Origin of the sequence: Cylindrospermum sp. FACHB-282, from assembly GCF_014697195.1 — a bacterium.
Classification (GTDB): domain Bacteria; phylum Cyanobacteriota; class Cyanobacteriia; order Cyanobacteriales; family Nostocaceae; genus Cylindrospermum.
The window spans coordinates 115,344-162,899 of record NZ_JACJRJ010000007.1 but is presented as its reverse complement, the minus strand read 5'-3'; the positions used below and the strand labels follow the sequence as shown (position 1 = coordinate 162,899).

At 42.4% G+C, this 47,556-nt stretch carries 44 protein-coding genes and 1 tRNA gene (1 of these 45 cut by a window edge); 23 read left to right on the top strand and 22 right to left on the bottom strand.

Going from position 1 to position 47,556, the window contains the following annotated elements; translation table 11 throughout:
• Positions 1-124 precede the first annotated feature (124 nt).
• Positions 125-499 (bottom strand): hypothetical protein, encoded by a 375-nt coding sequence (locus H6G32_RS05995; protein WP_190456078.1) that lies wholly within the window; start codon positions 497-499, stop codon positions 125-127.
• A 500-nt stretch (positions 500-999) separates the two neighbouring features.
• On the opposite strand from H6G32_RS05995, the gene H6G32_RS05990 reads away from it, so the two are divergent.
• Complete coding sequence (locus H6G32_RS05990) at positions 1,000-2,148, top strand: extracellular solute-binding protein (protein WP_190456075.1); 1,149 nt, start codon at positions 1,000-1,002, stop codon at positions 2,146-2,148.
• A gap of 283 nt (positions 2,149-2,431) precedes the next feature.
• On the opposite strand, the gene H6G32_RS05985 is transcribed toward H6G32_RS05990, so the two are convergent.
• Both H6G32_RS05985 and H6G32_RS05980 read right to left on the bottom strand, forming a co-directional pair.
• Positions 2,432-2,962 carry a hypothetical protein gene (locus H6G32_RS05985; protein WP_190456074.1) on the bottom strand — a complete coding sequence of 177 codons (531 nt, stop codon included), beginning with the start codon at positions 2,960-2,962 and terminating at the stop codon, positions 2,432-2,434.
• A 104-nt stretch (positions 2,963-3,066) separates the two neighbouring features.
• Entirely contained in the window at positions 3,067-3,867 is an 801-nt protein-coding gene (locus tag H6G32_RS05980; RefSeq protein WP_190456070.1) for a class I SAM-dependent methyltransferase, read from the bottom strand.
• Positions 3,868-4,152: 285 nt separating this feature from the next.
• Between H6G32_RS05980 and H6G32_RS05975 the strand changes: the two genes are divergently transcribed.
• From H6G32_RS05975 to H6G32_RS05960, 4 genes are all read left to right on the top strand, one after another.
• A complete protein-coding gene (locus tag H6G32_RS05975; protein ID WP_190456069.1) occupies positions 4,153-4,389 on the top strand; it encodes a DNA-directed RNA polymerase subunit omega in 237 nt (78 codons plus the stop codon).
• 94 nt (positions 4,390-4,483) lie between these two features.
• The gene (locus tag H6G32_RS05970; protein WP_190456067.1) at positions 4,484-5,131 is read left to right on the top strand and encodes a hypothetical protein; all 648 of its coding nucleotides are present in this window, start codon (positions 4,484-4,486) and stop codon (positions 5,129-5,131) included.
• A gap of 44 nt (positions 5,132-5,175) precedes the next feature.
• Complete coding sequence (locus tag H6G32_RS05965; protein WP_190456066.1) at positions 5,176-5,541, top strand: DUF1818 family protein; 366 nt, start codon at positions 5,176-5,178, stop codon at positions 5,539-5,541.
• Between the two features lie 112 nt (positions 5,542-5,653).
• Positions 5,654-5,727: transfer RNA gene (locus H6G32_RS05960), tRNA-Pro, on the top strand.
• Positions 5,728-5,789: 62 nt separating this feature from the next.
• Here H6G32_RS05960 and H6G32_RS05955 read toward each other — a convergent pair.
• Positions 5,790-6,344, bottom strand: coding sequence for a type IV pilin-like G/H family protein (locus H6G32_RS05955; RefSeq protein ID WP_190456065.1), 555 nt, complete (start codon positions 6,342-6,344; stop codon positions 5,790-5,792).
• A 130-nt stretch (positions 6,345-6,474) separates the two neighbouring features.
• Here H6G32_RS05955 and H6G32_RS05950 point away from each other — a divergent pair, with 130 nt between their 5' ends.
• A complete protein-coding gene (locus tag H6G32_RS05950) occupies positions 6,475-8,124 on the top strand; it encodes a purple acid phosphatase family protein (protein ID WP_190456109.1) in 1,650 nt (549 codons plus the stop codon).
• A 114-nt stretch (positions 8,125-8,238) separates the two neighbouring features.
• Here H6G32_RS05950 and H6G32_RS26660 read toward each other — a convergent pair whose 3' ends face one another.
• Positions 8,239-11,709 carry a class I SAM-dependent DNA methyltransferase gene (locus H6G32_RS26660; protein WP_190456064.1) on the bottom strand — a complete coding sequence of 1,157 codons (3,471 nt, stop codon included), beginning with the start codon at positions 11,707-11,709 and terminating at the stop codon, positions 8,239-8,241.
• Positions 11,710-11,964: 255 nt separating this feature from the next.
• Here H6G32_RS26660 and H6G32_RS05940 point away from each other — a divergent pair, with 255 nt between their 5' ends.
• The 6 genes from H6G32_RS05940 (at position 11,965) to H6G32_RS05915 (ending at position 17,441) form a co-directional block, all read left to right on the top strand.
• Complete coding sequence (locus H6G32_RS05940) at positions 11,965-12,282, top strand: hypothetical protein (RefSeq protein WP_190456062.1); 318 nt, start codon at positions 11,965-11,967, stop codon at positions 12,280-12,282.
• A 162-nt stretch (positions 12,283-12,444) separates the two neighbouring features.
• Complete coding sequence (locus tag H6G32_RS05935; protein WP_190456107.1) at positions 12,445-14,172, top strand: succinate dehydrogenase/fumarate reductase flavoprotein subunit; 1,728 nt, start codon at positions 12,445-12,447, stop codon at positions 14,170-14,172.
• Positions 14,173-14,333: 161 nt separating this feature from the next.
• Entirely contained in the window at positions 14,334-14,747 is a 414-nt protein-coding gene (locus H6G32_RS05930; RefSeq protein ID WP_190456061.1) for a DNA mismatch repair protein, read from the top strand.
• Positions 14,748-14,891: 144 nt separating this feature from the next.
• Positions 14,892-15,431 carry a hypothetical protein gene (locus H6G32_RS05925; RefSeq protein WP_190456060.1) on the top strand — a complete coding sequence of 180 codons (540 nt, stop codon included), beginning with the start codon at positions 14,892-14,894 and terminating at the stop codon, positions 15,429-15,431.
• 392 nt (positions 15,432-15,823) lie between these two features.
• A complete protein-coding gene (locus H6G32_RS05920; RefSeq protein WP_190456058.1) occupies positions 15,824-17,089 on the top strand; it encodes an HhoA/HhoB/HtrA family serine endopeptidase in 1,266 nt (421 codons plus the stop codon).
• Between the two features lie 196 nt (positions 17,090-17,285).
• Positions 17,286-17,441, top strand: coding sequence for a hypothetical protein (locus H6G32_RS05915; protein WP_190456056.1), 156 nt, complete (start codon positions 17,286-17,288; stop codon positions 17,439-17,441).
• Between the two features lie 954 nt (positions 17,442-18,395).
• Here the strand turns inward: H6G32_RS05915 and H6G32_RS05910 are convergent.
• From H6G32_RS05910 to H6G32_RS05890, 5 genes are all read right to left on the bottom strand, one after another.
• Complete coding sequence (locus H6G32_RS05910; RefSeq protein ID WP_190456053.1) at positions 18,396-19,082, bottom strand: LabA-like NYN domain-containing protein; 687 nt, start codon at positions 19,080-19,082, stop codon at positions 18,396-18,398.
• Positions 19,083-19,397: 315 nt separating this feature from the next.
• Complete coding sequence (gene ftsH3, locus H6G32_RS05905) at positions 19,398-21,239, bottom strand: ATP-dependent zinc metalloprotease FtsH3 (RefSeq protein WP_309232566.1); 1,842 nt, start codon at positions 21,237-21,239, stop codon at positions 19,398-19,400.
• 126 nt (positions 21,240-21,365) lie between these two features.
• Positions 21,366-22,169 carry an aminotransferase class IV gene (locus H6G32_RS05900; protein ID WP_190456051.1) on the bottom strand — a complete coding sequence of 268 codons (804 nt, stop codon included), beginning with the start codon at positions 22,167-22,169 and terminating at the stop codon, positions 21,366-21,368.
• 33 nt (positions 22,170-22,202) lie between these two features.
• Entirely contained in the window at positions 22,203-22,988 is a 786-nt protein-coding gene (locus tag H6G32_RS05895; RefSeq protein ID WP_190456049.1) for a hypothetical protein, read from the bottom strand.
• 5 nt (positions 22,989-22,993) lie between these two features.
• A complete protein-coding gene (locus H6G32_RS05890) occupies positions 22,994-24,211 on the bottom strand; it encodes an acetate kinase (RefSeq protein WP_190456047.1) in 1,218 nt (405 codons plus the stop codon).
• Between the two features lie 449 nt (positions 24,212-24,660).
• Here H6G32_RS05890 and H6G32_RS05885 point away from each other — a divergent pair, with 449 nt between their 5' ends.
• A complete protein-coding gene (locus H6G32_RS05885; protein ID WP_190456046.1) occupies positions 24,661-24,825 on the top strand; it encodes a hypothetical protein in 165 nt (54 codons plus the stop codon).
• A gap of 251 nt (positions 24,826-25,076) precedes the next feature.
• Here the strand turns inward: H6G32_RS05885 and H6G32_RS05880 are convergent, their stop codons facing one another.
• Together H6G32_RS05880 and gap are read right to left on the bottom strand one after the other, a co-directional pair.
• The gene (locus tag H6G32_RS05880) at positions 25,077-26,081 is read right to left on the bottom strand and encodes a transaldolase (RefSeq protein ID WP_190456044.1); all 1,005 of its coding nucleotides are present in this window, start codon (positions 26,079-26,081) and stop codon (positions 25,077-25,079) included.
• Positions 26,082-26,381: 300 nt separating this feature from the next.
• Entirely contained in the window at positions 26,382-27,401 is a 1,020-nt protein-coding gene (gene gap / locus H6G32_RS05875; protein WP_190456095.1) for a type I glyceraldehyde-3-phosphate dehydrogenase, read from the bottom strand.
• A 501-nt stretch (positions 27,402-27,902) separates the two neighbouring features.
• Here gap and H6G32_RS27235 point away from each other — a divergent pair.
• Positions 27,903-28,346 carry a hypothetical protein gene (locus tag H6G32_RS27235; protein WP_190456042.1) on the top strand — a complete coding sequence of 148 codons (444 nt, stop codon included), beginning with the start codon at positions 27,903-27,905 and terminating at the stop codon, positions 28,344-28,346.
• Here the strand turns inward: H6G32_RS27235 and H6G32_RS26655 are convergent.
• The 3 genes from H6G32_RS26655 to H6G32_RS05855 all read right to left on the bottom strand — a co-directional run bounded on the left by H6G32_RS26655 (position 28,300) and on the right by H6G32_RS05855 (position 33,296).
• Positions 28,300-28,422, bottom strand: coding sequence for a helix-turn-helix domain-containing protein (locus H6G32_RS26655; protein WP_309232567.1), 123 nt, complete (start codon positions 28,420-28,422; stop codon positions 28,300-28,302). The genes H6G32_RS27235 and H6G32_RS26655 overlap by 47 nt on opposite strands.
• 355 nt (positions 28,423-28,777) lie before the next feature.
• On the bottom strand, positions 28,778-29,656 hold the full coding sequence (locus H6G32_RS05860; RefSeq protein ID WP_190456038.1) for a DUF4397 domain-containing protein: 879 nt from the start codon (positions 29,654-29,656) through the stop codon (positions 28,778-28,780).
• A 1,258-nt stretch (positions 29,657-30,914) separates the two neighbouring features.
• Complete coding sequence (locus H6G32_RS05855) at positions 30,915-33,296, bottom strand: phosphoketolase family protein (protein ID WP_190456036.1); 2,382 nt, start codon at positions 33,294-33,296, stop codon at positions 30,915-30,917.
• Between the two features lie 225 nt (positions 33,297-33,521).
• Here H6G32_RS05855 and H6G32_RS05850 point away from each other — a divergent pair, with 225 nt between their 5' ends.
• Positions 33,522-34,262 (top strand): dienelactone hydrolase family protein, encoded by a 741-nt coding sequence (locus tag H6G32_RS05850; protein WP_190456034.1) that lies wholly within the window; start codon positions 33,522-33,524, stop codon positions 34,260-34,262.
• A gap of 403 nt (positions 34,263-34,665) precedes the next feature.
• Here the strand turns inward: H6G32_RS05850 and rimM are convergent, their stop codons facing one another.
• Positions 34,666-35,316: a ribosome maturation factor RimM gene (rimM, locus tag H6G32_RS05845; RefSeq protein WP_190456032.1), complete on the bottom strand. Its 651-nt coding sequence runs from the start codon at positions 35,314-35,316 to the stop codon at positions 34,666-34,668.
• Positions 35,317-35,321: 5 nt separating this feature from the next.
• Positions 35,322-36,605 (bottom strand): valine--pyruvate transaminase, encoded by a 1,284-nt coding sequence (locus tag H6G32_RS05840; protein WP_190456030.1) that lies wholly within the window; start codon positions 36,603-36,605, stop codon positions 35,322-35,324.
• Between the two features lie 201 nt (positions 36,606-36,806).
• Between H6G32_RS05840 and H6G32_RS05835 the strand changes: the two genes are divergently transcribed.
• Positions 36,807-37,916, top strand: a complete 1,110-nt coding sequence (locus H6G32_RS05835; RefSeq protein WP_190456027.1) for an S-(hydroxymethyl)glutathione dehydrogenase/class III alcohol dehydrogenase — start codon at positions 36,807-36,809, stop codon at positions 37,914-37,916.
• A gap of 38 nt (positions 37,917-37,954) precedes the next feature.
• On the opposite strand, the gene H6G32_RS05830 is transcribed toward H6G32_RS05835, so the two are convergent.
• Entirely contained in the window at positions 37,955-38,518 is a 564-nt protein-coding gene (locus tag H6G32_RS05830; protein WP_190456025.1) for a Uma2 family endonuclease, read from the bottom strand.
• Between the two features lie 359 nt (positions 38,519-38,877).
• Here H6G32_RS05830 and fghA point away from each other — a divergent pair, with 359 nt between their 5' ends.
• Together fghA and H6G32_RS05820 are read left to right on the top strand one after the other, a co-directional pair.
• Positions 38,878-39,732 (top strand): S-formylglutathione hydrolase, encoded by an 855-nt coding sequence (gene fghA, locus H6G32_RS05825; RefSeq protein WP_190456023.1) that lies wholly within the window; start codon positions 38,878-38,880, stop codon positions 39,730-39,732.
• A 43-nt stretch (positions 39,733-39,775) separates the two neighbouring features.
• Positions 39,776-40,570 (top strand): Tab2/Atab2 family RNA-binding protein, encoded by a 795-nt coding sequence (locus tag H6G32_RS05820; RefSeq protein WP_190456021.1) that lies wholly within the window; start codon positions 39,776-39,778, stop codon positions 40,568-40,570.
• Between the two features lie 270 nt (positions 40,571-40,840).
• On the opposite strand, the gene H6G32_RS05815 is transcribed toward H6G32_RS05820, so the two are convergent.
• Positions 40,841-41,125: a DUF2470 domain-containing protein gene (locus H6G32_RS05815; RefSeq protein ID WP_190456020.1), complete on the bottom strand. Its 285-nt coding sequence runs from the start codon at positions 41,123-41,125 to the stop codon at positions 40,841-40,843.
• Between the two features lie 224 nt (positions 41,126-41,349).
• Here H6G32_RS05815 and H6G32_RS05810 point away from each other — a divergent pair, with 224 nt between their 5' ends.
• Positions 41,350-42,114 carry a metallophosphoesterase family protein gene (locus H6G32_RS05810; RefSeq protein WP_190456018.1) on the top strand — a complete coding sequence of 255 codons (765 nt, stop codon included), beginning with the start codon at positions 41,350-41,352 and terminating at the stop codon, positions 42,112-42,114.
• 14 nt (positions 42,115-42,128) lie between these two features.
• Here H6G32_RS05810 and H6G32_RS05805 read toward each other — a convergent pair whose 3' ends face one another.
• Positions 42,129-43,007 (bottom strand): M48 family metallopeptidase, encoded by an 879-nt coding sequence (locus H6G32_RS05805; protein WP_190456016.1) that lies wholly within the window; start codon positions 43,005-43,007, stop codon positions 42,129-42,131.
• Positions 43,008-43,410: 403 nt separating this feature from the next.
• Between H6G32_RS05805 and H6G32_RS05800 the strand changes: the two genes are divergently transcribed.
• Both H6G32_RS05800 and H6G32_RS05795 read left to right on the top strand, forming a co-directional pair.
• Positions 43,411-43,644: a hypothetical protein gene (locus H6G32_RS05800; protein WP_190456014.1), complete on the top strand. Its 234-nt coding sequence runs from the start codon at positions 43,411-43,413 to the stop codon at positions 43,642-43,644.
• A 115-nt stretch (positions 43,645-43,759) separates the two neighbouring features.
• Entirely contained in the window at positions 43,760-44,293 is a 534-nt protein-coding gene (locus tag H6G32_RS05795; protein ID WP_190456012.1) for a DUF4330 domain-containing protein, read from the top strand.
• 239 nt (positions 44,294-44,532) lie between these two features.
• On the opposite strand, the gene H6G32_RS05790 is transcribed toward H6G32_RS05795, so the two are convergent.
• Positions 44,533-45,432: an alpha/beta fold hydrolase gene (locus H6G32_RS05790; RefSeq protein WP_190456010.1), complete on the bottom strand. Its 900-nt coding sequence runs from the start codon at positions 45,430-45,432 to the stop codon at positions 44,533-44,535.
• Positions 45,433-45,763: 331 nt separating this feature from the next.
• On the opposite strand from H6G32_RS05790, the gene H6G32_RS05785 reads away from it, so the two are divergent.
• Positions 45,764-46,348 carry a hypothetical protein gene (locus H6G32_RS05785; RefSeq protein ID WP_190456009.1) on the top strand — a complete coding sequence of 195 codons (585 nt, stop codon included), beginning with the start codon at positions 45,764-45,766 and terminating at the stop codon, positions 46,346-46,348.
• A 29-nt stretch (positions 46,349-46,377) separates the two neighbouring features.
• The gene (locus tag H6G32_RS05780; protein WP_190456007.1) at positions 46,378-47,145 is read left to right on the top strand and encodes an armadillo-type fold-containing protein; all 768 of its coding nucleotides are present in this window, start codon (positions 46,378-46,380) and stop codon (positions 47,143-47,145) included.
• Between the two features lie 22 nt (positions 47,146-47,167).
• Here H6G32_RS05780 and H6G32_RS05775 read toward each other — a convergent pair whose 3' ends face one another.
• A protein-coding gene (locus tag H6G32_RS05775; RefSeq protein ID WP_190456005.1) for a CHAT domain-containing protein crosses the window boundary here: on the bottom strand, positions 47,168-47,556 show its end. The gene runs 2,224 nt beyond the window's last position; only the last 389 of its 2,613 coding nucleotides appear in the window; the start codon falls outside the window, past its right edge; its stop codon occupies positions 47,168-47,170.

Sequence of the window (47,556 nt, the reverse complement as noted above, 5' to 3'; positions counted from 1 at the left end):
CGTGGGTATCCCGGAGGCTCTAAACGCCTGTGGAGAACTTGTAAGTCCTGAATTACTTCAGGCAGAGATCGTTGAAGCAGGAATCACGCGACTTTGAGTCGTGTGAGGTTCAAGAATAAGTCCTTTAGTGAATTCGCTCTCTGAGTAATTGTTCTTCTAAGGCAGCAATGCGATTGTATGCTGCTGTTAATTGTGCTGTAAGTCGTTGTATTTGAATTTCTGGGGTGATTTGTTTATCTCCAGCTTGGCGATTCGTGTCTGGATATATGCCGTCTGTCAATATATCCTTATGTTCTAATTCTGGATTGAAACTGATATGCCCTTTCAATTGGTAACGTCCAGCCTCGTTATTTTCTAAATAATTATCCCTTCCCTGTGCTTTCTCTAAAACGCACTCTGATAAAGCTTGAGAAACTTTGGTGTCAAGTCGCTCAATCACTTGGTGAAGGGCATCTAGTTTCTGGCTCAAAGTTAGGACTTGCTTTTGTAATGGCTCCATTTAATACTCTTATTCAAAGATTTACTCTATGTTATGCACTTTACTGACAATATTAACCATACTTATGAATTATTTAACTTTTCATGTTTTTCTTTCTTATGGATACGATGCTTAAGTCAGTCATGTAACATAGATGTTTACCTATATCTTTTCTCAGGATTACTCATATATTTATTGACAAAGGTTAATTTTCGGCAAAAAAGCACTAAAATTTAGGCTAAATTTAGTTAAATATTCAGTATTTGCACGTAATTAGTCAGAATTAGTAATCAAAGAGGGCTAACTAAGCATTTAAAGATCCAAGCATCAATTACTTAGCTGATCCTAGAATTGAGTTGATCAAGGAATTTAAAAATAGATTCATCAGGAAACCCTGACAATTAGTGGAACGTCACTGGAGCTAAAACTGTGGGAATGCTTAATCGCAAAAGTCCATCAGCCAAAAAGGCGATCGCTTTCTGGCTAAAGTGGATTGAATAGAATTCAAAATATCAAAATCGATGGATCGACGGTCTTTTTTGCTAGGTACAAGCGGTGTGGCACTTTCGCAACTGCTGATTGGGTGTGGTGGAAAAAACCAATCTCAACTCAGTGTGCAGTTATTAAAAGGTTCTATACCTGGTCAAGTAGTTAATCAATTTCAAAAAAGTTTGCAGCAACAGGTACAGTTAAAGTTTGCCCCAATTGGGCAGCTAGAGGATTTATTTAAGCAATTGCAAAGTTGGCAGCATTCGCCAAAATACAGCCATGGAGAGGGATTGAGCCGTTATATTCCCTGGCAAAAAGGTCAAAAAGTGGCGATCGCGGATCTAGTGACATTGGGAGATTACTGGCTAAAAACCGCTATTGAGCAAAAGTTGATTCAACCTCTGGAAGTACAACAGCTAAAACAGTGGTCTGTTTTAGATGAAAAGTGGCAGAAGCTAGTTAAGCGCGACGATCAAGGAAACCTGAATCCTCAAGGAAAAGTTTGGGGTGCGCCTTACCGTTGGGGTAGTACGGTGATTGTTTATAACCGTGACAAGTTCCAAAAACTGGATTGGCGCCCGAAGGATTGGCATGATTTATGGCGAAGTGAGTTACAACAACGCATTTCTCTACTCGATCAACCACGGGAAGTGATCGGTCTGGTGTTAAAAAAGCTAGGAAAATCTTACAACACAGAAAATCTTGACCAAATACCTGCCTTGGAAACAGAATTAAAAACATTAAACCAACAAGTAAAGTTTTACAGTTCCAATACCTATCTAGAACCCTTAATCACCGGAGATACTTGGCTAGCAGTTGGTTGGTCAAGTGATATAGTCCATATTCTTGGGAGTTATCCTCAACTTACCGTAGTTATTCCCCAGTCAGGAACAGCAATCTGGGCTGACTTGTGGGTACGCCCCGCAGGTCTTAGCAATGAGGCTTTACCATATCAATGGATTGATTTTTGTTGGCAACCAAATATCGCCAAGCAGATTTCTCTGTTGACCAAAAGCAATTCGCCAATTTCTACAAATATTGTGGCATCAGACATTCAAGAACCATTACAAAACCTGTTATTGACTAATCCGGAAATTTTCCAAAAGAGTGAGTTTTTGCTACCTTTATCTCCAATAGCAGCAAAGCAATATGAGTCTTTGTTCGCCAAAATTAAGGAGTGAAGAGGTAATTGGTAAGTGGTAATTGGTAATTGGTAATTGGTAATTGGTAATTGTAAGACTTACGCACTGTACAGATTTACTCTCTTTCCAGGTTTTTTTGATGGTTCAAGAGACCCATCCTACGCGTAGAGTGCGTTCCCTAACGCACGAATCAGCATTTTTAATGAGACCAACCATACCCACAATTTCTGCTGTTTCCTGTCAATGGATAAGTCATAAATTAGTAATGGGAGGAGATAAGAAAGAGACTTATTGAATAATTCCCCAGTCGTTAGTAACTATTCTAGGGAGTACGCCTTAACCCGACCTTGGTCTGATTGCCCATCTGAATTCTGCATAATTCTGGACTGGTACTAAAGTTGCAAGTGTAGGTTGCCAAGAATTCTTGTTGATAATTGAAAACTCGGACATTGTAACCAAAATTTCGGGAAACGCTACCCAAGCGGTTGACAAAATCGTAGCGCTCTACATAATCTAGTAAAGACCAAATTTGCTGATTCACAATCAAATCTACACGTGCAGGTTCTTTCTCAGAAGCAGGATAGGCTATCCAGTTATCCAACAGTTTATTTTCTGAGTTTTCTTTTGCCCACCATAAACTGGGGACTGTTAATGTTTCCGGGTTAACGGTGTCTGCTGTAATTACAGAACCTTTTGGCTTAGTTAATAAGCCTAGTTCTAGAGGTGCATCAGATGGTGGTGGGACTGTTTGTGCTGGTGAGGGCGATATTGGTAACAGAGAAACTGTAGAGAGGCTGATGGTTAGTAGGAGTAGGAGCGATGTTTTGCAACCAAACACTTGATGTCTAAACATAGCTGATACCATTTTCGATAGTGGATTAATTTGCTATTGGGTAATGGGTAATGAATTTGCACCAATACCTAAAAAGCCATTTCAATATTGATGATCTGCACAATTTAAAGTTTAATGGCAACAATGCGAATTCGCCGATAGTCAGCTGTCCAAGTTCCCCCATGATAAAGTGTCGGCTTGAGGTGTTCTTCAACAGTGCGAATTACTTGTATTTGTTGCTCAGTAGATAGCCCTGCGAGGAAAGCGCTGGCGAACATCTGAATCCAGTTTGCTATACCTGCTTCTCCCTCTGTTAGGGGAGTGGGACGAGAAAACAGGTTGGCATAGATTACATCAAAGCCTTGTTGTTCTAGTAGGGTGGCGTACTCGCCAATACTGGGGAAATACCAGGGATTAAGTGCTTGTGGTTCAGGAATAGCGTTCGCTGCCGGCCGAGTGCCCATCGCTTCTAAAGTAGTTTCTAAAGCTTTAGAGATCGCTTGCACATTGCCCTTACCGCCAAACTCAGCGACAAACCGTCCGCCTGATTTTAGGGCTTGATGTATGGAAGCGATCGCATTGTCTGCATCTTTCACCCAATGTAGTACAGCATTGGAAAACACCGCATCCAACGGCTGATTTACTCGAAAATTCTGGGACTCAGCAACATCAAAGCGCAAATGGGGATAGTTTTGTCTTGCCTTTTCAATCATCGTCGGGGCGTTATCGATTCCCATCACCTCAGCCCCAGCTAAGGCAATTTTTTCCGCGAGTTGTCCAGTACCACAGCCAAGATCCAGAATTTGTTCCCCTGACTGAGGGTTGAGTAATTTTAACAAGTCCTCGCCATACTGCCACACGAAGGCGTGTTTATCTTCATACAGGGCACTATCCCAATCATTCTTGGGTATGGAAATATTAGTCATAAACGGTGAAACCAGATAATTTTGCTTTGTCAGTCCTCAACCAAGGGATTGAAGTCAAGGTTTTTGGAGATACTTAGACCAAGAAAGAAAAATGATGGCGACAGATGGACAGAGAAAACCCAGATACACCAAGCGGTTTCCAATCCAAAATCCAAAATCTAAAATCCAAAATCTAAAATGGTATTAGACAAACAGCCCAACATAGAACCTAAGTGTGTGGCACTAAATTGTCAACCTCTTTTTCAGTGCTGCTAAACTGAGTAATAACCCCAAGAACCAATAACTATGCTTAAGCGTTCTAAGTTCGAGACAACCCAGTCCCAGGTGATGCAGCGTGCTGAGGAACTGATCAGTGCTGCCTCAAATCGCTACCGCATTACGGTTCAAGTGGCAAATCGTGCCAAGCGTCGGCGTTACGAAGACTTTGAAAATAACGAAGATGCCATGATGAAACCCGTACTCAGGGCAATTATTGAAATGTCCGATGAACTGACTCAGCCAGAAATTATCGGCGAAATATAAAATAACAGCTCTGTAAAACAATGCTGAGATGAAATTGCTGTGTGCTGAGTAAAAATACAGTATAACAGCACTTTCATCTCAGAATTTTGACTCTATGGAAAAGAAAAAACTTTTGTCTTGGTCAATTTTCCCACCGATAATATTGAAGTTTAATTCAGTACTCAGAACTCAAACTTCTGCAAAAATCATTGCCTTAATGGTGGTGGGCGTGATTGTTTTGGGTTCAGGAACTGGTAAATCAATAAATACAAATTTATTCGGCATCTCACCCGCTGTAGCCCAGAGAATCAGCCCTAGCGACGTTTGGCGGCAAGTGTACCAGCAATTGCCCGACTTCCCCCAAGAAAATAAGTATATCAGTAAAGATTCTGGGAAAACTGCGGAAAACGACACCTTGATGAGCCGCTTGATTCGTTATCACATTTATGTGAAAGGGCGATCGCCAATTTATCGCCTAGATTGGAAGCTGACTTTGGCTGATTACCTGAATGCCAATGAAGTTATGTATGAAACTGCTTATCCAGGAAGTGATACATTGCGAGTAAACCCCATAGATGGTGATCGCACAGCCATAGCCCGCCTCAGCCGCAACCAGCGAAATACCCTAGTGCAAGTCTTAGTTAATATCTTCAATCCCAATTCCCAAAACCAACTCACCCCCAACCCCATCACCACACCCAGCCCCAATACCTCCACCACCCCACCACAACCCCAACGGGGAGGCGCAGAACTCTTAAAGTAATTTGTAGTTAATTAATTTTGAATTTTGAATTTTGAATTGCTGAGATGGAACGTTTAATTAAAAGCGGGACTGGTTGGCGTATTGGCTGGAACCCCAACGCACCAGAATTTAAAGGCTTACTGGGTACAGATGACTGGGCAATAGAGTTAACCGAAGCCGAGTTAAACGACTTTTGCCGACTATTGGCACAGTTAGCAGACACCATGAAGCAAATGGCAGCAGAACTAATGGATGAAGAGAAAATTGCCTGCGAAGCTGAAAGCGACTTATTATGGATGGAGGTAGAAGGCTATCCCCACGCCTACAATTTACGCTTAATCCTGAATACAGGACGGGGTGCAGAAGGTGAATGGCAATCCTCAGCAGTTGGGGGTTTGCTACAAGCCACGGGAATGCTCAAAGTTTTTTAAAAAAGAGTTGCTATTATGCTTAACCTTGTGCTATTCTTGGGAAAGTGACTTAATCAACATTAGATTCAAGAATTTGGAAAAATCCAAAATCTAAAACCTCAGATTAAGTAAACGGGGCGTAGCGCAGCTTGGTAGCGCGCCACTTTGGGGTAGTGGAGGTCGTGGGTTCGAATCCCGCCGCTCCGATTGATAAAGAATTAACCTGCTAATCTTGCTCAAAGATTGGCAGGTTTTTTAATGAGGGTTGATCAGGGAAGGCTGCTAGTACCATCACCGCAGGACATAACACCATTTTGATAGATTGGGTCAGCAGGGCGGCTGGTGGTAAGAGAATTTGCTTGACAGATGATGGCAATTGTAGACGGTTCATCCTGAGAATTTTGAGAATTTTTGGGAGTAGGTACAACAAAGACAGCCCCAACATAGGTTTTAACCGTCCTTCTTTCAAACAATTCCCCAGAAACATACTTTCGCCGGGCAATTGCGTAATTATACGCAGCTTTATCAGTCACACGAGTAGAGTAGTTGTAGTTGGGTGTTTGCGTTTTGATGCCAAGTCGTAAATCTTTGATCGAACTAGCAAAATTCCTGTATTCCAAAAAATTTGCCTGTTGGGAACGGTTCATAGCGCCAATATACTGTTTTCCTTCCGCTGATACAAGTGTAGTTTTGCTGCTGATCAAACTAGGAAATGCAATCGCGCCTAAAATCCCAACCATAAAGATGAGAAGCAGAAAATCCCAAGCGGTAAAGCCTTGATGGGCATTCTTCTGGAGCAAATGTGATAAAAATCTATTAGTCATAAAGAGTGTTTTTTGTCGTCTTGTAATACTCAAGCCCATAAAAATGAGAATCCCACAACTACCAGCGGCTGTACTTCTGTTTGCTATCTGCCTTACCCTAGTAAGTGTGCGTTCCTTCGGGCAAACAATTATGACACCAGCACCCCAACTGCTGACCGACCCATTTTTGCAACTGCCAACTAATACTACAGTGCGGGTAGTTTGGTTTACTGATTTTGCAGGTAGTCAACACACAGTCACCTATGGGGAAAATCTCATAAAAGCTGCTGAAGCAAACACTACTAAACTTAGTCGCACCAGAGAAGACCAAAAATCACGGGTAGCAAACCAAACCCAAGACAGTGAAATTTTTAAAGAACCTATTCGGCGTCTGATTTGGCGACATGAAGCTGAAGTGACTGAGTTAACTCCTGGTGTGCGGGTTCCCTATCGCGTCACTAGTGTGAGAGAAGATGGTGAAAGAGTTAGCAGCGATATTTTTACCCTTGCACCTACCCCAAAACCAGGTACACCGCTAAAAATTCTCCTCACCTCAGATCATCAGCTAAAACCGATGACAGCGGCGAATTTGCAAAAAGTAGTAGAGACAGTAGGACAAGTGGATGGGGTTTGGTTTGCCGGTGATTTAGTCAACGTCCCTGACAGAGCCTCAGAATGGTTTGATGATAATCGAGGTGGTGCGTTATTTCCTGGTTTGCAAGGTCGTGCTAACTATGAAATGGAACACCAACAAGTTAAGACAACCTATACAGGTGGGCAAATAATTCAACACGCACCCATGTTTACTTCCATTGGTAATCATGAAGTGATGGGAAGATTTCAAAAAACAGGGAATTTAGACAATGAATTTAATGATGGGATTCCTCGTGAAGTTGCCCTAAAATTGTATGGCGAAAAATCTCTAAAAGATAATTCATTTAATACTGTTACCTACGAAGAGATTTTTACCCTACCCGAAAGTAAAACTGGCGGCAAAACCTATTATGCAGTTAGCTTTGGTGATGTGCGGTTGGTGGTACTGTATATTACAAATATGTGGCGGACTCCCCGCTTAGATCCAGAAGTTACGGGTAGATATCAGGAAAAAAAAGCAGACTTGAAATATCCTAAAACCTGGGGTTATGGACAGTTTATTTTTGAGCCAATTACTGAAGGTAGTAAACAATATAATTGGCTAAAAACAGAACTCAACAGCCCAGAGTTTAAACAAGCAAAATACAAAGTTGTGATGTTCCACCATCCGCCCCATACTCTAGGTGATAACATCGTTCCCCCCTATACTAATCCAGTTCCCATCATGGAACAAGATAATGATGGCAATCTCAAAACATTAAGTTACGAATATCCCAAAAACGCAGATTATATCATTCGCGATGTTATTCCATTATTAGAAGCGGCTGATGTGCAATTCGTATTGTATGGACATTCCCATTTATGGAACCGCTTTGTGAGTTCTAGTGGAATGCACTTTCTCGAAACATCTAATGTTGGTAATTCCTATGGTGCTGCTTGGGGCGAAAGAAAGCGAGAAGTGCCAAAGGGGTATGAAAAAGATTATATTGAAATTGGCGATCCTAATGGATTAGAACCCGTGTTACCGACAATTGCTCCTTTATTAGGAGAAGATGGTCACCCCCTGCCTTATATTGCCAGTAATGACATTACAGTTTTCAGCATTTTCGACACCGGCAGCGGCACTATTAGCAGCTATCTCTTTGACACCCGCAAACCAGATTCAGAAGTTTTAAAATTTGACGAATTTAAGTTAAAAAGTTCGTAGTAAGCACTTGAGTGCTTTCTTTGTTTGTTTCTTTCTTCAATATTAAAAGCATTGATAAAGCGATTAGAAATCGCGGCTACACAAACTTAGTCCGCCTAAGCGGACTAAATAAATTTAGCTATTTGCATTTTCTGTAATTCTAGTTTCATTATATTGCCAGCGAGTGATGCCATTTTTATCAGATTTAACTAGAATATTGAACCATTCTAAACTTTCCAGATGTTCGGGAATTTCCTTTTTTTGCTTTTGGGTAACTTTAAATTGTGCAATTACCTGTTCTAAAGTCCATTCGCCGCCACTGGTGCGTAATAAGTCGCGAATTGCGGCGAGTTGTTCTTTTGGTTTTTTGGGAAATACTTTTTGTTCTGCGGGGGTAATTACAGTTTCTTGACTATCTTCTAAACCTGTAATTCTCAGTTGGGTTTTGACTTCATTTGGTGCTTGATATTCAGGACGCAACCAACGAATTAACCCGTTACGTTCTTCTGCTGCGCGTTCAGTATTGAGGACGACTAATTTTTCTAAAATTTCATCGTCGCTGAGGCTTGTTTTCCAGCCGTAAGCGTCGAAAACTGCGGCGTCTAGTTCGTCATGAATTTGTTTGAGGATGGAAACTAAAGCTTTATCATTATATATTCTATCAGCATCGGTGAAAGGTTGTCCAGCGCGTAATTTTTCTAAAAGGTTATACATCCCGGTAATTGTGATTTCGGGATTTTGCGCTTGTACTTGTTTACGATGTGCGTCTAGTTTTTCGCCTAATTCACGAATCTTTTGTTTTTGTTCTAGTGTTGCGTCAGGGAAGGGGAAGGGGTCAAAGCATTTTGTTTTTACATAAACAGGGTCATTACCAACGCCTAATCTACCACCTGCGGCTAATGCCCATATAACATGAATCTTGCTGGAAACAATACCTAAATAATAAGCATCATCAAAAGCTATTACAATTAATTTATTATCAGGTATAACATCGTAATTTAAAAATATAAAGACGCGATGCTTTGCAGTTTCTACTGTAACAATATATCGCTGTAAATCTTTTAATGCTGGTCTAAGAGTAGCCCTAGCCTCACCATATATCCACCAATTTTCGCGTAAAGCTTTACGGTTATTCATATCACGTTCTGGTTTAACTCTTTCATATATCCATTGATATATTTTGGGGTAGAATTTTTCTACCTCTTTGATTTTTAAACTAAATAAATCTATTGTGTACAAGCCTCTAGATTGGTCAGTAATATCTCTGCCATGTAAATATTTTTTAATTACTTTATTGGTATGAAGCTTTTCGTCATAACCTAAATATAATGCTTGTTCTTTAGTGAGTAAAAATCCAGACCCAGTCATTTTCATTCCAGGACAAGATAGTTGTAAATTTGCTGTTAGTTTGTCACATTTTCCAACATCTGCACCAATCTGAAGATTACTAAATACTTTATATGTGTTTTGATATTCTAATTCGACTTTTTCTGCTGAATCTTCTGGCGTTTCTCCTTCAGATTCAAAAATTACAGTTCCCAATTCAGCAATATTTGGGATTTGTGAATTATCTAATTCAACCGCAGTCATGGCAATTCTAACTGCTGCACCGTCATCTGTATTATTAGTCCAAGGATGATCAGGAATTGCAAAAAATAACTTAATGGGATTCTTTTGACTTTGATGAAAATCAATAACGGGTCTTTGTCTGACTTGACTAATACTATTAGTTGTAATTAACCCAAATCTCTGAACTTTTCCCTTCCTGACTAAATCCGCTGCTTTATGCCACCAATACATCACATAATCAACAGTATCCGGCACATCTTGATAAACTTGTCGCAACGTTTCTGTATAACCATCTCCCAATAATTCCCGCATTCGAGCATTACCAATAAATGGCGGATTTGAAACAATATAATCTGCTGCTGGCCATTCAGCCTGACGGGGTTTTATATAACTAAAAATGGTGATTTGGTCGCTAGAATCTGGGACATCTTCCCCTGTAACGGGATGCTTTATGGTGCGTCCACCCCAACGAGTGCGCGGTTCCTTGGTTGTGGCGTCTATTGCTGGCTTTTCGCTATCCCAAGCTAACACTGCATCTCGATATTCAATGTTATTAAATTTTTGTAAAATCGGGTCTGGTGGTGAAGTATTCCCAAAGCGTTTAAAGTACCATTGAAGATAACCAATCCAAATCACTAATTCGGCAATACTTGCCGCCCTTGGGTTGACTTCAATTCCTAAAAACTGCGAGGGGTTAACCTGTTCTAAAATATTCAGTTGCACTTGTCCTGCAATATCAGCTATCCGCTGCACAACTTCAGATTCTAAACTTTTAATTAAATCCAAAGTTACATATAAAAAGTTTCCCGAACCGCAAGCAGGATCAAGTATTTTAATTCCTCGCAACTTTTGCAAAAATTCGGTGATTAAATCTACCGCTTTCTTTTTATTCGCTGGACTGGGTTCGAGTTTATCACCTTCAACTTTTAAAAATTGGTCTACAATTATTTCTGTTTCTAACCAATCTTGACGCAGTGGTTCTAACACTACTGGACGCACCAACCTTTCAACATAAGAGCGAGGGGTATAATGTGCGCCTAATTTACTGCGTTCTTTGGTATCTAATGCCCTTTCTAACAAAGTTCCAAAAATGGCAGGTTCTACCTGACTCCAATCTTTTGATGCTGCTTGCAATAATATCTCTAACTGTGGTTTTGGTAAGTCAAATGCGTCAGCATCAGCAAATAAACTACCATTAAATTTCAAGATAGCATCAAACCCAAAAGTTCCCCCTATATTCATTGTTTGCCATAAATTTTTAATCTCTATTTTAAAACGTTTGGGGTTTGTGATCCATCTTTCTTTTAGAGCTTTAGTAAAAACTTCTCCTTTCAGTAGTTGCACATCTTCAGCAAACATTGTGAAAATACATCGCATCAAGAAGTTGGCAACCTGATGGGGGTCATGTTTTTGATTTTCTAACCAAGAGGCTAATTTAGCTAAATCATTTGCAACCTCTCGCGTTACCTTAGCTCTAATTTTCTCTGGATTTTGCTTTTGAGGGTCAGTAAATATATCAACAAATAAATCAAAAATTTTATCTTCTAATAATTCCTTAAGATTAATTTTTCTTCCAGCGCCATAACCGCCATAATCTCCACTAAATCCCATCCACAACTCAAAATGTGAGCCAATATCACAGGTTAATAAAAAAGGAGATTTCACTGGTAGGTGTGGGGCATAACCTGTGGCTTGAATAAAAGCTTTTTGCATATATTTATTATATGCCGTTGTTCCCCGTTTGGGTGTGCTACTACCAGATTTTGTACTACCTTGCTTTGCTTCTAAAATAAAATGTCTTTCTTTATAAAAATCAATTCGACCTTGTTTTATATCCCCCGTAGACTGAGGCATTTTTACATTCTTTTCGAGGCAATAAGGGTCGCCAGGAATGCTACCTTGGGGCGGTGGCAATTCTACATTTAAAGCACGGCATAAATCTAAGCAAAAGGAGTCTTTATTGGCGATTTCATTGCCGCTGGAATCTTGCCATTTATTCAAAAAAATCTCTACTTGCTTTTTATCTGTTTCGTTCATTTTGGCCTTAGCAATTTACTTTTAATAGAGTAAAATTATACTTCTTTACTTAATATTACAGCGATTTTCAGGGAAATAGACTCCTTAGGGGTACAGCAATGCTGTGCCCCTACTTAATTTAGGAGTTACGCCGGGTAACAAAAAGGCTTAATTGTGAAGTGATATTACAATCTTTGCAAAAATATTTTAGAACTTGTCTACTAGGCAGACATGGCTTTAACGTAGAACATATAGGAGAAATTAGAGGCAAATAAGATGAGCAAGAATAATATACAAAACTATCGTGTTGTCTGTACTTTGACCTTTGGGGATATCTACGGTCAAATAATTGTTTGGTTAATCACGATTACCATTAGTTTGGCATCTGCTTTGGCGTTGATGGGTGCTAGACGCCCGGTGTATGCTTTAGCCACGGTGGGACTCGTCGTTTTTCTAACGCTGCCTTTCTTGCTGTTTGCCTTTGTGACTACATTGTTAAATCATATTGAATTAACTGCTATTGAACCAGGAACTAAAATGGAACCTATGCCCGGTAATGTTTCTCAGCAGCAACCGGTACAAGCTACTAGCTGAGGGGATTTGAGATTTCAGACTGCGGTATCTGGCTTGAGGAATATAATCAAAAATTTTTGCATTGAGATCCCATCCCTGTCTATTGGCGGGGATTTTTTGTCCTGAAGTAATTTATGGCTTCTCTACAATAGAACAGCAGCTGTTTGCTATCGGGGGTTGATGATGTTGGAACATGATGTGATTATTGTGGGCGGTGGGTTGGCGGGATGTCGAGCGGCTTTGGAAATTGCCCGTACTGACCCTAGTTTAAAGGTGGCTGTGGTGGCGAAAACTCATCCTATTCGTTCTCACTCGGTGGCTGCCCAAGGTGGGATGGCAGCTTCGCTAAAAAATGTGGATGCAGAAGATAGTTGGGAAGCACATGCTTTTGATACTGTCAAGGGGTCTGATTATTTGGCAGATCAAGATGCGGTGGCAATTCTCACCCAAGAAGCGCCTGATGTGGTGATTGATTTGGAACACATGGGGGTTTTGTTTTCGCGCTTACCTGATGGACGCATTGCCCAACGGGCTTTTGGCGGTCATACCCATAACCGCACTTGCTATGCGGCTGATAAGACTGGTCACGCGATTTTGCACGAGTTGGTTAACAACTTGCGGCGATATGGTGTGCAAATTTATGAAGAGTGGTATGTGATGCGCCTGATTTTGGAGGAAGGTCAGGCTAAGGGTTTGGTGATGTTCCACCTTTTGGATGGGTGTGTTGAGGTGGTGCGGGCTAAGGCGGTGATGTTTGCGACTGGTGGCTATGGTCGTGTTTATAGCAATACTTCTAATGATTATGCTTCTACTGGTGATGGTTTGGCGATGACTGCGATCGCAGGTTTGCCTCTAGAAGATATGGAATTTGTGCAGTTTCATCCCACTGGTTTGTATCCGGTGGGGGTGCTGATTTCTGAGGCTGTGCGCGGGGAAGGGGCGTATTTAATTAATTCTGAAGGCGATCGCTTTATGGCGAATTATGCCCCTAGTCGCATGGAATTGGCACCTCGTGATATTACCTCCCGTGCGATCGCTTATGAAATTCGCGCCGGTCGCGGTATCAATCTCGATGGTAGCTCAGGCGGGCCCTTTGTCTACCTGGATTTACGCCATCTGGGCAAAGAAAAAATTATGAGTCGCGTCCCCTTCTGCTGGGAAGAAGCACACCGCTTAGTTGGTGTTGACGCCGTCACCCAACCCATGCCAGTACGCCCCACAAATCACTATTGTATGGGCGGTATCCCCGTTAACACCGATGGGCAAGTTCGCAGCAGTGGCGACGGCTTAGTTGATGGCTTCTTTGCCGCTGGGGAAACCTCTTGCGTCTCCGTCCACGGTGCAAATCGTCTCGGTAGTAACTCGCTGTTGGAATGTGTGGTTTATGGCAGACGAACCGGGGCGGCGATCGCAAAATACGTGCAAAATCGCAAGTTACCGACTATCGATGAGCAACGTTATATCACAGAAGCCAAACAAGAAATCCAAGCCTTGCTAGAACAGCCTGGAAAATACCGAATTAACCAAGTTCGTCAAGCCTTCCAAGATAGCATGACTGAATACTGTGGTGTTTTCCGCACTGATCAATTAATGCGTGAAGGTTGGCAAAAAATTGAAGAATTACAACAGCAATACCCAGAAATTTATTTAGACGATAAAGGTACTTGCTGGAATACAGAACTCGTGGAAGCCTTAGAACTGCGGAGTTTAATGGTAGTAGGACAAACAATTTTAGCATCTGCCATCAATCGCCAAGAAAGTCGCGGTGCACACTTTCGTGAAGACTATCCCCAGCGGGATGATAGCAAATTCCTTCAACACACAATGGCTTACTATTCACCAGCAGGAATTGACATTCAATATCGTCCAGTAGTGATTAATATGTTTGAGCCAAAAGAACGGAAGTATTAGTGATGGGGTCTTAGGGATAAAAAATATACTTTTCCACACCCCTAAGATCAAAAATCACACCAGAAATGTTGAATTTGGTGTTAGTTCTGATTAAGTTGCTAGCGGGATGGGAATACTAAATCTAAACCTAGTATTTTAAAATCAACTGAGGCTGTAAACCCATGACAGAGATTAATATCAGCAATTCCGTAGCTCATCCTTTAGCCAAATATCGGAATCACATGGAATTCAATGGATATCATGTTGAAGAAGATGGCGAAGTACTTATCTGCCGTCACCCCAGGAAGCAGAATATAAGTATTAAGAGTGTTATCGGCCGAGGAGTATTAATCAGAACTTACTTTTATTGCCAGCCAAATATGCAGAGAGTAGATGTTCTGGAATATGTAAATGACTTGAATACAGAGTTTGTGTTTATGAAAGCATATCTTACTCTTGATGGGGAAAGGATTTATATAGAAACTTTTTGTGAAGGTGAATATGACAAAACAGTTTTCTCAATCCTGTTAGAAAATATTGAGTCAGACCGGGAAATTTTTAATAATCACCAGAGAACACTAGAATTTTTACAGTAGGAGGATGTTTGAATGATATTCTGTTAAACATCTCAAGCCTCGGAAACTAACCCGCTTTTCTTTTAGGCAATGGATATTATAAAGATTTTGTAGGACAGGCGAGACGCCTGTCTCTTTTGTTCAAACTGAGGGAGATACAAATAAATGACAAATTCTGACGTAGAAATCATCAATAGTATGGTCGAACATATGCGGAATTTTATAGAAAAAGCACATCCTGTTTTTGGCAATATGCCCGTTTGCCCTTTTAGCCAAAAAGCGCGAGAACAAGAAACTATTATTTACCAAGTTTATCCTTTTTCATCTATTAATGACCTCAATTGTGATTCTCATCTAATCAAGCTAATCAATGATTTTAAGTCATCAGTGAACCATGAATCTTTATTCTTGATTCACCCTGATAAACAGGCAATGACACCAGACGAAATTGAGAAATTTGTAGAAGATTTAAATGCAATTATTTCCCACACAGGTTTGATTGCTTTTCCTGGACATCCCCATCACGATTTTAACATCCAAGGAGTTTATACCAGACAAGCACCTTACATACACTTTATTGTCCAATCTTACAAAATAATCAAGACAAGTTCCGACCTATTGCTGAAAACTCGCTATTATCAGAATTGGACACCAGAGAATTTAAAATATGTAGGTTTCCCCAGAAATGCTCCTGCTCCCGATTGAATAAAAGCTAAAAATGCTGATGCAGCCATTTGGACTGAAAAAATTGGCTTTAATGCAGTTGGTGGTACTTTGGTCAGGACTGCACAGTGATCAACAGGGATGTAGTTGAGCTTCAAGCACGAATCGCTGAAGGCGGTTGTGTCATAGTAGGCTCATGTCTTGTAACCTACTGAGTAAAGCTATCAGGTTATCGCCTAGGCAATGAGGTTATTGTGCAATTGATAAAATAGCCAAGTATATTCAAAACTTAGTGTCGGAACGTATCGCCTAAAAACCCAAATAAAGTACTGAGTAAAGTACCTAACTTTTTACCAAACATAATCCGACAGCAACAAAAGCAACAAAAATAATATCTACACTAGTAGTAACTCTAAATATTATTCCCGACAGCAATGCAAAACCACCCACAGGACGGAGAACATTTATCAAACAGCATTTCATCCGACACTGCTAAGGCTAAAAGCCATGATCATGCACCCTGGAAAAAGGCGGCCGCGTCTTTATCGCTAATGCTGCTGGGATCTGGGATGACATTAGCTGGTGGCTATCTAGCTGGGAACCAAAAGCAGGTATCGCAGACTGCATCTAATCTCGCAGTGAGTCGAGTAAATGCTGCCCCCCCTATCACAGCCAGCACAGATCCTAACTTTATCACCCAAGTAGTGAAAAATGTCGGGCCATCTGTGGTGAGGATTGATTCCTCCCGTACCGTCCAAGCCCAAATACCGGATGAATTTAACGACCCATTTTTTCGCCGCTTCTTTGGTTCCCAAATGGCTCCACAAGAAAAAAAGCGGGTAGAACGAGGATCAGGTTCCGGCTTTATCATTGGTGGTGATGGTCGCATTCTCACCAACGCTCACGTAGTCAATGGTGCAGATATAGTTACAGTCACTCTCAAAGATGGGCGCAGCTTTAAAGGTAAAGTGTTGGGGAAGGATGAATTAACTGATGTGGCAGTGGTGAAGATTCAGGCTGAAAATCTGCCAACCGTCACCTTGGGTAATTCCGACCAATTGCAACCGGGACAATGGGCGATCGCGATCGGCAACCCCCTTGGTCTAGATAATACCGTAACCACAGGAATTATCAGTGCTACCGAACGCACTAGCAATCAAATTGGCGCTCCCGATAAGCGAGTAGAATATATTCAAACTGATGCAGCGATTAATCCCGGTAATTCTGGCGGGCCCTTACTCAATGCCCGTGGCGAGGTAATTGGCATGAATACAGCCATCATCCAAGGGGCCCAAGGATTAGGCTTTGCCATTCCCATCAAAACAGTACAACGCATTTCCACTCAACTCATAGCTACAGGCAAAGTTCAACATCCTTATCTGGGAATTCAGATGGTCGGTTTAACACCTGAGTTAAAGCAAAACATCAACTCAGACCCCAACAACAGGTTGAATGTGGATGAAGATAAAGGTGTATTAGTTGTGAAAGTTGTGCCCAATTCCCCAGCTGCTAAAGCCGGAGTACGTGCTGGTGACATTATTCAGAGCCTCAATGGTCAATTAGTCAAAGATGCTGTTAGTGTCCAAAAGGCAGTGGAAAATAGTCAAGTCGGTGGAAGTTTGCGCTTAGAGTTACGTCGCAATGGGCAGAACCTCAACTTATCTGTACAACCGGGTGCTTTCCCCACGCGAGTGCAATAAGTTTTTTACTTTTAATTAGCGTAGTTCAATTTTCTGGGATGGGTATCCTACCTGTCCTTATTTTTTTTGCATTAGATTTCTTATAAGTTGAAAATTATGGTTCAATTCCTGAAGCGCAGGAAGATATTATGATTGACTATCGCCATCCTAAATGAGTGAGTAGCTCTCTTATTTCTGCCTCTGCATCTGGAGCGGTATGCTTACAGCACGGTTTGCGAACACAAATCAAATAGGATTGCCAGAGTATAGTTTTGCTGCGGAAAAACTTATCAAAAAGACAGTATGGCGATATATTTTTCAGGAATTTGAAGAAGTAGATGCAATTTTAGCCCTGGATAAAACCGATTTGTGATTTTTCTGCCATGAAATTTTATCAGCAGGTCAATTTTGAATTGATTGAGGAAAGAAATACCTCTGGGTTTCAAGAGATTTACTAATTGACAATTTAATTTTTTCGAGTATTTATCCCATCATGAGGCGTAAGGACATAGTAGGTCATAATAGCACAACCAATGTCCATGCCAATAACTCAGATAGTATGAAATACTAAAAGCAAACACTGTCAAAAGAACAGGAATCAAAGTACTAAGCTCCAGCTTCCGTTGCTGAAAGATTTCTAAGCAAGACATGGGAATAATTAAGGGCCAGAAGATCGTAGTTATTAAAAACATCACAAAAGATAAAAATTTATCTTCTGGAGAAGATACAGGGTGCCCGACTGTAAAGATTAACCAATTGCTAAAAAAATAGCAGGTCATCAGCAGGTAACTAATAACGAAAGCCAATTGAATCTGACTCACGGGAAGCACTCCTTGAGTTATGTGAGATTGAGCAAAGATTATTTGCATGCAGTTATTGCTATAGTTGGTTCAGTGGAGATGCATACAAAAACAAAAGCGATATTCGCATTTAATAAATCTGATGCCAACTAGACATCTCTCAATGAGATGAATCTTAATCGAATGCTGAAAACATGGTAATCAGTGTAGCCACCGAATTTCAATATAGAAATGGATAGGCTGGCAATTTTACTTAATTAATTTCAGCAATTCTGCCCCTGGTATAGCATATATCTTAAAACATTGGCAAATGAAATGCAGCGTATGTTACCCACAGAATTGAAGGTAGTGTAAAAAGTATATGTAGAAGACGTAAAATAACCGTTAATCGACCAACTGCTGTCAGGAAACTCACCAATCATGCAGCTTGCATCAGAGTATACAGATTAAAAATATGTAATTTTTTCAGACATAACCAGTAGTAAACATCCCCGGCTTGTAGAATACCGGGGAATTACGCGAAATAGTTAAAGGCTAGAGTTGGATGGCGATCGATAACTATAGCCGATATGGGAATCCTTTAAAATGTGTTGTTTTATACTATCAAAATCAATAAAGTAGTCAGCAACATCAATTAAACTATCGCTGGTCATGGTTCGCAGACTGACCACTTCTACCCGAGACCCTAGTCTGCTGACAGCATTCACAGCATAGGCTAAATCTCCATCGCCACTGACTAAGACAGCAGTATCATAGTAAGGGGCTAAAGTGATCATATCCACAGCAATTTCAACGTTCAGATTTGGTTTTTTAAAATTCTCTGCAACCGGAAGTATATCTTTAGTAACTACACGATAGCCATTCCGACGCATCCACAACAAAAAACCTTGTTGCTTTTCATTGCTGTTATCAACTCCAGTGTAGAAAAAAGCACGTAAAAGTCGTGCACCATTGGTTAAATGACAAAGTAATTTAACATAGTCAATTTCCATGCCGAGTTGTAAAGCTGTATGAAAGAGGTTTATACCATCAATAAATATAGCGACTCGACCTCGATTTAAGCCATCAAAAATTGCATTTTCAGTCACACTTTCTTGGATCTTAGTTTCTCGATCTTTGACACCATTATTAGTCAAGGCTGGCCCTTGCCAATGTGGTTTATCCCTAAGTCCTTTATATTCATTTGTTTTTATGCTAATGTTAGTAATATTCATTGATACCTCTGGATGTTAAATTTAGGAAAGCTTTTGGTTAAATTGGCAATAAATAATCGGCGCTGATTTATAACCGTAGCAGGAAATGGTATTAATACAATAAATGCAAATAATCTTAACTAGATTGGACTGGGCAGAATTCCCAGTCAAGTGCTTGTCAGGGTGGGTTTAAGGAAATAGCCCCTATTGTTAAGGCAGATACTAATCTCTACGGGCTTCTACTGTACTTAAGAAAAACATAGCTGGCAATATAGGGTAATTCCAGAGAACCCAGAATTACCCCTAACTTAGATTTGAAATTTCAACTACAAGCAATTATGCGAATGCAGCCGTTTTCACATCGTTATTCCCTAGGATTTCTTGCAATTCCTCGGCGTCTACGGTTTCCTTGTCAACCAGCATTTGCGCGATTTGATCAAGAATGTGGCGGTTGTTCACCAACACTTCTTTAGCGCGTGTGTAGGCTACCCGCACTAGTTTATCTACTTCGTCATCAATTGCGGCTGCAGTTTCTTCGGAGAAGTCACGCTCTGACATGATATCCCGACCAAGGAACATATTGCCTTGCTGACGACCAAGGGCGACTGGGCCTAAGCGATCGCTCATGCCAAAGCGAGTTATCATCTGTCTAGCAACACGCGCTACCTGTTGCAAGTCGTTGGAAGCGCCGGTGGTAACTTCTTCATCACCAAAGATTAATTCTTCAGCAATGCGACCACCTAAAGCCACAGCCATCTGATTTTCCAGATAAGCACGGCTGTATAAACCAGTGTCCATCCGGTCTTCGCTGGGGGTAAACCAAGTTAAACCACCTGCACGACCACGAGGAATGATGCTAATCTTTTGCACTGGGTCATAGTCGGGCATCAATGCACCAACTAGGGCGTGACCGGCTTCGTGATATGCTACCAGGGTTTTGCGTTTTTCGCTCATTACCCGGTCTTTCTTCTCTGGCCCAGCTAGTACGCGGTCGATGGCATCGTTGATTTCGTCCATGGAAATTTCGGTCAAGTTCCGCCGTGCTGCCAAAATTGCGGCTTCATTTAGCAGGTTGGATAAATCTGCGCCAGTAAATCCAGGGGTACGACGGGCGATTTTATCCAAGTCCACATCTTTGGCCAAGGTTTTGCCACGGGCATGAACTTTGAGGATTTCACTGCGTCCGGCGTAGTCGGGACGGTCTACTACAACTTGACGGTCAAAGCGACCAGGACGCAACAGGGCTGCATCTAGGACGTCAGGACGGTTGGTGGCGGCAATAATGATGATGCCGGTGTTACCTTCAAATCCGTCCATTTCTGTGAGCAACTGGTTGAGGGTTTGTTCCCGCTCATCGTTACCACCGCCTAAACCTGCACCCCGCTGACGACCTACGGCGTCAATTTCATCAATGAAGACGATGCAGGGAGCGTTGGATTTAGCTTGCTCAAACAAGTCGCGGACGCGGGATGCACCCACACCAACGAACATTTCTACAAATTCCGAACCGGAGATTGAGAAGAAGGGTACACCTGCTTCCCCAGCTACAGCACGAGCTAGGAGGGTTTTACCAGTACCGGGAGGGCCAACTAGTAGTACACCTTTAGGAATTTTTGCACCAACTGCGGTAAAGCGATCGGCGTTTTTCAGAAAGTCTACGACTTCGTTTAGTTCCAGCTTGGCTTGGTCGATGCCAGCGACATCACCGAAGGTCACCTGGGTTTGTGGCTCCATTTGCACTCTGGCTCTAGACTTGCCAAAGTTCATAGCTTGGCTGCCTGGCCCGTTTTGAGCGCGGCGAAGCAAGAAAAATAAGCCTACCAGAAGCAATACTGGGAAAAATAAGCTGCTAAGTGCCTTAAACCAGAATCCTTCATCGGTTTGGGGCAATACAGAAATATCAACGCCTTTAGCGGTGAGTGTGTTAATCAGGTCAGGGTCGTTGACTAAAGTTACTAGCTTTTTATTGGCGTCATATTTGGGTGTTACCAGTGCTGTAGACCGGTCTGCACTCAGACTGACTTTTTCAACTCTGCCTTTTTGAACTTCCTGAATAAACTGACTGTATCGCCATGTTTCTCTGTTATTTTGAGGTTTGTCAAAGAATGCTGTTCCTAGGGCAATGACAACAATAAACAGCAGCGCGTACAGCCCCGCATTTCTCCATCTTTTATTCACCGAGGTCAATCCTCCTGTATTTTTGTGTGTTCGCTTCCAGCGGGCGCTTCGCGCCATCGCGTCGCGTCAGGGCATTATTAAGAATTATGTTAACTTATCTTAAGATATACCAAAATCGCCTTCCTGTCATGGTAAAAATAACCCTCTAAGTAGAGTAAAACTCTGATGGTAGGGATCATATTCTAGCGATCCTGTGGGCTGGATAACGGTATGAACGGGGATAATTTCTACCACACTATTAGTGTAGGCGATCGCTTCCAGGTCTTGGACTAACTCCCCTGTCCATGGTGTCTCCTGCACTGTCAGTTGGTGCTTTTGCAGCCAGTTGATCAGTTGCTTTCCCATCACTCCCGGCAAAATTCCCGCAGCTAGAGGTGGTGTGCACCAACTGCCATTCCGCCAACCCCAAAGGTTGCCTGTGCTGGTTTCTAGCCAATTGCCTGCGGTATCCACTAAAATCGCTTCTTGGGCATTCAAACTTTGGGCACTAATTTTTGCTAACCAAGGACTCAGATAGTTGCCAGTTTTATGACCAGGGAGAGAACGAGCTAACTCTAGTTTAGCAAGGGCGCATGAAACACCATTTTTTTGCTGTTCTGTCAAATTTGGGGGTAAAAATCTGCCAATTATCCACTCCCGTCCATCGGGAAAGACGGTGATTCTGAGGACTGGGAAGTGGGCCAGCATAATTTCTGCGCCTTGACGGACAAGGTTCCAGTCTGGTTGCTGCCATCCAAAAGTTTGTAAACTAAATTTTAGGCGATCGCAGTGTGCTCGCCAGTTGGTTAAACTGCTATCGAGGGAGTTACCATAAACCCGCAAGGTGGTAAAAATTGTTGCTCCATAGAGTAACCCCGGATCGTCAATATCTAATTCCAGGGTTTGGGACTCGATTAATTTGCCATTGTACCAAAAAATTTTCTTACTCATTTGTATGAGTTTTCATAACTCTTGACTAATTGATCAATCTTTTGAGGGAAATATAATTTTTTGCTCCCCTTCAGGTGTTTGAACTACCTTTCCTCCCAAAGCTTCGATTTCGCTAATTGCTCTTTTCTGAATTCTTTGATCAACGTTATTATTTAAAACCATTGCCCAGGTAGAAATTCGCGCAAATTTACTATCAGGATTACGACTCAGAAATTCAGCTGTTTTCCGGGAAATAAAAGCTGCATTTTGACTTTCTTGGTCGGGAAATTTACTAGACCAATTTGCTGCATTAACAAATGATTGCTGAGAAGCTTGAGCATTACCTAAAAATAATAACTCATCAGTTCCTTTATAACGCCATACATAATAAGACTTTTTGGGAACCGAAGGCGATAGTGATTTTAACCCTGTTTCCATCATTGCTATAGACCGTTCTGGCATACCAGCATATAACGAAGTACTAACAGAAAGAGTCAGATAGGCTTCTAAAAATCGCGGGTCGCGTTCTAATATAACTTCAAAATATTCTGGACTCAGAGCATAACCTGTTTTACTACGGACTTCATCATCACCGAAGTATTGTAAAAAATCGATATATGTCCAATCTGCTATCAAGTTATCATAACCAAAGCTAGGTATTTGCTTGAGTAAATTGAGACGTAAATTTTCTGATTTGATTTCTTTCTCTAGAATCTCTAAAGAAGCAGATTCTTTGCCAGTTAGCAGTTTTTGCAGTCGGGGAAATTGAATTAAACTAATTCCGAAAATGCACAAACAGATTACCAGGGGTGTAGCGAAAGCTTGACGAGATAACAACATAATTTTTACTTTTTCAACAATTGCCAACATTGTTGAGCGATCACCCAATTTTCTTGAGTCTCGATGACTAATACCTCTACATCTGAGTCAGGTGCAGCAATATTCTCATCAAGGGGCTGCTGCTGATTTTTCTGGGCGTCTATTTTTAGCCCCAAAAATCCAAAGGCTTCACAGACAGCTTGACGAATTCCCGGAGATTTTTCGCCCACACCTGCGGTGAAAACTAAGACATCTAATCCCCCTAAACTGGCAAGCATCGCCCCAATACCAGCTCGCAAGCGATGCACATAGATATCCCAAGCCAGTTGAGCACGTTCATTACCTTGGGCGATCGCCTCTATGACTTCGGGCAAATCGCTAGATACCCCCGAAATTCCCCGCAATCCCGAAGCTTTATTTAACACATGGTTTAACTCTTCAACGGAGTAATGAGATTGCCGCAGCAAGTAAATTAAAATCCCCGGATCAACTGAGCCGGAACGACTGCCCATCATTAAACCATCAAGGGGTGTGAATCCCATAGTCGTGTCAATACTGTGACCATTTTTAACTGCCGCCAAAGAGCAACCATTGCCCAGATGGCAGGTAATTATGCGCAAAGATGCTAAATCTCGACCAAGGATTTGGGCCGCACGGGCAGAGCAGTATTGATGACTGATGCCATGAAAGCCATAGCGGCGGATACCTTGTTTAACCCATTCATAAGGGCCGGGATAGATTGCTGCGGCATCGGGGAGAGTGACATGAAATCCCGTATCAAACACTGCCACTTGGGTGACATCTCCCAAGCCGACCTGAATGGCTTCTATCCCTGCCAAAGCAGCTGGATTATGCACTGGAGCTATGTTAGCAAAATCTGCGATCGCCTTTTTGACATCCTCCGTCACTACCACGCTATCCCGGTAATCTGGCCCGCCATGTACCACCCGATGTCCCACAACATCAATTTCCGACACTTGATTAATTACTTTGGTAGCACCGCGACTCAGAGCATAAAGCATATAAGTGACGTGTGCTTGTCGGGAGTCGCCATAAATAGTTTCTTGCAGCGTTTCACCCGTAGCGGTTGTCACCTTGAGTTCTGCCCCACCTTGGTCTTTAGTCCAAGTGACCTTTCCCTGCCAAAGGGGCGGGAGTGTCACACTGGGTAGAGCCTCATCTGGGATTTCATACAGACAACTTTCTTGGCTACTCGATCCGGCATTTAATACGAGTATTTTCATAGGGAATGGAAGTATAACGAAATTGCCAGTCTTCTTATGTTATTCCATACTTTATCCATAGCTGCTAACTGTTAATTAACCCCACTGGTAAGGTGGAGGGCTGATTTTCATAGTAGATATGTACTATAATAAAGTAGAAACTAGCAATTGCGCAGTGCCAATTGTGGGATAAAGTATACTGAAAACACTAATTTTTAGACAGCTTTTTATGCCTTAAATTAGCAACGCCTTGATCATTTAAGGCTATGGGCTAATTTAAAGATTTCCGGTATCTGGACTGCGCTGCAATACCGACCGTAGTTTATATTCGCCGCCTAGTGCCGGAGATTTCAGAAATCAATATCGATGAATCGCCACTAAGTGATAGTCGAGATATGAGAGAAGCGATCGCAGTTCCGTCCAAGAATTTAGCGATCGCCCCTAATTAACCCCTAGCCAAGGAATCAATCATGAAAATTCTAGCGTTAGCTGTACCACTATTGATTGCGGTGGCTGCCCCCTCATTCGCACAAAAACCTCATCATTTAAGCACCAAAGCTATGCGGCAACCAGAGCAACCAATTCAACCCTACCGAGGCGGGGGGAGACGGGAATTTTACGGTTTACCCTATTGACAAACTGTCATAAATTTGTATGTTTTTAATTTAAATAACCAAGAAATCCTATTATTTTTAGGTAAACGGGAAAAAGTAACAGGACTTACGCAACTGGCACATTAGTAGGGTGAGTCAGATGTCAAAAATCTGTTTATTTGCTAGATATATCGAGTCTGACGCACCCTACAATAGATGTTTATTGTGATACTTGCGTAAGTCCTAAGTAAAAAGAAATTTTCTTTACTTTTTACTTTTACCTATTAACTTTTTTAGCCAGCTGTTACCAGGTTTTCTCCCTCAAGGCGAGTCAGCCGCTCTGCCAATAGTTTTTCTAGAGCCACCAGTGCTTTGGTGAAGCCGTCGATCCCTTCAGCCAGCTTATCATAAGCCATCCGGTCAGCAGCGTGCATCTTGTCAAAGGTAGCTTTATCAATAGAGATTTTTTCAATTGACAAGCTTGCTACCTTAGCGGGGTCAAGTTTGCGTGGTAATTCGCCAACAGTTGACTTCAATTCAGTCAACAGCGCCGGCGAAATGGTCAGTAAGTCACAACCAGCAAGTTCGGTAATTTCGCCGATGTTGCGGAAGCTAGCTCCCATAACTTCGGTTTTATAGCCGAATTTCTTGTAGTAGTTATAGATTTTGGTGACTGACAACACACCTGGATCTTCTGTAGCAGTGTAATCTTTGCCAGTGTCTTTCTTGTACCAGTCAAGAATCCGGCCAACGAAAGGAGAAATTAGGGTGATCCCAGCTTCCGCGCAGGCGATCGCTTGGTGAATGCCAAACAATAGAGTAAGGTTACAGTGAATACCTTCTTTTTCCAAAATTTCCGCAGCGCGAATTCCTTCCCAGGTAGCGGCAATTTTAATCAGCACGCGATTGGGGGAAATACCAGCAGCTTTGTACTGAGCAATCAAATCTCGTGCCTTAGCGACAGTAGCTTGTGTATCGTAGGATAAGCGGGCATCTACTTCTGTAGACACGCGACCAGGGATGATTTGCAAAATCTTCAACCCAAAAGAAACCGCCAGACGGTCAAAAGCCAAAGAAACTACCTGTGTTTGGGTTGCACCTGCTCCAGCATCTTTCTGAGCTTGGATTAAAGTTTGATCAACAATTCCCTGATATTCCGGCATTTGTGCCGCAGCAGTAATCAGAGAAGGATTAGTAGTAGCATCTTGGGGCTTGAACTGCTCAATTGCTTGGATGTCGCCTGTGTCTGAAACCACAACGGTTACTTGCCGTAATTGTTCCAGTAAATTCTTAGACATATTATAATTCTCCGTGAATTTGATTTGCTGAAGACTTACTTAATTCCCCTGTTACTATTTTGCGGTTAGTCAACTCTCACAATTCTGGGAAATTATACTCACCGCTGCCTAAGTTTGCTTGCTAGCTTGAGCCTCAGCCTTATTTTAAGTTTCTCTGCCGTAATTCGCTGTCTGATAGAATGCACTTTAAATAAACTTCTTGTTCCTGACTTACCAACGGAGACTGGGGACTAAGGACTGGGGACAAGAATCTTGCTCTCCGTATTCCATACCCTATGTCCCAAGCCCTATGTCCAATGCCTATTTCTCTTTTTGTGCCATTGACAACATCAAGTCAACTACGCGATTTGAGTAGCCCCACTCGTTATCATACCAAGCAACCACTTTGAAGAAGTTGGCATTCAGTTCAATCCCAGCACCAGCATCGAAAATACTGGAATGGGCATCGCCCTGAAAGTCAGTAGATACCACTTCTTCATCGGTATAACCCAAGATACCTGCTAAGGCGCCATTAGCAGCCTCTTTCATTGCAGCGCAAATTTCTTTGTAACTAGTAGCTTTGGCAGTTTTGAAAGTTAAATCAACCACCGAGACATCGGGAGTAGGAACCCGGAAAGCCATACCAGTTAATTTGCCTTTTAATTCTGGCAAAACCAAAGCCACAGCTTTAGCTGCCCCTGTAGAAGAGGGAATGATATTTTGGGCTGCACCCCGACCGCCCCGCCAGTCCTTCTTGCTGGGGCCATCTACCGTTGGCTGAGTGGCAGTCATGGCGTGAACTGTGGTCATTAAACCTTCGGTTAGACCAAAGTTGTCATTAATGACTTTAGCGATAGGAGCTAGACAGTTTGTGGTACAGCTAGCATTAGAGACAATCAGATCCTTCGCGGGGTCAAATAGGTGATGATTAACACCCATGAGTAAGGTTTTTACCTTTTCTGGCTCTTTGGTGGGAGCAGAAATGATTACACGCTTTGCACCTGCTTTTAGGTGGTTTTCTGCCCCTTGATAGTCGGTGAAAAGTCCGGTAGATTCCACGACATAATCAGCGCCTAATTTACTCCAAGGTAATTCTGCCGGATTCCGCACCGACACGCAAGGAATAAAGTACCCATCAACGAGAATACCGTCTTCCTTGGCTTCGATTTTGTTGTTTAACTTACCGTGGGTGGAGTCGTACTTTAATAGGTAAGCGAGATTATCTGGTGGTACTAAGTCGTTAATACCCACAAACTGAATGTTTGGGTTATTGAGTCCAGCACGAAGCACAAGTCTCCCGATCCGACCAAATCCATTAATACCAACTTTCAACTTCGTCAAAATTAAACCTCCTGTTTTTGTCATCTCAGCCCAAGGCTATTACCCTACCTTTAATGCTGCACTCAGATGGGTTAATTTTGGTCTGACTGAGATGATCGTGGCAGTCACTAGACGCCTAAAGCCTATTTACTTGGCATATTTTAAGGTTTTATCATGAGTAACCGACTATCTTAATTTATTTTTAAACGCACCAGGTAAGAGCAGGTAGTCCCTTGAAGGGGGGTTTGAGTGCCTGCACTACCCAAGCTATATTTGATTGTGTCAAAATGTGACTAAGTAAGTTGAAACTGTCAGTTATGGTTTGGCTAACTGGATATAAATTATCGGTTTGATTGACAAACTCAAAAATATGAAAATTCTAGAAAGTAAAGTCTTAAAGGTGTATGCAGTTCAGCATGGTAGGTGGTCAAAGCCGGGACATACGTGGAAGGGAGAAGAGGTACACATTCGTTCTTGTATTAAGGAGGTATCAAAACTGCCGATATTAACGCAGATAAACTGATGCGCTTACGTTCCAACCTGTGTTTGTGGGGGGAACCCCCACCGTATTCAGGAAGGGGAAAACCACGAGTACATGGGAATAAGTTTAAACTTAACGATGCCAATACCTGGCCTGACCCAGAACCAACGGTAGAACTTGAAGACCACAAACTGGGTAAGGTCAGGATTCGGCTGTGGACAAGACAGCATTTTCGTCTTTCCCCTCACCATTCGATGTCTATTATACTGGTGGAAAGGCTAACAGAGGATGGCTCACCACGAGTTTATAAGCCCATGTGGTTAGCATTTGTTGGTGTACAAATGCCTCCCCTATCCGAAGTTTGGAAACTTTATTTACGACGCTTTGCGGTTGATCACTGGTATCGGTTTGTCAAACAACGTTTGCATTGGACACTACCTAAACTCTCCACTTGTCAATATAAGCTTCTAGGTCACTGCGTTTAATGCGCCAACCCTTACCAATCACTTTAGCTTTCAACTCCCCTAATTTAATTGCCGAAAGCAGGAATTCTCTAGACAACCCAGTTAACGCTTGTGCCAGGAGCAATGGTCAGCAACAGATCAAGAGCGATCGCACTACTTTATTTTTGAGCCTGCTAAAAACTTGACCTTAATAGTTTAGGGACTTCCAGAAAATAAATTATTCAATGGGTGGGAGCAAATATCATCTTAAATTCTTCCTCCCCTGCCTCCCCTGCCTCCCCTGCTTCCCCTCCTCAAGGGAGCGATTGTATATTTTTTTAGTTGGAAGTCCCTTAATAGCTACTGAAGCGGGTCTGATTAAATCAGCCGCTTCCGCTTCAATAGTTATACGGTTTTTTCAAAAATTAAATAAGATTCCTATGGCTAAACATGCCTCACTAAGTTGATATTGCTTACTGCACAATCTGATAACACCCATTAGAATCAGGAGGCGCTGTTTGTGTTGAGGCAGTTGTGAGTAGCAGTGAGTTAGGTGCTTGGCCTAAGCCATTACCTGTAGCAATTACATCAAAAATGACTCCTTCCGGGACTTGTTTATTCGCAACTTCTACTATGATTGGTGGGTTGAAGGCATTATTGATCAATGGGAGAAATTGGTCAGGTAGAACTGGATTAAAGTTATATGTCCCAGCCGTAAGTTCTGGGTAAGGAATAGCAGTTTTGGGTATCAGGTCTGTGATACGAGTTTCATCCACATTTGGGCTAGAGGATTTGCTAATACGGAAATCTATAACAGCGCTAGTTTCCGAAAAGCGATACCAACGTCCTTTAAATTTACCTGGATTAGGCTGTGTTAAATCCTCTGGAATCACAAATGGTGATTGATTAAATAATGGTTGACCTGAAGGGCCTTGTAGTGTTCCTGTTATCGCTACTGTATAAGCACTATTAGGCGCTCCTGTAAAGGTTCTAGAAGCAATTGTACTGCTAGTACCAGATTGCACAAAAACTACATTAGTAGTTCCTGGTGTTACATCTACATATTTACTAGCTTGACGAAAATCTACATTCTGCAAAACTTTTTTACCGTTGACAATCACATCAACTGGTGATGCAGTAGCAACCGCAGCGTTAATAACTCTTAATTTGGCAGGGCATTTATAAGGGTTTAGAAGAGGATCTAGAAGAGAACCTACTAGGCTTGCAGTGTAAAATTCTTGTGAAGACTTTGTAGATAGTTGAGAATTGGCTAAACTTTTGGATGGATAACTAGTCCAACTCATTAAAGATAATGCCAAAGCACCTAAGAACAATCGTTTTGTTAGAAACATATCTTCCTCCTATCGTGAGATAAAAATGACCAATGAGCAAGCTTTATTATGCATAAAAAATGATGCGATAATCATCGCAAAGATTTTTTATGTATAGGGCTATAGATATTGCAATGGTAGATATTTGAGTTGAGAAGACACGTTATTTTTTTCTGTTGTTTTCTCAACGATTAAATAGGGTTGGTTCTTCAGTAACTATTATGCTAAAAACACAGTAAATTATGTACTAAAGAACCATAGTGTTGATGTGAAGAGTATGAACAGTATGCAATTCTATCAATCTGTTCAAATCGTCCAAAAAACTATGAAAATACTCTAATAAAAATGCTTAGGCATCTTTGTTAAAAGAGCAATTTTATTGTCAATTTTTCTTGTTTTTCTATTCCTGATTTATTCTGTATTGCTCTTTTTGTCTCTTTTTCTGCCATATTTGTTGATAATTACAAAAATTTTATTGGGTTTGCTTGGAATATCTTAACATACCTACTTTGAAAAACACAATTGATATTAGTATTGATATTATTAATGATAATAATTTGTTTTGCTCTATTATTTTTCTGTTAGCCATTACCCCCAAGTCGTTCAAGCCCTCCGACCATTACTAAGAAAAACTTAGTATTCGACATCCAGAGTTGAGGCCGTTACAGTTTGTTGACGACGCAAAAGGCTTGTCTAAACCGCCTTGATGGCTTCTAACCGTTCGAGGTTTTGCATTCCCCTTTACTGTGGGCAGTTACACAGTCAGTCTTTGGCTCACTGTACGCATTTAGGGCGTTTAAGGCCGATCACACCTAGCTTAATTGCAGTGGTCTCATTGCTGAACCCATTTTACTACTAACCACTGTCTGTTGGCTGACGTTATCTAGTAGTTCGGTGAGGCTTTTGAGGAATTTTCTACCCCCGCTTCCCTGCTCAACTGGTCTTTAGACTAAAACAGGCGATCGTTAGTGAATGGGACTGGGAAAAAATGAAGGGATGCCTGTAAGAACAGACACCCTCGTAGCGGAAGATAAAAGAAGCACAACCAACGTTCATCTACCGCTATGGATGTTTTTGCTTTAGTTAGGGAATTTCGTCATATCCAAAGCTGGAATTACCAACCAGGCTACACTTTTTAACACAGATATGAGCCAACAAGAAATCCAAAACCATCTCAAGGCTCGTTCCTAGTCTTGGACTTTTAACAAGGATCAAGGAGTACCAGGATTGATTGTAATGCTGTAGAGACGATTAAACGTCTCTACATTGCCCATTTAACCTAATATGGCCATTGCCAATCGCGGATTTCTGGCATATCTTCGCCGTGTTTCTCGATGTAATGCTTGTGTTCAATTAGCGTATCTTGCAACTGCTGTTTGACATAAGCGGCTCTATAACCTAATTGTGGCACGCGATCAATTACGTCCATCACGAGGTGGAAGCGATCAAGATCGTTGAGGACGACCATATCAAAGGGGGTGGTGGTGGTTCCCTCTTCTTTATAGCCGCGCACGTGTAGATTATTGTGATTGGTGTGACGATAGGTGAGGCGATGAATTAGCCAGGGATAGCCGTGAAAAGCAAAGATAATCGGTTTGTCGGTGGTGAAAATTGTATCGAAGTCTTTGCTGCTTAAACCGTGGGGATGTTCGCTTTTTGGCTGTAGTGTCATTAAATCTACTATGTTCACTACCCGTACTTTTAAATCTGGGAAGTTTTGGCGCAAAATATCCACAGCGGCTAAGGTTTCTAAGGTGGGAATATCCCCAGCACAAGCCATGACTACATCAGGTTCGCTGTCTTTGTCGTTGCTGGCCCATTCCCAAATACCTAAGCCTTTGGTGCAATGTTTAATGGCTGCGTCCATGTCGAGGTATTGCAAAGCTGGTTGCTTGCCGGCAACAATGACGTTGACATAGTTGCGACTTCTTAAACAATGGTCGGTGACTGAGAGTAGGGTGTTAGCATCGGGGGGAAGATAGACGCGAATAATCTCGGCTTTTTTGTTAATTACATGATCGATAAAACCGGGGTCTTGGTGAGAAAAGCCGTTGTGGTCTTGTCGCCAAACGTGGGAAGTTAGGAGATAGTTAAGGGATGCGATCGCACGACGCCAGGGAATTTCACGGGTAGTTTTCAACCATTTGGCGTGTTGGTTGAACATGGAGTCTACTATGTGGATGAATGCTTCATAGCAAGAGAAGAATCCATGACGACCGGTGAGGAGATAGCCTTCTAACCATCCTTGACAATTGGTTTCGCTGAGGACTTCCATGATCCGACCGTTGGGTGAGAGGTGATCGTCTTCTGGGAGGATTTGGGCATCCCAAGCGCGGTTTGTGACTTCTAATACAGCATCTAGGCGATTCGATGCGGTTTCATCGGGGCCGAAAATGCGGAAGTTGCGGCTGTCGTCGTTTAGTTTCATCACATCCCGCAGGAATTTTCCGGTGATTTTGGTGGCTTCGGAAATTACTTTTCCTGGTTGGGGAACATCTACGGCGTAATCTGAGAATTCAGGCATTTTCAGGTCACGCAGCAAAATACCGCCGTTGGCGTGGGGATTGTCACCCATGCGGCGATCGCCAATTGGTGCTAATTCTGCGAGTTCAGGAATAAGTGTACCGTTGGTGTCGAAGAGTTCTTCGGGTTTGTAACTCTTCATCCAATCTTCTAGGAGTTGTAGGTGTTCTGGCTGTCCAGATATATTACCAAAGGGTACTTGGTGCGATCGCCAATAATCTTCGGTTTTCTTCCCATCAACTTCTTTTGGCCCTGTCCAACCTTTGGGAGTCTTCAAAACAATCATTGGCCACTGGGGACGTTGACTAAAACCATGCACCCGTGCTTCCCGCTGGATACCTTGAATTTCTGTAATTACTATGTCTAAAGTCGCCGCCATTTGCTGGTGTACATCTGCGGGATCTGATCCTTCCACAAAGTACGGCTTATAACCATAGCCGATAAGTAAGCTTTCTAATTCCTCATGGGGTATCCGTGCCAGCACTGTTGGGTTGGCAATTTTATACCCATTCAAGTGCAAAATTGGCAGGACTGCGCCATCATTGACAGGGTTGAGAAACTTGTTAGAGTGCCAGCTAGTAGCTAAAGCGCCGGTTTCCGCCTCCCCATCACCAACAACAGCAGCAACAATCAAATCAGGGTTGTCAAAAGCAGCACCGTAGGCGTGGACAAGGGCATAACCCAGTTCTCCCCCTTCATGAATAGAACCAGGGGTTTCTGGTGCAACATGGCTAGGAATACCACCAGGAAATGAGAACTGATGGAACAATCTCTTCATCCCCACCGCATCCTGGGAAATGTTGGGGTAATATTCGCTGTAAGTTCCTTCTAGATAGGTATTAGCAACCAGTCCGGGGCCGCCATGACCAGGACCAGCAATGTAAATTGTGTTCAGGTCGTACTTTTTAATTACCCGATTGAGATGAGCATAAATAAAGTTTAGCCCTGGTGTAGTTCCCCAGTGTCCCAACAGCCTGGGTTTGACGTGTTCCAGCTTCAGCGGTTCTCGCAGGAGTGGATTATCTAGTAGATATATTTGCCCAACTGAAAGATAGTTAGCTGCACGCCAGTAAGCGTTGATCTTATGTAATTCTTGATCTGTTAAAGGCTTTGATTGCGTCGTACTAGCTAAAGTCATATCCAACTCCAGTAAAAAGTATCTGCACCAATGGGTTCAGTATGTCAGTATATGTTTCTAGCGTCATCTTACCTATGATAAATTTTTCTTGTAGGAAGTTAAATATTTTTTTCAGATCCCCGACTTCTTAGAGAAGTCGGGGATCTTGTTTGTTTTTAGATAATTTTTGCTGATTTTTATTAAAACTTTGGAAATAGAAATTAACACATTACCAAAAGATCAAAAATGCAAACCGTTAAACGCAATATCGAATTGAGAGTAGATGATAGTTTAATGCGGGTTTATGTCGCATCTCCCAAAGCAGAGGGAAAATATCCAGGAATTGTTTTTTACAGTGATATTTATCAGTTAGGTGGGGCAATACTGCGTCTAGCTAACTACTTAGCAGGATTTGGTTATGTTGTAGCTGCACCGGAGATTTTCCATCGCCTTGAACCTGTGGGTTCTGTGATTGAACCTGATGATATTGGCAGAATGCGAGGTAATGATGATGCACGACGCACTCTCATATCTGAATATGATGCTGATTGTCGGGCTATGATTGATTTTTTGAAAAGTGACAATTCAGTTATTGCTGATAAAATCGGGACTCTTGGTTTTTGTATTGGTGGACATTTAGCTTTTCGGGCAGCTTTTGAAGATGAAATTAAAGTTTCTGTTTGCTGTTATCCTACTGGTATTCCTAGCGGTAAATTGGGTAAGGGGATAGCAGATTCTATTCAGAGAATAGAAGAAATTAAAGGGCAAATGTTGTTGGTTTTTGGTACGCAAGATCCACATATTCCCGAAAATGACCGTCAGACGATAATTAATGCTTTAGAAAAAGGGAAAGTACCTCACAAAGTTTTTTCATGCCAAGCAGAACATACTTTTATGAGAGATGACGGATATCGTTATGATGCTGCTGCTACCACCGCGGCTTGGAGGGAAATAATCCCTTTCTTTGAACAGATGTTTGCAGGTTAATTGCGGATTCTCGTAGTAGGGAAACAGCATTGCTGTGTCCCTAGAAAATCATTGGTAATGTTGGGTTTTGCCCCTTAAAGGAAAATACATTTAAGAGGATGTTTTAAAAGTCTAAATTCATACTCCCCTGGGCGATTAGAAATCGCGCGCCACATGCTTCAAGTCGGCGGAGCCGCCCAACGCAGTGGCTTGGCTACACAGACAAAACCCACCTTTCCTGCGGAACGCTACGCGAACGTGGGTTAAAAACCCTTAATTTTTCATTAGTCCACGGAGGTGGACTTCGTTTGTGTAGTAGCGTTCGCGGAGCGTGCCGGAGGCTCTATTATATTCGCCCAATACTTTTAAAACATCCTCTAAGAGGATGTAGGTTTTAGCGGCCCTTTTGTTTAATTAGAAGTCACTAATTGTTGATTTCCAGTAACCCTGGTGGTGGTGTAATTTCAATGCGACGATTTTGTAAATCTACCACAGGTGCGATCGCCATAACAAAGGGAATCAAAACAGTTTTTTCTTTGCTATCACTGGTAAATGACGGATCTAACTTCACTTCCAACAAATCATTACCAGCGGGGATAATATCCGCTACCACACCCACCAATTCCCCAGATGCTTGCATAAAAACTTGCAAGCCAATCAAATCAATCACATGATATTCATCTTCTCCCAATTCGGGGCGATCGCTTGCCGGCACCATCAACCTACATCCACGCAAGGCTTCCGCTTGGTTGCAGTTTTCCACACCAGCTAATTGCAGGACATACAAATTTTTCCCTTCAATGTAACGTCCTGACAACAACTCTATCGGTTGCGGTTCCGTCTGGCCAGGACGCAATAACCAGCGGGTTCCAGGTTCCTCAAAGCGTTCGGGGAAATCGGACTCAGGATAAACCCGCACCTCCCCAGCTAATCCTTGAGGTGCAACAATCTTCCCAATTGCTAGCCAATCATCAGTATTGGGGACTGGATTGGGGACTGGGGAAGACTTTATTTTTTCACCTGCGTTCACCCTTCCCCGGTTCTTCTTCGCGTTCTTCGCGTCTTCGTGGTTCATTCCTCTTATGCACTCACCGCGGAACTCTGATAAACCTGTTCAGCCACCTTGGCTAAACGTTGCATTCCCGTCACAATCTCTGCATCACTACCTGTTAAACTGATGCGTAGACACTGCTGCTTGTGTTGCCACTCTTCCTTTAAACCAGGGAAGAAAGTACTACCAGGTACAACAATTACACCCACTTTCTTGAGTTCTTGGTAAAATTCCCAATCAGTAATTGGTAAGTCTTGCAACCACAACCAAGCAAAAATTGCTCCTTCACCGCGATGGAGGAACCAAGGTAAATTATTCGGCATTGCTGACTCTAAAGTATTTTCCAGCACTGCAAATTTATTTTGGTAAAATGGACGGATGACGTTTTCGGCAATGTCGGCTAAAGTACCAGAGTTAATTGCCATAGCTGCGATCGCTTGCCCATAACGCGATGAATGGATACCAATATTGGTTTGGAAAGATTCCAGAACTTGAATTAGCTTTTCATCACCAATAGCAATCCCAATTCTTTCACCTGGTAGCCCTGCCTTAGATAAACTCGTACAATGAAGGATATTTTCCCCAAAAATCAGCGACATATCCGTAAAATTCAACGCTGGAAAGGGAGGCCCATAAGCTGAGTCAATTAATACTGGCACATCGTAAGGTGCAGCTAGAGCAGCAATTTTTCTCACTTCATCATCAGAAAGAACGTTACCGGTGGGGTTGCAGGGACGAGAGAAAATCACGCAACCTGTTTTTTCTGTAATTGATAATTGGCTGAAGTCGGGGCGATATTTAAATCTGTGGGCAGATGCATCTATATCCAGAGTTGGTTTGTAGGCAACTAAGGCTTCTGGAACCAAGGAAACACCACCATAACCAGTATAGTCAGGACTTAGAGGTAAAACAATTTCCTTGAGTTCACCGCTGTTGGTGTAACCGCCAAAGCTGTTAGCAGCATAGAAGTAGAGAGTTTGACTACCAGGGGTGATCAGAATATTGCGTTCGGTTAAATTCAACCCATAACGCCGATTAAAATCCTTGACAACCGCCTCAACTAATGGTGCATAGCCCTGACTGGAACCGTAACGACAAACGACTTCACCATATTCTGAACTGGCTAAAAGTTCCGCTGTGCAATCCCGCCACAACTGTTCTACCTCCGGTAAAATCAACGGGTTTCCAGCACTCAAATTACTTAATTCCTGCCCTGCACCAGCTTTTAGGGTTTCATTAATGTCCTTCATAATTGCTCTAACGCCTGTCAGGTTGGACATTTGAGCGCCAAATTGAGTTAGGGCAGGTTTCATAGGCTTTGACAAAATAAATTAATCGAGAGGTGAACGAATGATTTGGGGGTTGCTGCTGGTACAAAGTTTATGTAGTTGCCAAAACAGCGATCGCAGCTTTAACCAATCTAACCAGAGAATAAGATTTTAACAAAGCAGACCCGATATACACTCGTTATCAGCTGATTAACGAAACCTATATTTATTCAGGAGGGCTAACCCATGGAAGTTAAAGCAGCAGTTGCTTACAGTGCCGGTAAGCCGTTAACTATCGAAACCGTTCAACTATCTGGGCCACAAGCTGGGGAAGTATTGGTTGAGATTAAAGCCAGTGGGGTTTGTCATACCGATGCTTACACCCTTTCTGGTGCTGATCCTGAAGGTTTGTTCCCAGCCATTTTGGGACATGAAGGTGCTGGTGTGGTGGTAGAGGTGGGGGCTGGTGTCACCAGCGTCAAACCAGGGGATCACGTAATTCCTCTCTATACCCCAGAATGCCGCCAGTGTGAATATTGCCTAAGCATGAAAACTAATCTCTGTCAAGCGATTCGCTCAACTCAAGGGCGGGGCGTAATGCCTAATGGCACTAGTCGCTTTAGCATCGGTGGGGAAATGATTCATCACTATATGGGCACATCTACCTTCTCTAACTATACGGTGCTGCCGGAAATCGCTGTGGCCAAAATTCGCGAAGATGCCCCCTTTGATAAGGTTTGTTACATTGGCTGTGGCGTGACAACGGGTATTGGTGCAGTTATTAATACAGCCAAGGTAGAACCGGGAGCAAATGTTGTAGTTTTCGGTTTGGGTGGTATTGGCTTAAATGTCATCCAAGGGGCACGAATGGTGGGGGCAAATATGATTGTTGGGGTGGATATTAATCCCAACAAACGCACTTTAGCCGAAAAGTTTGGCATGACGCACTTTGTTAATCCCCAAGAAGTTGAGGGCGATTTAGTTGCCTATTTGGTTAATTTAACGAAGGGCGGCGCTGATTACAGCTTTGAATGTATAGGGAATGTTAATGTGATGCGTCAGGCTTTAGAATGCTGCCATAAAGGTTGGGGCGTGAGTGTAATTATTGGTGTCGCTGGTGCTGGACAGGAAATCAGTACGCGTCCTTTTCAACTGGTAACTGGGCGCGTTTGGAAAGGTTCAGCATTTGGTGGCGCGAGAGGGCGTACAGATGTGCCGAAAATTGTTGATTGGTATATGGATAGGAAGATAAATATTGACGATTTAATTACTCATGTAATGCCGATTGAGCAAATTAATGATGCTTTGCATCTGATGCACAAAGGTGAGTCAATTCGCAGCGTGGTAACATTTTAATTAGTGGTGCGTTACGCTGTAGCTAACGTACATTCGCGCTAACGGCCCATCTTTAACCAAGCAAAAACTTGATTAACGGTTAGGATAAGTTCAATTTCTGGTAAGAGGGGTAATACATCTTCTCCTTGAAGTAGCACTGGCTGTGTCTCTGGTAAAAATGCCAAAATACTCAAGTCATCAGGATCAATAAACCATCCAAGACGACTGCCATACTTGAGACAGTGGAGAATATTGCCAATCACTTTGTTTGGTTTTTGTTCTGGTGAGAGAATCTCAATTGTCCAGTCTGGTGGGATTTCAAAGTTATCAGGAACTTCATCATTGACTGTGAATGGTATGCGCCCCCACTGAAATACAGCTACATCAGGTACGATTGAGCGTCCTCCAAAACTACACCGTAATTCGGGAAACCCATAAGCAATTTTCTGCTCTTCTGTAACTTGATTGATTACAGCACAGAGTTTACCTTGTAAGCGGCTGTGTCTTCCTTTAGGCATTGGCTTGAGAATAATTTCACCGTTGATGTATTCGCCGACAGGCTTAGTTTCTGGGAGCTTCAGAAACTCATCTAGGGTGAGGGGTTGGGCGGTTGTAGCGGTCATGGCTCCTGCTGGAATGGGGATGTATTTTTAGTTTAGCTTTTCTGATGAAAAGGCGCGCTTTTATCCTAAGACTCAATAAAAATTATGCGTATTCTTGCTAAAATTAAAATATACCTAAATTGTATTTTTTTCAGTGTAAATGACTAAGCAACTCCGAACACCCCACATTTTCCTAGATACCGAAGTTTGGCGTTGCTGATTAAAAATATGAATATGTCTCACGCAAAGGCGCAAAGGCGCAAAGACGCAAAGAATCAAGCTTAAAAAGGTTGAATTTCCCAATTTCATATTCTAATTCAGCAACGCCTCAAATAAGATTGCCATAACACATCTTACATTTAACTAATAACGAATCATTCATGACTAATCTTAACCTCATCTCAGAATATAAATGCTTTGGTGGCAAAGTTGGCTTTTATCGCCATTTCTCCTCAACCTGTAACGGAGAAATGCGCTTTGCTGTTTATCAACCACCACAAGCAACACAAAAACCTGTGCCGGTTCTCTATTTCCTCTCCGGGTTGACTTGTACAGAAGAGAATTTTATGGTGAAGGCGGGGGCGCAACGCTACGCGGCGGAGTACGGTTTAATGTTGGTTACACCGGATACTAGCCCCCGAAATACAGGTATTGTGGGTGAGGATGACGAGTGGGATTTTGGCACAGGTGCAGGCTTTTATGTTGATGCTATTACAGAAAATTGGCATCAGCATTATCAAATGTATAGCTATGTCGTCGAAGAATTACCCGCTTTAATCAACGCACACTTCCCTACCCAACCTGATAAACAAGGCATTTTTGGTCATTCTATGGGGGGACATGGGGCGCTAGTCTGTGCATTGCGAAACCCACAGCTATACAAATCAGTTTCCGCCTTTGCACCTATCACTGCACCTATACGCTGCCCTTGGGGACAAAAAGCGTTTAGCCGTTATCTGGGAAGTAATCAAGAAACTTGGATGGCTTATGATGCTAGTGAATTAGTTAAGCAAGTGGGATATCATAGTTCCATTCTCATTGATCAAGGAACTGCTGATAAATTTTTAACTGAGCAATTATTACCAGAGGTGTTTGAGCAAGCTTGTGCAACAGTTAATCAGCCCCTCAACTTGCGTTACCAAACAGGGTACGACCACAGTTATTATTTTATCTCTAGTTTTATTGAAGATCATATCCGCCATCATGCTGTTACTTTAGCGCGAGATATTAGCTAGATTTGCTAATTTTTTTGATGTATTTATTCCTTTCTTTTAACTCATGACAATTTGGCAAGCTGATTTTTACAAGCGTCCGCTCAAGGATGCCACAGGGCAGGTATTATGGGAGTTGTCGATTTGTGATCAGACTCGCAGCTTTGAGTATGCAGCTACCTGTCCCCAATCACAAGCGAATTCGGCTTGGGTTGCTGCACAACTTCAGCTAGCAGCTAATAAAAAATTGCCAGATGTAATTCAGGTGTTTCGTCCTCAGTCTTTGAGTTTAATTGCAGCCGCTGGACGCACTTTAGGTATTCATGTTGAACCTAACCGCCGCACTTTGGCATTAAAACAGTGGTTGCAAGAAAAGCAATTTCCCTTAGCGGTGGAAAAACCACCTCCAGCACCATTACCAGAAAACCTCTGGGGGGATAAGTGGCGCTTTGCTACACTCCCAGCGGGTGATATTGCTGATGTTTTTACAGAACGCCCGATTCCCATTTTACACATACCAGAATTTCTCAAACCGATTAATCTCGGTTTGGCCTCAACGGTGTCCATTCCCGGTGTGATAATTTATGGGGGAAGGCAATCGATGGGTTTAGCACGTTGGTTACAGCAAGCTGATCCTGTGGCGTTAAATTACATTACTGGTGCGCCTGATGGCTTAATTTTAGAAGCTGGTTTGCAAGATAGGTGGATTGTGGCGACGTTTGACGATTCAGAAGTGACAGCTGCCGCTAAGGTTTATGAACAGCGGAAACAGCAAAGTCGGGGATTGCATTTTTTGTTGGTGCAACCTGATGATTCGGGGATGACTTACACTGGCTTTTGGCTGTTGCAAGCGGAAGATTGAAAAGGTGATGCCTAGGGCTGATGTCGTGTCCGGTTAAAGACTTATCATTAAGAATGCAGTTCTTGCTTTCTGGCATGGGGAAATAGGGAAACCCTGTTTTTGCACAGATGTAGGAATCATAACTAAATTAGCCAGAGATGATATGACTTCTCTCAAAGATGCTGCGCGAACCCCTAGGCATTAATGGGTAATTGGCAGAACCGATTACCCATTATCAGCTTTTGGCGGCATTAATAAACCAAAAAGCTAGGAGATTCACTGACGCGATTTTTATTTTGCTTGTACCCGCGCTTGCTTCACCATGGCAATTAGGGTTTGATGTGCATCTTCTGCATCTGCTAAAACATGATCAAACTGAATGCGAACTGGTATCGTTTCTCCATTTACTTGTGCTGTTAAATTCATCCCTTGGGCATCAATTGACAGCATCTGGGCTGCTGTGGCATTTGTTACACCGCCAAAAGCATGAGTATAAAGGACTATGGCTTCACCATGATCCTCATTCATGTGCTTGCAGATGCGTGAGCTAATTTCAGCAGAAAATGTATCAGACATTGTAAGATTGAGAGTTAGCTATACAAGAATTAGCTAAATTTTAAGCGATCGCTACGCCTCTAATCACTAATTTATTGGATAATTGTTTCGCAAGTTAACCAGACCTGTACCATAAAAATTAAATTAAAATTAGAGATGTCAATTTTTTTGAGCTTTGTTTTCGGAAAGTAGACAGCTTAAACTGTAGCAGGAGTGTTCAGCTAAATTATTCAAGCTAAGAGCCAATGAGCAAAAAAAGTCATCGTAGAATTGTCATTGGGGATGTGCATGGTCACTACAAAGGTTTAATGGCATTGTTGGAGGCGATCGCTCCCACATCAGAAGATCAAGTCTATTTTTTAGGAGACTTAATTGATCGCGGGCCTCAAAGCTCTCAGGTAGTAGAGTTTGTGAAGCAAAGTAACTACTCTTGTTTGCTAGGCAATCATGAGCAGATGTTATTAAGCATTCTGAGTCAGAATAGAGATAACTTTTCTTCAATTATGCAAGCATGGCTGTACAGTGGTGGGCAAGCAACCCTTGCCAGTTACGACGCAGCCATAATTCCCCATGAACATCTCGATTGGTTTAAGACTTTGCCTACATATCTCGACTTGGGGGATATATGGTTAGCTCATGCAGGTGTTGATCCAGCTAAATCGGTGGCAGAACAAACTTCAGATCAACTTTGTTGGATACGCGATGAATTTCACAGCATTCAACAGCCATACTTTTCAGATAAGCTGATTATCGTCGGCCATACCATTACCTTTACTCTACCTGGTGTTACTGCTGGTAAACTGGCCCAAGGACAAGGGTGGCTAGACATCGATACTGGTGCTTATCATCCCCGGAGTGGCTGGTTGACTGGATTTGATGCAACAAATAACCTGGTTTATCAAGCTAACGTTTTTAGCGATCGCGTCCGCTTTCTACCCTTGGAAGAAGCAGTAATTAACATTGATCCGACCCAAGTCCAAATTAATCGCCGCAATAAACAGCGAGCATAATCAGCGAGCAAGTGTTAACGCACAAATCTTCGGACATTAGCTTGATAAGCGGTATTATCCAACCCGTAACTCCCATTATTAGGTTGGGCATTAATCTGACGTTTGAGAGCATTAATGCGATCGCCAGTTGCGGGATGGGTACTCAAAAATGTGGGACCAGAACCCTTACTGAGCAGCTTTGTCATAAACGAAACCATTCCAGATTGGGCATAACCAGCCCGTGTCAAAGTGCTTAATCCTCTTTTGTCAGCATTAAATTCATCTTGACGACTGAGAGGGCGGTTGAGGGCTAGGTCTACACCAATACCTACTACTTGATTGCGATTTAAACCTGTGACTGTAGCAATACCACTAGCGATGGATTTTTGCCGGATCTGTTCTATTAAGTGTTTGCCCTCAATATGACCCATTTCATGGGCGATAACACTAGCTAGTTCGGCTTCATTGTCTGCGGTCTTCAGTAAACCCGTGTTGAGATAAACAAAGCCTCCTAGGGTTGCAAAAGCGTTAACAGCATTATCATCAACTACCTGAAAGGTATAAGGGAGATTGGGGCGACTGCTATTAGCTACTAAACGCCGTCCAATTTGCTCAACATAGCGATTTATCTCAGGATTGCGGTTAATTCGCACACCTCCGTCTTGCAATTCCTGATTCATCTGCTTACCAAGTTCAACTTCGTCTCTCATCGATAAACCAGACAGTTGAATTATCTGCGTTACTTGCGGTGCGATCTCCGATCCCTTGCGTATAATCTGCCAAATGTCTAAAGCCCTTCCAGGCAAAGGATTGCTCAGGCACACACTAAGGGCGACTACTGCCGAAATTAACGGATAAAACCAGCGACGTTGCCGCAAACGGTAATTTGTTAAATAGCCTTTCCAATTGTTCATAATCCGGTCGGAAGATAATTGTCAGAGAACATTAAGTTAAGGGACGGATTTAGAGCCTTATATGTTGCATTCTAAACTTAAGACTGAAGAGGTGATATCGCCCCTGTAGCTCCCATATCCCTAAAAAGTGTCTTCATGGAAATACTAGGACTTACGCATTGACAAAAAACGCTAAATATGTACGCTGGTTTTATTCATTGAAAATCTTAATCCGTGCGTTCCCTAACGCACGCTACGGGTAGGATGCGTCAAGAGGCGCATCAAAACACCATTAAAAAAGCCCAAAATTAGGATGAATTTCTCAAGGAAGTAACAGCTTAATAGTTAGGTACTAAGTGCAATAAGGAGTTTGAGAATTCCACCCTTGGGAAAAACCTGTCCAAAATTGGTCAGCCAATGCTAGTTGGCGGCTTGGAGAATCTCCTTTGCACCCAAAATCTTGTGTGATGCTGCCAAAAAGCACCGAGTTAATGAAACCCAACGGGCTTTTTTCCGTCACCACAACTCAGAAGGTCGGTTGCTACCGCTCGGAGCTTCCGCAGTCATGATAGACTGGCGCATAATCGCAACGCCCAGCCGCTTCGAGTTGTTACTAGAACTTAGGCATCAAGTACGAAATTTAGGAGCAATTCATTAATTGCCCCTGCGCTAATTTGTGTAAGTCCTGGTTACTAAGTAGGGAAGATCCCCCTTTCCTTCAAAAACCTTGCTGCTACAATCAATTACTCCGCTCATATCTGGGAAAATTTGTTATGGCTATTTTAGATTCCAAAGGTCGCTTGTTTGGCAAAATTAATTTTCTGGATTTAGGTGCAGTACTAGTAATTTTACTAGTTATATTTGGCATCTTTGTATTTCCGGGAACTTCCGGTTCAGTTGCCCAAGTCGGTACAAAAACAGTACCTATCGAAGTAGATTTAGTAGTCCGTGGTTTGAATGTGCGTGACCCTGAGCAGTTATTCAACAACGGATTAAAAAAAGGCGGTAAAACTAATGTAATTATCCGTAATGAATCCTACGGTCAGATTGAAATTCAATCTATTAAACAGCTACCGAGAACAATTAATGTTTCCCAACCTGATGGGACTGTTAAAGAATTGCCAGATCCAAAAACAAATAATTTTAGTACAGATTTGCTTTTGACTTTAGACGGTCAAGCCAAAAAAACTGACCGTGGATTCGTTATTGGTAACAGTAAAGTGAAAATTGGTATGCCCTTTGAATTAGACGGGTTCAACTATAACTTTAACGCTACTGTTATCGATGTCAGAGAGAAAAACAAATAATTTTATCATTTTTGTTGAGCATCTGTTCCCCCATTGCCTGGTGGTATGGGGGAAATTTTTTATTGCCAAAACAGAAAAACCGCAATTAAGTAGGTGGATGTGAGATAACCAAAATGCGTAACGATATGTAAAGTTAGTTTGATGCGTTATTTTGGTTGAGTTTTAGTCATTTTACAAAACGAAATATATTTTGATTTTCCTCCACCTACCTACTTAGCTTTGTTTGATCAATTTAGAAATCACTGATTAAGCAAAGCCAAAAAGCGACGAATTAAGCCAATTGTCACTGCCGGTAATTCTAATTGTGGCGTTAAACCCACGCCTTCTAACTGTTGAAAAAATCGGATTGTTTGGGGATTTATTTCGGCAAAGCGGCGACCGATTTCAGGTCCGGTAAATTGTGATTTTTGTCCCCAAATAATGGCAGTAGGAGTGATCAACTGTTGAATGTAAAGAGATAAATCAAAGCATAAGTCACCACGTACAAAAGACAGTGCTGCGTACTCAGCATTCGGCTGCTGGGCAGATTGTAGATAAGCATCGACAATTTCTTGGTATACTCGATTAGACTGGGCAAATTGCCTTTGCTCTAAGAAACTGCGAATACCCCCCTCAGTGGCAATACCAGTGCTATACAACAAGCGGTCAACAATGGGAACACTGACTAACTGGGCAAAAAAGCTGCGGGAGTAGTCTTCACCAAAGTCAGACAGTCCAGAGGGAGTGGTGAGAATTAAGGACTTGAATAAATTGGGATGTGCGATCGCTACTCGAATGGTAAACGCTGCGGTTAGGGAAGAAGCAATCACAGTCACCGGCTCTGTACAAGTCTGCTCGATAAAGTCCCGAATCGTCGTCAAATAATCCTCAATCTGATAATTGCGTGCTGGATGTTCAGACCTACCCCAACCGATCAAGTCTGGTGCAATCACTCGATATTCAGCAGCAAAGGCGGGATAAACTTTCGACCATTCATAAGCAGAAGATCCACCACCAAACCCATGCAAAAATACCAAAGTTTCTCGGTCAGGTTTGGCGGTGATTTTATCCTGCCAAGGTGAGCCAGCAGCAGTATAATATGTGATTTTACCTAGGGAGGTATTTATGGAGCGTTGCTCAAATCCCAGTGGCTGAAACATAAGTATTTATTTCCACTCGTGTAATTAACTCCCATGAGTAAAACTTGCGTAAATCGGTCATGGTTACCTATGGAGTTAAAATTCCCCATCCTTGTTTATTATCAGCGAACTAATAACTCCAAAACTTCTTACCACCGTTAGATTCTGAGATATTTAAATTCGAGAAATTGTCAAAATACATTTGGATAACAACCGCTATAAATTCCGGCTAAAATTTTTTTGTGGTACTGTAACAGAGAACTCATGGACAATTTTGAGCGTCAAGCAATAGTCGAAACGCTTAATGAAAAAAGCGATTAATATTTTCTAGGCAATATTCAAGCGGGATGTCATGGTGAAGCAAGCTACTCTTCCATCGAATCAAGTGCCAAGGTTTGAAGATGCTAAATTTGCCCTTGACAGCTTTGATCTGCCAAAAAAAGTACTAGCCTCAGCTTTGCCAGACCAGGTAGAGGAATCTATTAATGCCGCTAGGGGATATATACCTAAGTGTATTTATCTAAAATTTGAAGATTTAAAATGCTTTGAAGCAGTAGAACGCCAGTATGAGCACTGGGGGGTGATTTTTGCCAATTCCTTGGCAATACAGGCATCAAATCCAGCATTTCCTTGCCATTCAGGGTTGACAGTCTTAATGGGATCGCCCAAGAATGGATTTTTAGAAGCTACTTTTTTGAGTCCTGTCAACAAGGTTAGTGCTTTGGTCACGAGTTCTCAGCAGTTAGTGCTTTCCGCTTACGATCGCGATCGCCAACTCCTAAGCCAATCAGCACTACCAGCAGCTAATCTGGCAAATTCTAACTCAACGCTGCCCCCCAATATCTTATTATCTGTAGCAGCCAATGACATTAAAAGCGTGACCTTCTGCGCCTTTGATGGTCAATTCACCCTTGATGACTTTCGTTTTTGCTTTTAAAATTTTTTGTAATTTAGTAGGTAAACACTGTGGCACAGGCTTCGTCTTCTTGGCGGCAATTATTCAACCAGATCCCCAACTGGTCGCTTCCAGAGATTAAGACAGGAAGCCCAAAGCAGCTTAATTTAAAGCGTTTCTCTGAACCTGGGGGCATTCTTGGGTTCTTGACAATCGTCGTTGCCATGCTGTTGTGGAACTGGAAACTGGTGTTAGCACTGGGAGTCGGCATTGGGGTCATGGTATTAGCTTACTCAATGCAGAAGTGGGACTGGCAAAAACGCTTGTTCGACATTCGGAGATTTTTAAACGGTTCAAACCGTCGGTTAGCCTTAGCAGTCGGGAGTGGCGGTATTACCACTGTCAGTACTTACATGGCAGCTGCAATCTGGGTTGATTCCAACAGCCCCTGGATTGCCGTTGGTGTGATTGTCCAAGGTGTCGGGATGCTGTTAACTCTAGTTTTATTGGTGTGGCAAATCTTCAGCCTTTACGGAAGCCGAGAGGAAGACCACATCGATCAACTGTTGCTCGATTTAACAGAAACAGATCCCTTAAAGCGGTTGCTTGCCGTGCGTCAACTAACTAAATTCCTTACCCGGAAGCAAGTTGATGCTTCAGTGCAGCAAGATGTTATCGAATGCTTGCGACTCTTAGTCAGTCGGGAAAAAGAAGCAGTAATTCGAGAAGCAGCTTTCAACAGTTTGCAGACCCTTGATTGCTTGGGTGTTTTACCATCCAGCCCCGGCGCAACTTTGACACCCATACATACAAAAGCTAAAGCTCGAATTTTAGCCTGAATTCCACCGTTGGCACTACTCTTTAATTCCATTCACCTTGTAAAGTGAAAGCCGCCCAGTAAAAAGGCGCGGCATACTTTTGAGCGCGCCACATTTCTATCTGTGCAGCCCGCAGAGCGATCGCAGGCTTTAATTTTTCTTGCAGCATTTTTTGATAGAATACCTTCATCAGTTCCGATGTTGCCTCGTCATCCACACTCCACAAACTCACTACAACGCGCGAACTACCAGCATACATAAACCCTCTTGTCAACCCCACTAATCCTTCTCCCTTAACTTCCTCTCCCAGTCCAGTTTGGCAGGCACTGAGTACCACCAGTTCTGCCGGTAGGTTGAGGTTGAAAACATCGTGCAAGCGCAAAAACCCATTTTGCGGTCTTCCTTGATTGTCAAATAGCGACAACACCACAC

Excerpts from the sequence above, each read along its gene's own strand:
- H6G32_RS05885 (WP_190456046.1), top strand. The coding sequence starts at position 24,661 with ATGAAAATTCTAGCGTTAGCTGTACCACTATTGATTGCGGTGGCTGCC.
- H6G32_RS05970 (WP_190456067.1), top strand. The coding sequence starts at position 4,484 with ATGGAAAAGAAAAAACTTTTGTCTTGGTCAATTTTCCCACCGATAATA.
- H6G32_RS05955 (WP_190456065.1), bottom strand. The coding sequence starts at position 6,344 with ATGACTAATAGATTTTTATCACATTTGCTCCAGAAGAATGCCCATCAA.
- H6G32_RS05855 (WP_190456036.1), bottom strand. The coding sequence starts at position 33,296 with ATGACTTTAGCTAGTACGACGCAATCAAAGCCTTTAACAGATCAAGAA.
- H6G32_RS26660 (WP_190456064.1), bottom strand. The coding sequence starts at position 11,709 with ATGAACGAAACAGATAAAAAGCAAGTAGAGATTTTTTTGAATAAATGG.
- H6G32_RS05810 (WP_190456018.1), top strand. The coding sequence starts at position 41,350 with ATGAGCAAAAAAAGTCATCGTAGAATTGTCATTGGGGATGTGCATGGT.
- H6G32_RS05975 (WP_190456069.1), top strand. The coding sequence starts at position 4,153 with ATGCTTAAGCGTTCTAAGTTCGAGACAACCCAGTCCCAGGTGATGCAG.
- H6G32_RS05790 (WP_190456010.1), bottom strand. The coding sequence starts at position 45,432 with ATGTTTCAGCCACTGGGATTTGAGCAACGCTCCATAAATACCTCCCTA.
- H6G32_RS05920 (WP_190456058.1), top strand. The coding sequence starts at position 15,824 with ATGCAAAACCACCCACAGGACGGAGAACATTTATCAAACAGCATTTCA.
- H6G32_RS05995 (WP_190456078.1), bottom strand. The coding sequence starts at position 499 with ATGGAGCCATTACAAAAGCAAGTCCTAACTTTGAGCCAGAAACTAGAT.
- H6G32_RS05930 (WP_190456061.1), top strand. The coding sequence starts at position 14,334 with ATGACAGAGATTAATATCAGCAATTCCGTAGCTCATCCTTTAGCCAAA.
- H6G32_RS05935 (WP_190456107.1), top strand. The coding sequence starts at position 12,445 with ATGTTGGAACATGATGTGATTATTGTGGGCGGTGGGTTGGCGGGATGT.
- H6G32_RS05985 (WP_190456074.1), bottom strand. The coding sequence starts at position 2,962 with ATGTTTAGACATCAAGTGTTTGGTTGCAAAACATCGCTCCTACTCCTA.
- H6G32_RS05940 (WP_190456062.1), top strand. The coding sequence starts at position 11,965 with ATGAGCAAGAATAATATACAAAACTATCGTGTTGTCTGTACTTTGACC.
- H6G32_RS05895 (WP_190456049.1), bottom strand. The coding sequence starts at position 22,988 with ATGTTGTTATCTCGTCAAGCTTTCGCTACACCCCTGGTAATCTGTTTG.
- H6G32_RS05840 (WP_190456030.1), bottom strand. The coding sequence starts at position 36,605 with ATGAAACCTGCCCTAACTCAATTTGGCGCTCAAATGTCCAACCTGACA.
- H6G32_RS05990 (WP_190456075.1), top strand. The coding sequence starts at position 1,000 with ATGGATCGACGGTCTTTTTTGCTAGGTACAAGCGGTGTGGCACTTTCG.
- fghA (WP_190456023.1), top strand. The coding sequence starts at position 38,878 with ATGACTAATCTTAACCTCATCTCAGAATATAAATGCTTTGGTGGCAAA.
- H6G32_RS05835 (WP_190456027.1), top strand. The coding sequence starts at position 36,807 with ATGGAAGTTAAAGCAGCAGTTGCTTACAGTGCCGGTAAGCCGTTAACT.
- H6G32_RS05830 (WP_190456025.1), bottom strand. The coding sequence starts at position 38,518 with ATGACCGCTACAACCGCCCAACCCCTCACCCTAGATGAGTTTCTGAAG.
- rimM (WP_190456032.1), bottom strand. The coding sequence starts at position 35,316 with ATGAACCACGAAGACGCGAAGAACGCGAAGAAGAACCGGGGAAGGGTG.
- H6G32_RS05910 (WP_190456053.1), bottom strand. The coding sequence starts at position 19,082 with ATGAATATTACTAACATTAGCATAAAAACAAATGAATATAAAGGACTT.
- H6G32_RS05820 (WP_190456021.1), top strand. The coding sequence starts at position 39,776 with ATGACAATTTGGCAAGCTGATTTTTACAAGCGTCCGCTCAAGGATGCC.
- H6G32_RS05850 (WP_190456034.1), top strand. The coding sequence starts at position 33,522 with ATGCAAACCGTTAAACGCAATATCGAATTGAGAGTAGATGATAGTTTA.
- H6G32_RS05900 (WP_190456051.1), bottom strand. The coding sequence starts at position 22,169 with ATGAGTAAGAAAATTTTTTGGTACAATGGCAAATTAATCGAGTCCCAA.
- H6G32_RS05785 (WP_190456009.1), top strand. The coding sequence starts at position 45,764 with ATGGTGAAGCAAGCTACTCTTCCATCGAATCAAGTGCCAAGGTTTGAA.
- H6G32_RS05925 (WP_190456060.1), top strand. The coding sequence starts at position 14,892 with ATGACAAATTCTGACGTAGAAATCATCAATAGTATGGTCGAACATATG.
- H6G32_RS05815 (WP_190456020.1), bottom strand. The coding sequence starts at position 41,125 with ATGTCTGATACATTTTCTGCTGAAATTAGCTCACGCATCTGCAAGCAC.
- H6G32_RS05980 (WP_190456070.1), bottom strand. The coding sequence starts at position 3,867 with ATGACTAATATTTCCATACCCAAGAATGATTGGGATAGTGCCCTGTAT.
- H6G32_RS05915 (WP_190456056.1), top strand. The coding sequence starts at position 17,286 with ATGCTTACAGCACGGTTTGCGAACACAAATCAAATAGGATTGCCAGAG.
- H6G32_RS05890 (WP_190456047.1), bottom strand. The coding sequence starts at position 24,211 with ATGAAAATACTCGTATTAAATGCCGGATCGAGTAGCCAAGAAAGTTGT.
- H6G32_RS05965 (WP_190456066.1), top strand. The coding sequence starts at position 5,176 with ATGGAACGTTTAATTAAAAGCGGGACTGGTTGGCGTATTGGCTGGAAC.
- H6G32_RS05860 (WP_190456038.1), bottom strand. The coding sequence starts at position 29,656 with ATGTTTCTAACAAAACGATTGTTCTTAGGTGCTTTGGCATTATCTTTA.
- H6G32_RS27235 (WP_190456042.1), top strand. The coding sequence starts at position 27,903 with ATGCGCTTACGTTCCAACCTGTGTTTGTGGGGGGAACCCCCACCGTAT.
- H6G32_RS05805 (WP_190456016.1), bottom strand. The coding sequence starts at position 43,007 with ATGAACAATTGGAAAGGCTATTTAACAAATTACCGTTTGCGGCAACGT.
- H6G32_RS05950 (WP_190456109.1), top strand. The coding sequence starts at position 6,475 with ATGACACCAGCACCCCAACTGCTGACCGACCCATTTTTGCAACTGCCA.
- H6G32_RS05795 (WP_190456012.1), top strand. The coding sequence starts at position 43,760 with ATGGCTATTTTAGATTCCAAAGGTCGCTTGTTTGGCAAAATTAATTTT.
- H6G32_RS05880 (WP_190456044.1), bottom strand. The coding sequence starts at position 26,081 with ATGTCTAAGAATTTACTGGAACAATTACGGCAAGTAACCGTTGTGGTT.